Here is a 56,322-nt window from a genome sequence, read left to right on the forward strand (position 1 = left end):
CGGACTCGGAGCCGCGCGGCGGGGTCGGGCGGCTGCGGCGATGGGTGGGCTGGGCGCCGGGGCCGGCAGCCGGGGCCTGAGCGGGCCGGCCGCCGCCGGGGGCGGTCGTACGCTGGCCGCCCGCGCGGCGCTGCTCGATCATGGCGGTGGCCCGGGACGGCAGCCAGGCGGAGGCGGTGCCGCTGTCGTCGCCGGCGGCGAACAGGTGCGGGGCCAGCTGGGCCTGGAGGTCGGCCGGGGTGGGCCGCTTGGTCGCGTCCATCTGCATGCAGGAATCGATCAGCGGACGCAGCTCGGCGGGCAGGCCCTCCAGGTTCGGGCCCTCGCGCAGCAGCATGAACACCGTCTCGACCGGGTTCGCGCCGTGGTACGGCGGGTGTCCGGTGGCCGCGAACACGAGCGTGGAGCCGAGCGAGAACACGTCGCTGGCGCCCTTGACGCTGCGGGAGTCCTTCGCCTGCTCGGGCGACATGTACGCGGGGGTGCCGACGGCGACGTTGGTCATGGTCAGCCGGGTGTTGGACACGCCGCTCGCGATGCCGAAGTCGATGACGCGCGGGCCGTCCTCGACGACGAGGACGTTCGACGGCTTCAGGTCGCGGTGCACCAGGCCGGCGCCGTGGATGGACTGCAGGGCCTCCGCGATGCCCGCGGCCAGCCACCGGACGGCCTGGACGGGCATGGGCCCGCACTCGTTGACGATCTCCTCCAGCGAGGGCGCCGGTACGTACGCGGTCGCCAGCCAGGGCACGGCGGCCCGCGGGTCGGCGTCCACGACGGCGGCCGTGTAGAACCCGCTGACGGCGCGGGCGGCCTCCACCTCGCGCGTGAACCTGACCCGGAAGAGCTGGTCCTCGGCGAGCTCCGTGCGCACCGTTTTGATCGCCACCCGCCGGCCGGAAGCCGAGCGCGCGAGATAGACCAGGCCCATGCCGCCGGCGCCCAGCCGGCCGAGCACCTCGAACGGGCCGATCCGTCTCGGGTCGTGCTGCGTCAGCTGCTCCACCACTCGCCTGCCACCTCCCCGTACGGGCTGTTGAAGGGCCCGTTTCCCAGCCCCGTGCAGCGTCTCACCACTGGGCACCGCATGACGGTGCGCACCCTGATTCTGTCTGTCCGGGGCGTCCCGGTCGAACCCGGGGGCGGATCGGGGTGTCTCACCGCGTTCCGGACACCTCGGACAGACCTGGCAGGGCGGATGGGGCTGAATGAGGGATTCCGGCGGCTGGGGTGGTCCCGCCGGGGCTCCGGCGCGGATCCAGTGCAGCTCCGGCGCGGCTCTAGCGCGGCTCGGAGAGCAGGGCGAAGGCGGCGCCCTGGTTGTCGGCGACCACGGCGATCCGCCCGTGCGGAGTGTCGAAGGGATCGGCGGTGACGCGGCCGCCGAGCCGGCGCACGGTGGCGCACGAGGTGTCGCAGTCCGGCACGGCGAAGTACACGAGGAAGTGGGCGGGCAGCGCTTCCGGGAACGCGGAGGTGAGCACGCTGCGGCCGGCGATCGCGGTGTCCGGGCCGGGGGCGGTGCCGGGCGGGGACCAGGCCCGGTACTCGATGCCGGCGTCGTCGCGGTCGTCGGCGAGGTAGCCGAAGACGCGGGCGTAGAAGGTGTCGACCTCGTCGCGGGCGCGGGTGTAGACCTCGGTCCAGCAGTACGAGTACGGCTTGTTCAGCTGCTCGAAGCCGTGGTGGGTGCCGGGTTGCCAGAGGCCGAAGACGGCGCCGCCGGGGTCGGCGGCCATGGCGGAGGTACCGAAGGGGCCGACGGGCATCGGATCCATGATCACCTGGCCGCCGGCCTCGCGGATGCGGGTGGCGGTGGCGCGGGCGTCGCGGGTGGCGAGGTAGACGTTCCAGACGGTGGGCATGCGGCCGTCGGGCTTGGGGGCGAGGGCGGCGACGTTGCGGCCCTCGCTGTACGCCTGGGTGTAGTGGCCGTACTCCGGCCCTGCGGGTCCGCCGAAGGTCCACTCGAACAGTTCCCCGTAGAACCGCTTCCCGGCGTCGAGATCGGGCAGCGCGGCATCCACCCAACAGGGCGTGCCCTCCGCGAATCCGGCCATGCCGCTCCTTCCCATCGCGTGGCTCGTCCCTGCCACGCTAATTCCGCCCGCCCTGCCCCGCTCGCCGGGGGCTCCGCCCCGAACCCCCGCGCCTCAAGCGCCGGCGGGGCTGTTTCGGGGCTCCGCCCCGGACCCCGCGCCTCAAACGCCGGCGAGGCTTGACTTTGCCCCGCAGCATCCAGCCCACCGACACGGTCCGGTCAGGGGCAACTCCCAGCCCGTCCAGGGGGCACCTCCCAGCCCCCTGGGGCTGGGGGAGATTGAGGACCGGGGTACGGGGCGGAGCCCCGGTCTTTGAGCCCCGCCGGCGATTGCGGCGCGGGGTACGGGCGGGGCCCCGGAGGGCCGGCCGGGGCGGGGGTCACCCCATTTGCAGGCGGCCGAATCGCGCCCACAGAGCCCCTCGGTAAGCTGACGGCATGACAGGACAAGTACGCACCGTCGACGGCCGCGTGGCCGGACGACGCGGCCAGGCGACGCGGCAAAAGCTGCTCGACTGCCTCAGCGAGATGCTCAGCTCCTCGCCATACCGCGACGTCAAGGTCATCGACGTCGCCCGTAAGGCCGGCACCTCCCCCGCCACCTTCTACCAGTACTTCCCCGACGTGGAGGGCGCCGTACTGGAGATCGCCGAGGAAATGGCAAGCGAGGGCGCCCGGTTGACGGCTCTCGTCGAGGGCCGCTCCTGGATCGGCAAGTCCGGCTGGCAGACCGCCGAGGAACTCGTCGAAGGCTTCCTGGACTTCTGGCGGGCCAACGACGCCATCCTGCGCGTGGTCGACCTCGGCGCCGCCGAAGGCGACAAGCGGTTCTACAAGATCCGCATGAAGATCCTGAACTCCGTCACCAACTCCCTTACGGAGTCGGTCAAGGAGCTCCAGTCCAAGGGCAAGGTCGACAAGGACGTCAGCGCCGCCGCCATGGCCGGCTCCCTCGTCGCGATGCTCGCCGCCGTCTCCTCGCACCAGAAGGGCTTCCAGACCTGGGGCGTGAAGCAGGCCGAGCTGAAGCCCAACCTGGCGCTGCTCGTCCACCTCGGCATCACGGGCAAGAAGCCGACGAAGTAGCCGGGCGTCCACGGGGGGCGAGTCCTCGGACGGCCACCCGGCACATCCTGTCTGCGCGGCGGCGGACCACCTGGGGGTCCGCCGCCGCCGTGCATCCACCCCCGCCCGGGGGCCGTGGGTTCAGCGCCGTTCCAGCCGGAACAGCCGGATCTCCCGGTCGATCCGCGCCTGGTACGTCGCGTACGGCGGCCAGAAGCGCAGCACCGCGCGCCAGGCCTCGGCGCGCTCCTCGCCCGCGAGCAGGCGGGCCCGTACCGGGATGTCCCGGCCCTGCCAGCTCACCTCGGCGTCGGGGTTCTTGAGCAGGTTCGCGGTCCACGCGGGATGGCCGGGGCGGCCGAAGTTGGAGCCGATCAGCAGCCAGGTCCCGGTCCCCTCCTCCGGCATGCACGCCAGCGGCGTGGTGCGCGGCTCACCGGTCTTCGCCCCGCGGGCGGTCAGCACCACCCCGGGCAGCATCCGGGCGCTGAGCAGCACCTTCCCGCGGGTGAGCCGGTGCACCGTGCGGTCCACGGCGGGGATGAAATGCGGCGCGATCTTGGCGAACAGCATGGTCGAGGAGACCTTCTGCATCAGCCGGACACCGGGAGCCATCAGGCCACCCTCTCTTCGGTCGGATCGGAAACATCGGCGGAGGCGGGGGCGGCGGCACCCGTGAACAGCCCCGCGTGCCCGGCGGCCTGCGCCCGCAGTCGGTGGACCGGCCCGAACAGCAGCTCGTCGGCCGCCGCCCGCTTGAAGTACAGGTGGGCCTCGTGCTCCCACGTGAAGCCGATCCCGCCGTGCAGCTGCACCGCCTCGGCCGCGGCCGGCCGCAGCGCCTCCAGCGCCTGGGCGAGGGCGAGCGGCCCCTGGGCCGGGTCCCAGGCGGCGTAGTACGCGGCCGAGCGGGCCGCCTGGACCTGTACGTACAGGTCGGCGAGGCGGTGTTTGACCGCCTGGAAGGAGCCGATGGGGCGGCCGAACTGCTCGCGCGTCTTCACGTACTCCACCGTCCGGGCGAGCGCCTGCCCGGCCGCCCCCACCGCCTCGGCGGCGAGCGCGGCGGCGGCCGTGCAGCCGGTGGCGGCGAGGGCCCCGTACACGTCGGGCCCCTCGCGCCCGTCCCCGCCGCCTTCCCCGCCGCCTTCCGCCTCCTCGCCGAGCAGCTCCGCCGGGGTGTCCCGCAGCTGGACGCGGGCCTGCGGCCGGGTCTCGTCGAGGACGGTCTGCCGGACCCGCACCAGTCCGGCCGCATCCCCTCTGACCAGGAACAGCAGGGTCCGGCTGCGGGCGTACCCGCCGGCGTGCGCGGCCACCACGAGCAGCCCGGCACTGTGCCCGTCGAGGACCTGGGCGGCCTCGCCGTACAGCCGCCAGCCGGGTGCCCCGTCCGCCGCCCGCCGGGCCTGGATGCCGCCGGCCCGGCCGTCGCCCGCCCAGCGGCCGGGGCGGTTGTCGCCGGTCAGGGCGAGGGCGGTGGCCAGCGCGGTGCCGGGTACGGCGAGGGTGGCGGTCAGCCGGCCCGCGGCCAGCTCCGGCAGCAGGGCCGCGCGCTGGGCCTCCGTGCCGAGGGCGGCGATCAGCGGCGCGGCGAGCACCGCGGTGCCGAGCAGCGGCGCGGGCAGCAATGCCCGCCCGGCCTCCTCGCAGGCCAGCGCCAGCTCGGCGAAGGAGCAGCCGACCCCGCCGTACGCCTCCGGAACCGCGAGCCCGGGCAGTCCGAGCCGCTCGGCGAGCAGCCGCCAGAGCACGGGGTCGTACCCGGCGTCCGTGCGCACGGCGGCCTTGACCTCGTCGGGGCCGCAGCGTTTGGCGAGCAGGTCGCGCAGGGTCCGGCGGATCTCGTCCTGTTCCGCGGTGAAGGCGGCATCCATCGGCGGGGCTCCTCCCGTTTCTGACGGGCCGTCATGTTAGGGCGGGACACGACAGATGCACAGAGTCCGGCGAGGGCGGATGCGACCCCACCCGGCGGCCGCCCCCGCGCCCGAAGTCATGTACGTCACGCCACATCTGATATACCGTCAGATTCATGGCACCCGACTCCTGGGACTCCTCTGACAGCTCCGCCCCCGGCGGCCGGCGCCGCCGTGTCGCGGTCGTCGGCATCGCCCTCTCCGACTGCGGCCGGGTCGACGAGGCCACCCCGTACGCCCTGCACGCCCAGGCCGCCCGCCGCGCGCTGGCCGACTCCGGCCTGGACCGCTCGGTGATCGACGGCTTCGGCTCGGCGGGCCTGGGCACGCTCGCCCCGGTCGAGGTCGCCGAATACCTCGGGCTGCGCCCCACCTGGGTGGACTCGACCGCGGTCGGCGGCGCCACCTGGGAGGTCATGGCGGCCCACGCGGTCGACGCGATCGCCGCGGGGCACGCCAACGCCGTCCTGCTCGTCTACGGCTCCACCGCCCGCGCCGACATCAAGGCGCGGCGGCGCACGTCGAACCTCTCCTTCGGTGCGCGCGGCCCGCTCCAGTTCGAGGTGCCGTACGGGCACACGCTGGTCGCCAAGTACGCGATGGCCGCGCGGCGGCACATGCACGCGTACGGGACCACCCTGGAGCAGCTCGCGCAGGTCGCGGTGCAGGCACGGGCGAACGCCGTTGCCAACCCCGACGCGATGTTCCGCACCCCGATCACGGTGGACGACGTGCTCGGCGGGGAGATGATCGCCGACCCGTTCACCAAGCTGCACTGCTGCATCCGGTCGGACGGGGGCTGCGCGGTGCTGCTGGCGGCGGAGGACCACGTCCCGGACACGGCGAAGGCGCCGGTGTGGGTGCTGGGGTCGGGGACGGCCGTGTCGCACACGACGATGTCCGAGTGGGAGGACTTCACGGTCTCGCCCGCGGCGGTGTCGGGGCGCCTCGCCTTCGCCCGGGCGGGGCTGACGCCGGGGGACGTGGACGTCGCGGAGATCTACGACGCGTTCACGTACATGACGCTGGTGACGCTGGAGGATCTGGGCTTCTGTGCGAAGGGGGAGGGCGGGGCGTTCGTCGAGAAGGGGCGTCTGCTCCGTGACGGCGATCTCCCCGTCAACACGGACGGTGGCGGCCTGTCCGCCTGCCATCCCGGGATGCGGGGGCTGTTCCTCCTGGTGGAGGCCGTCCGCCAGCTTCGTGGTGAGGCGGGTCCCACGCAGGTCCGCAAGCGTGGTGGCCGCCTTCCCGAGGTGGCCCTCGCGTCCGGCACCGGCGGATGGTTCTGCACCTCCGCCACCCTCCTCCTGGGCCGCACCTGACCCTCCCCGCCGGCGGGACCTGCCCGGGGCCCCGCCCCACACCCCGCGCCTCAAACGCCGGCGACGCTCAATGACCGGGGCTCCGCCCTGGACCCCGCGCCTCAAACGCCGGCGGGGCTGGGTTTCGGGGCTCCGCCCCGCACCCCGGTCCTCAATCGCCGGACGGGCTTGATTTTGCCCCCCTGCCCGGACTTCGGCTGTCCCCACTCCGCCCCGCAGCATCCAGCCTCGCCGGCGATTGAGGCGCGGGGGTCCGGGGGCGGAGCCACCGAAGGCTTGAGCCCGACGAGGCCGACCCGGCCGGGGGAAATCCAGCCTCGCCGGCGATTGAGGCGCGGGGGTCCGGGGGCGGAGCCCCCGAAGGCTTGAGCCCGACGAGGCCGACCCGGCCGGGGGAAATCCAGCCTCGCCGGCGATTGAGGCGCGGGGGTCCGGGGGCGGAGCCACCGAAGGCTTCGGCCCGACGGGGCCGGCGCACCGGACGGGGCAAATCCAGCCTCGCCGGCGCTTGAGGCGCGGGGGTCCGGGGCGGGGCCCCGGGGGCGCATACGCTGGGTGGATGGCGGACAGCACGGACACCCAGGTCACGACGGACACCCACACCGCGTTCACCAACGCCCTGCACACCCAGCGCGTATGGACCGGCGAACTCCCCACCTTCGACCCCGGGACGGCCCCGGCAGACCCCACCCCCCTGTTCCACGACTGGTTCCTCGCAGCCGTCACCGCCGCCCAGCCCGAGCCCCACACCATGACCCTCGCCACCACCGGCACCGACGGCCTCCCCGACGCCCGCGTGGTGATGCTGCACGACGCCGACAGCACCGGCTGGCACTTCGCCTCGCACGCCACCAGCACCAAGGGCCGCCAGCTCGCCGCGCACCCCGCCGCCGCCCTCTGCTTCTACTGGCCGGCCCTGGCCCGCCAGGTCCGCGTACGGGGCACCGTCGCCCCCGCCTCCGCCGAGGAGAGCCGCGCCGACCTGGCCGCCCGTACCCGCGGAGCCCTCGCGGCCGCCCTCACCGGCCACCAGAGCGAGCCCCTGGACAGCGCCGAGGACCTCGCGCGGGCCGCCGACGCCGCCTGGGAACGCGCCGGCGCCGAGCCGGACGCCGTCTCCCCGACCTGGACCCGGTACGTGCTCACCCCGCACGAGGTCGAGTTCTTCCAGGGCGACCCGGCCCGCCGCCACGTCCGCCTCCGCTACACCCGCACCGCGCCCGGCACCGCCTGGACCCGCGGCCTCCTCTGGCCGTGACCCGGCACCGGCGGACCGTGCCCCCTCACTCCGCTCCCGGCCGGAACACCGGCACCGCCATCCCGTCCCCCGCCTCCCGGAACGCCACCCGCAGCCCCATCCCGACCCGCAGCGCCCCGGCCTCGCAGTCGACCACCTCCGTCATCATCCGCGGCCCCTCCGCCAGGTCCACGACGGCGGCCACGTACGGCACCCGCTCCCCGAACGGCGGCAGGTCGTTCCGGTGGACGACCGACCAGGTGTAGAGCGTCGCCGTCCCCTCGGCCTGCTCCCACACCACCTCGTCGTGCCAGCAGTACGGGCAGAACTCCCGCGGGTAGTGGTGCGCCCGCCCGCACCCCGCGCAGCGCCGCAACAGCAGCCGGCCCGCGGCCGCCGCCTCCCAGTAGGGCCGGGTGAAGGCGTCCGGCTCGGGCAGGTCGTGGCGCGCCGGGTGCGCGGATCCGCCGGTCACAGGAAGAGCCCGAACGCGCGGTCCAGCGACCACGTCTGCCAGCTCATCGCGAAGAGGGCGACGAGCGAGATCAGGGCCATCATCGCGTTCTGCCCCTGCTCGGCCCAGTCGTGGATCATGAGGACGAGGTAGAGCAGGTTCAGGAGCAGGCCGCCGACCAGGGCGACCGGGGTCAGGAAGCCGGTGACCAGGCCGAGCCCGAGGGCGAGTTCGGCGTACACGACCACGTACGCCATCAGCTTCGGCCGTGGCTGGACCACCGTCGCGAACCCGGTCCGCACGAACGGCCAGCGGTGCTTGCCGGCCACGTCCGCCGCCCAGGCGATGCCGGTGCCGCGTTCGAACCAGCCCTTCCTGTCCTTGTGCCGCCAGCTCTCCAGCCACCACAGGCCGAGGCCGATCCGCAGCACCGCGAGCCATTCGGCTCCGCCGAGCCAGACGGTCTGCATCGGGCAGCCACCTCCCCATCACCGCCGTCGATTCCCTCTTTATCTGACGATCCGTCAGTTCAGCGGATCCGCCGCGGCAGCGCAAGAGGCCGGGCGGAACGGCCGCGCGGAGCCCTCCGGGGCTCCCGCCGCCCCGTGATCGATTCGCAACCGGATCCCCTCTTGACCGAGACCCATCAACGCTGCGTGCCGATACGCTCACCGTCCATGGCCGACAGCACGGGACGTACGGAGGCGCCGGAGATCGCGGCGATCACGGAGCCCATGGGAACCCCCCACATCCGCGAAGCGGACGCCTCCGCCGCACCTCCCGTGTACGTGATCGGCGCGGGCCCCGGCGGGCTCGCCGTCGCGGCAGCGCTGCGGGCGCGGGGCGTACGGGCCGTCGTCGTGGACAAGGCCGACGCCGTGGGCGCGTCCTGGCGGGGGCACTACGACCGGCTGCACCTGCACACCACCCGCCGCCTGTCCGGGCTGCCCGGCCTGCGGATCCCGCGCCGGTTCGGCCGCTGGGTCTCGCGCGACAACGTGGTGCGCTACCTGGAGAAGTACGCCGAGTACCACGAGCTGGAGCTGGTCACCGGGGTCGAGGTGCACCGGGTGGTACGGGCCGAGGGCACGGCGGCGGCCGACGGTGCGCGCTGGATCCTGGAGGGCGACGGCGGCCGGCTGCTCGCGGCCCGGGCGGTCGTGGTCGCGACCGGCTTCAACCACACCCCGCACCTGCCGGACTGGCCCGGCCGGGACACGTACGAGGGCGAGCTGCTGCACGCGAGCCGGTACCGGAACGCCGGGCCGTACGCGGGCAAGGACGTGCTCGTCGTCGGCGTCGGCAACACCGGGGCGGAGATCGCGGTGGACCTCGCGGAGGGCGGGGCGGAGCGGGTGCGACTGGCCGTACGGACCGCGCCGCACATCGTGCGCCGGACGACCGCCGGGTGGGCGTCCCAGCGCACGGCGATCCTGGTGAGGAGGCTGCCGGTACGGGTCGTGGACCGGCTGGCGCGGGGCGTGGCGCGGATGTCCGTGCCGGACCTTTCGGCGTACGGGCTGCCCCGGCCGGCCGTCGGGCTGTACAGCCGGGTGAGGGAGGGCGCGATACCGGTGCAGGACCCGGGGCTGATCGCCGCCGTCCGGGGCGGCCGGGTCTCGCCGGTGGCCGCCGTGTCGTCCTTCGACGGTGCCTCGGTCGTGCTCGCGGACGGCACCCGGCTCTCGCCCGACGCGGTGATCGCCGCGACCGGCTACCGCCGGGGGCTGGAACCCCTCGTGGGCCACCTGGACGTGCTCGACGGCCGCGGCCGTCCCCGGGCCGGCCGGCCCGCCACCCACACCCCCGGCCTCTACTTCACCGGCTACACCAACCCCATCAGCGGCAACCTCCGCGAACTGTCCCGCGACGCGGAGCGCATAGCCGAGGCGATATCCCGCCACTAGCAGGGACCCCGCCCCGCGCCTCAAGCGCCGGCGGGGCTGCAAGCCCCGGGGGCTCCGCCCCCGCACCCCCGGTCCTCAAACGCCGGACGGGCTGGATTTTCCCCCGCCCGGCCCTCGGCTTCCCTTGAGCCCCGAAATCCAGCCCCGCCGGCATTTGAGGCGCGGGGTCCGGGGCGGAGCCCCGTGGGGATAGCAGGTTCGGGCGGGGGGCGTGGGGGGAACGCCGGAAAACGGCGGGGAATTCGGCCGGGTTTCGACCCGGGGCCGGGTCCCCGGCGGCGGCAGCAGACCAGCGGGGACCTACCTGACCTGCGGATATCCCACCGGCCCAAGCCACGCCGCCCCGTACAGGACGGGCCACCGCCGAATACACCTCCTTGCCCGCCCGAACCCCCCTCCCTAGGGTCCACGCATGCGCATTCCCACCGAGCCGATCGGCAGCATCCCCCGCCCCGCCGCCCTTCAGCAGGCCCTCGCCCGCCACTCCCAAGGCACGGCCACCGAAGCCGAGTTGGCGCAACTCCAAGCGCAGGCCACCGCCGAAACCCTGGCCACGCTCGAAAAACTCGGCTCCCCCGTCCTCGTGGACGGCGAGCAGTCGAAGCCCAGCTTCGCCACGTACCCGCTCGCCGGACTCACCGACCTCAGCCCCGACGGCGCGGTCATCCCGTTCGCGGACGGGCACACCCGCCGGCTCCCGGCCCTCACCGCGGGCCCGTTCCGGTACGCCACCCGCGCCGAGGCCTACCTGACCGCCGCCCGCCGGCACACCACCCTCCCGGTCAAGCAGGCCGTCATCGCCCCGTCCGCCCTCAGCCTGCTCTACCCGGCCGCCGGCATCGACGGCTACCCCCGCGAGGCCTTCCTCGAAGACCTCAAGAACGAGGCCGAGGCCGACATCCGCGCCTGCCTGGACGCCGGCGCGCACTCCGTGCAGCTCGACTTCACCGAGGGCCGGCTCTCCCTGAAGCTCGACCCGAGCGGCAGCCTCCTCGGGGACTTCATCGCGCTGAACAACGCGGTCCTGGAGCGGTTCACACCCGCCGAGCGCGCCCGGATCGGCGTGCACACCTGCCCCGGCGGCGACCACGACTCCACCCACAGCGCCGACGTGGACTACGCGGCGCTGCTGCCGGAGCTATTCCGTCTCAAGGCCGGCAACTTCTACGTACAGCTGGCCAGCGAGCCCGACCCCGAGCGCGTCCTGGCCGTCATCGCCGACCACCTGCCGGCCGACGCCCGGGTCTTCGTCGGCGTGACCGACCCGATCGACCCGGTGGTGGAGACCCCCGAGCAGGTCCGCGACCGGGTGCTCGCCGCCGCCCGGCACATCCCGGTCGACCGGCTCGGCACCTGCGACGACTGCGGGTTCTCGCCGTTCGCGGACGACACGTCCACCTCGCGCGAGACGGCGTTCGCCAAGATCGAGGCCCGGGTCCGCGGCACCGCCCTCGCCGCGGAGGTCCTCGGCGCCTGACCGGAGCGCCCGACCGAGGCCCCCGACCGAGGCCCCCGAGGGAGGCCCCCGAGGGAGGTCCTCGAGGGAGGTCCTCGAGGGAACGGTGCCCGCCGCACCGTTCCCTCACAAAGGTCGTCCCGCCCGCCCTGTTCCTGACACGACGTCAGTTCAGTAATCTGACTATGCGTCAGTTAATTGGTGTCATCGAGCAGGAGCGGGCGGAACGATGCTTGGATCTACGCACGGCACCCTCACCACCGACTTCCGCGCACGCGTCGAGGCCTGCGGCGAACAGCCGCGCCGGGCCGTCCACTCCACGGCCGATCCGTCGGCCGCCGCCGGGGAGGCCGACCTCGACGTCAGCGGCCGGCCGCTGCGCGCCGACGTACCCGACCTGGACCGCTTCTTCCGTCCCGGCTCGGTGGCCGTCGTCGGCGCCTCCGACGCGGACGGCAGACCCAACACCGGCATCACGCGGCGGCTCATCGAGTGGTCCGAACGCGTCGGCGCCCGCCTGCACCCCGTGCACCCGACCCGCGAGACCGTCTTCGGCCGGCCCTGCTTCCGGTCGGTGAAGGAACTGCCGGAGGAGGTGGACCTCGCCGTCCTCCTCGTCGCCGACCCGGTCCCGGTGATCGAGGAACTCGCCGACACCAAGACCCGGTTCGCGGTGGCCTTCGCCGCCGGGTTCGCGGAGACCGGCGACGAGGGCGCCGCCGCCCAGGCCCGGCTGGCGGCCGCAGTGGCACGCTCCGGACTGCGGCTGCTCGGCCCGAACACCAACCTCAACGCCTTCGAGGAGTTCCGCGAGGACCTCGAAGGCCCCGCGATCGCCCTGATCACCCAGTCCGGGCACCAGGGCCGGCCCGTCTACGCCCTCCAGGAACTCGGCATCCGGCTGTCCCACTGGGCGCCCACCGGCAACGAGGCCGACCTCGAAACCGCCGACTTCCTCTCGTACTTCGCCGGCCGCCCCGAGGTCGGTGCCATCGCCTGCTACGTCGAGGGGCTCAAGGACGGCCGGTCCTTCCTGCTCGCCGCCGACCAGGCCGCGCGCAACAGCGTGCCCGTCGTCGCCGTCAAGGTCGGGCGCACCGAGACCGGGGCCCGTACGGCCGCCTCCCACACCGGCAAGCTGACCGGCGCGGACACGGTGGTGGACGCGGCGATGCGGCAGTTCGGGGTGATCCGGGTGGACGGCCTCGACGAGCTCCAGGACACCGCCGCGCTGCTCGCCCGGGCCCGGCCGCCGCGGGCGGAGGGGGTCGTCGTGTACTCGATCTCCGGCGGCACCGGCGCGCACTTCTCGGACCTGGCCACCGAGGCGGGCCTGTCGCTGCCCACGCTGTCCGAGGCCAAGCAGCAGGAACTCCACCAGTGGATACCGGAGTACCTGAACGTCGCCAACCCGGTCGACAACGGCGGCCACCCGGTCGGCGACTGGCGCGGCCGGAAGATCATCGACGCGATCCTGGCCGATCCGTCGGTGGGCGTACTGATCTGCCCCATCACCGGGCCGTTCCCGCCGATGAGCGACCGGCTGGCGCAGGACCTGGTGGACGCGGCGGAGGCCACGGACAAGCTGGTGTGCGTGGTGTGGGGGTCGCCGGTCGGCACTGAGGAGGCGTACCGGACCACCCTGCTCGGGTCCTCCCGGGTCGCGACGTTCCGCACGTTCGCGAACTGCATCACGGCGGTGCGGGCGTACGTCGACCACCACCGCTTCACCGCGCAGTACCGCTCCCCCTTCGACGACGCGCCGCGCACGCCGTCGCCCTCGTACCGCAAGGCGCAGGCGCTGATGCGGCCCGGGCAGCAGCTCAGCGAGCACGCGGCGAAGCAGCTGCTGCGGGCGTACGGGATCCGGGTGCCGCGGGAGCAGCTGGTGACGAGCGCGGCGGCGGCGGTACGGGCGGCCGGGCTGGTGGGCTACCCGGTGGTGATGAAGGCGTCCGGGCCGCAGCTGGGGCACAAGACGGAGCTGGGGCTGGTCAAGGTGGGGCTGACCTCCGCCAGCCAGATCCGCGACGCGTACCGCGAGCTCACGGACATCGCGCGGTACGAGGCGGTGCCACTGGACGGGATCCTCGTGTGCCAGATGGTGGAGCGGGGGGTGGAGATGGTGGTCGGGGTCACTCAGGACGCGCTGTTCGGGCCGACGGTGACGGTGGGGCTGGGCGGGGTGCTGGTCGAGGTTCTGAACGACACGGCGGTCCGGGTCCCGCCCTTCGGCGAGTCGGCGGCCCGCAGCATGCTGCGGGAGCTGCGCGGCCATGCGCTCCTGGAGGGCGTACGGGGGGCGCCGCCGGCCGATGTCGACGCGCTCGTCGAGGTCGTCCTGCGGATCCAGCGCATGGCCCTGGAACTGGACGGCACGCTCTCCGAACTCGACATCAACCCCCTGATGGTCCTCCCCCGAGGCCAGGGCGCGGTGGCCCTGGACGCCCTGGCCATCTGCCGCTGACCCCCTCCCGGCCCCCGCGCCCCGGCACCACCACCCCGCCCCACGGGTCAATCCCAGCCCCCCGGCGGCAACCTCCCAGCCCCCGGGGCAACCCCCGCCCCCACCGGGCCACCCCCAGCCCCTCCGGGCCACCCCCAGCCCCAGCCGGGCCCCCCAGCCCCTCCGGCGCTTGAGGAGCGGGTCCGGGCAGAGCCCGGAAACCGGCACCGCCACCCCCAGCCCCTCCGGCGCTTGAGGAGCGGGTCCGGGCAGCGCCCGGTGCCCGGCGCCGGCCGGGTTGCCTTGGGGCTCCGCCCCAAACCCCGCTCCTCAAGCGCCGGAGGGGCTGGAACTCGCCCCCGCCCGGGGGCAACTGCCCCAAGGGGCAAGCTCCGGCCCCGACGGGCAAATCCAGCCCCGCCGGCGTTTGAGGCGCGGGGTCCGGGGCGGAGCCCCGCAGACGACAGGAAGTGACCATGCCCAGCAACGACACCCTTCTGCACGAGATCGACGGCAACATCTCCTGGATCACCCTCAACCGCCCGGACGCCATGAACGCCCTCACCTGGCCCCAGCGCGACGACATCATCACGCTCCTCGCAGAGGCGACCGCCAGCCCCGACACCCGCGCAGTCGTCATCACCGCCACCGGCAAGGCCTTCTGCGCCGGCGCAGACCTCCGCAACCCCCCGCAGACAACGGACCGCATACCCGGCGACATCACCCGCCTCATCAAATCCGGCGCCCAGCGCCTCATCACCGCGGTGATGGACTGCGAAAAACCCGTCCTCGCCGCAGTCAACGGCACGGCCGCCGGCATCGGCGCCCACCTCGCCCTCGCCTGCGACCTCGTCCTCGCCGCGGAATCCGCCCGTTTCATCGAGGTGTTCGTCCGCCGCGGCCTCGTCCCCGACGGCGCCGGCGCGTACCTCCTGCCCCGCCTGATCGGCCCCCAGAAGGCCAAGGAACTGATGTTCTTCGGCGACGCGGTACCGGCCGCAACCGCCCAGACCCTCGGCCTGGTCAACAAGGTCGTACCCGACGCCGACCTGCCCGCCGAGGCCCGCGCCTGGGCCGAACGCCTCGCCCAGGGCCCGACCCGCGCCCTCGCCCTGACGAAGGCCCTGGTCAACGCCTCTCTGGACACCGACCGCAGCACCGCCCTGGCCGCCGAGGCCACCGCCCAGGAACTCAACATGTCCACCGCCGACGCCCAGGAGGGCATCACCGCCTTCACAGAACGCCGCCCCCCGAAATTCCACGGCCGCTGAGCCCCGCCTCACCCCCGCCGCAGGACGAACAGCCCGCCCCCGTCCGGGTCTCCCGCCACGTAGTACACCTCCGGCTCCGCCCGCGTCCCGGCGACGGACAGCGCCTCGACGTCGGGACACCCGGCGATGTCGAGGTCGACCCCCTCCCGCCGGGGGAACTCCGCGCCGTTGCCGGACGCGGCGGACCGGTAGGTCCACGTACCGGCCCCTGAGCAGGACCGTTCCTCCAGCTCTACGCCCTGGTACCGGAGCCGGGTCGCGACCGCCCGCCCGTCCGGCCGGAGCTCGACGGCCGCGCCGCCGTACCCGCTCCACCGCCCGGCGTACGCGTCCCTGCCCAGCAGCGGCGGCTCGTACGGAGCGAGGAAGCCGAAGGTGCCCGGGCCGAGCACGCCCACCGTGAACAGCACCGCCGACGCCCCGGCCGCCCCCACCCCCACCCGCGCCCACCGCGTCCGCTCCGGCGTCCCACGCCGCCGGAACCACTCGCCGACGAGCAGCGGCAGCGTCCCGCTGCCCGCGACCGCCGCCCAGCCGTACGCGTACGGCACGCCGCCGAGGCAGGCGAGCAACGCGGCCGGTACGGCGGACAGCAGGAGCAGCGCGGCCGGCTCCCCGTACGCCCGGCGCAGCCCGGTCCGGTGGCGGGCGGCGCGGGCCAGAAGGGCGGCGGGTTTGGTGAGCAGCAGGGCGTGTACGACGCCCAGCACGGCAGGGGCCACCGGCAGGCAACAGCAGAACCCGATCCAGCCGAGCGCGAAGCCTGACACGTCATAGTCGTCGCGTGTGTCCGAGGTGATGATCCACGCGATGCCGGCCAGCAGGAACTGTGCGGCGGCCACCGCCTCGGCGCCGGGTGCGGCTGCCGGCCACCAGCCCTGCGCCCGGGCGGGTCTGCTGTCCTCGTCCGGCGTGGCCTCGGCAGTTCTCACTGAAATCCCCCGCAGTATTTGAACACGTTCAATAGACGGAACCGTACACCCACCCTCCCCGGCCCGCCGACCCCTTCCCATCTGACGATCCGTCAGCTTCAATCGGTGGTGTGATGGGACACGCAGGGATGGCGGCCACCGTCGTCCGATACCTCAGGTCCGTCGGCTCGCCCACCTCCGCGGGGCCGGTCGAAGCGCTGCCGCGGCCGGAGCTGCGGGCCGTGGGCGAGGACGAGCGGGTGCCGGTCGGGCCGGCCGAGTTCCGGTCCGTGCTGGGGAACTTCGCGAGCGGGGTCACGGTCATCACCGCCCCCGGCGCCACCCCGGAGGAGGGCCCGGCCGGCTTCGCCTGCCAGTCCTTCGCCTCGCTGTCGCTCGCGCCGCCGCTGGTGACGTTCATGGTCGCCCGGACGTCGACCACCTGGCCGCGGATCGCCCGGGCCGGGGTCTTCTGTGTGAACATCCTCGGGGCGGAGCAGGGTGAGCTGTGCCGGGCGTTCGCGGTGAGCGGGGCCGACAAGTTCGCCGGGGTGTCGCACACCCCGTCCCCCGTCACCGGCTCCCCGCAGCTGACGGCCGTCCCCGCCTGGATCGACTGCCGGATCCATGCGGTCCACACCGGCGGGGACCACCTGATCGTCGTCGGCCGCGTCGAAGCGCTCGGCGCGCCGACCGAAGCCGCCCCGCTCCTCTACCACCGGGGCCACTTCGGCCGTTTCTCCCCCTCCTGACCGCCCGCCGCACGGGGCACAGGGCACGGCCGTAGCCGGCCCGCCGCCGAACGGGGTGGGGGAAACCCCGGCCCGGCGGGCAGCTGAGCCAGGAGGTCCCCGCCCCGATATCCGGACGACAACGCCCCCCGCTCCGGCGAGACTCTTCCCATGACCGACCCCGCGCCCGGCACCCCCCGCCCCGGCTTCCGCCACAAACCCACCCTCGACGGCGACCTGGTCCGCCTGCGCCCGGTGACGGCGGACGACGTCCCCGCTCTGCTGCCCCTGTTCACCGACCCCGAGGTCTCCCGCCTCACCGGCAGCCACGAGGGCGAGACGTACGACGAAGAGGCCCTGCGCACCTGGTACGGCTCACGCGGCGACCAGGACGACCGCCTCGACCTCGCCGTCGTGGAACGCGCCACCGGCCGCGTCATCGGCGAGGTTGTCCTCAACCTGTGGGACCGCCACAACGAGAGCTGCAGCTTCCGCATCGGCTTCGTCCCCGGCACCCACGGCCGTGGCCTCGGCACCGAGGCCACCCGCCTGATCGTCGGCCACGGCTTCGAACAGCTCGGCCTGCACCGCATCTCCCTGGAGGTCTACGCCTTCAACCCCCGCGCCCGCCGCGTCTACGAGAAGGTCGGCTTCACCCCGGAAGGCACCCTCCGCGACGCCCTTCTCTGGCAGGGCCGCCGCGTGGACGCCACCCTCATGTCCCTCCTCGCCCCCGACTGGCACCACCACCGCGGCCGCCCCTGACAGCCCACCGGGCCGCCCCCGCGCACGGCGGAGGCGACCCGGAAACGACGGTCGGCAGACCGGTCAGAACGTCAGGACGCCGCGGGCGACGCGGCCCTGGTGGGCGTCTTCGGCGGCCTTGGCGAAGTCCTCGACCGGGTAGGTCTCCGTGACCAGTTCGTCCAGGAGGAGCCGGCCCGAGCGGTACAGGTCCGCGTACAGGGCGATGTCGCGCTGGGGGCGGGCGGAGCCGTAGCGGCAGCCGAGGATGGACTTGTCGAGGTACATCGAGGAGACCTGGAAGCTCGCCTCCTCCTGGAAGCCGGGCACGCCCAGCAGGACCGCCTGGCCGTGCCGGTCGAGCAGGTCGACGGCCTGGCGGATCAGCTTCACGTTGCCGACGCACTCGAAGGCGTGGTCGGCACCCGTCGGCAGGACCTCGCGGACCGCGGCGGACGTGTCCGCCACCGCCGACGCGTCCACGAAGTGCGTGGCGCCGAACTGCCGGGCCACCGCCTCCTTCGCCGGGTTCGCGTCCACCGCCACGATCCGGGTGGCACCGGCGATCCGCGCGCCCTGGAGCACGTTCAGGCCGATGCCGCCGGTGCCGATGACGACGACCGACTCGCCGCGGTCCACCCGCGCCCGGTTGAGTACGGCGCCGACCCCGGTCAGCACCCCGCAGCCGATGAGGGCGGCGCTGGTCAGCGGGATGTCGGCGGGGATCTTCACCGCCTGTACCGCCTTGACGACCGTCTTCTCCGCGAAGGCGGAATTGGAAGCGAACTGGAAGACGGGCTGCCCGCCCCGGCTGAACGGCTGCCCCGGCATCCCGATCGCCTTGCGGCACATCGTCGGCCGCCCCCGGTCGCACTCGGCGCAGGCCCCGCAGTTGGCCAGGGTGGACAGGGCCACGTGGTCGCCGGGCGCCACGTGCGTCACGCCCGCGCCGACCGCCTCCACCACGCCCGCGCCCTCGTGCCCCAGCACCACCGGCGGCGGGAACGGGATCGTCCCGTCGATCACCGACAGGTCGCTGTGGCACAGCCCGGCCGCGGCGATCGCGACGAGCACCTCGCCCGGCCCGGGACCGCGCACCTCCAGGTCGTCGACCACCTGCGCCTGCTTGCCGTCGAACACGACGCCTCTCACCGCGACTCCTTAGGCAGGCCGAGCACCCGCTCGGCGATGATGTTCCGCTGGATCTCGTCCGAACCGCCGTAGATCGTGTCGGCGCGGGTGAACAGGAACAGCCGCTGGTCCTCCGCCAGCCCCAGCTCGTACGGCAGGTCCGGCGCCCAGTCCCGCACCCCGGCCGCCGCGGCCGCGCCCCGGACGGCCACCGCCAGCTCCCCGAGCCGCCGGTGCCAGCCGCCCCACAGCAGCTTCGCCACACTGGGCGCCCCGGGATCGGCCGCGCCGCCGGATTCCGGCGAACTGCCGAGCGTGCGGAGGGCGTTCCAGCGCATCGTGCGCAGCTCGGCCCACTGCCGGACGAGCCGGTCACGCAGCACGCCGTCCGGGCCGGCGGGCGTACGGTCCGGGCCGGCGGGCGTACGGTCCGGCGCGGTGGCGGCGAGGTGGGCGGCGATCACGCGTTCCAGTTCGGCGGCGAAGCCGATCTGCTGGACGAGGGTGGAGACGCCGCGTTCGAGGGCGAGCAGGCCCATCGCGACCTGCCAGCCGTTGCCCTCGCCGCCGACGACCTCCTCGGCGACGGCGCCGTCGAAGAAGACCTCGTTGAACTCGCTCGTCCCGGACAGCTGCCGGATCGGCCGGACCTCGACCCGGCCGCCGGGCTGGTCCATCGGTACGAGGAGGAAGGAGAGGCCGTGGTGGCGGCGCGAGCCGGGCTCGGTGCGGGCGAGGACGAAGCACCAGTCGGCCTCGCGGGCGAGCGAGGTCCAGATCTTCTGCCCGGTGACCCGCCACCGGACCCGACCGGCACCCGCCCCGGAACCGGAGCCGGAGCCGGATGCGGAACCGGAGCCGGATACGGAGCCGGATCCGGAGCCGGCCCCGACCCCCCGCTCCCGCACGGCGACCGTCCGCACCCCCGCCAGGTCCGACCCCGCCCCCGGCTCGCTGTACCCCTGGCACCAGAGCTCCTCCCCCCGCGCGATCGCCGGCAGGAAGCGGTCGCGCTGCTCCGGGGTGCCGTACGCGAGGAGGGTGGGCGCGAGGAGGTTCTCGCCGATGTGGCCGACCCGGCCGGGGGCGCGGGAGCGCGCGTACTCCTCCGCCCAGACCACCTGGCCGGTCAGCGTGGCGGACCGCTGCCCGTAGGCCCCGGCCGGCGCGTCCCAGCCCAGCCCGATCCAGCCGCCACGCCCCAACTCGTGTTCCCACGCCCGGCGTTCGGCCACGCCCTCGTGCTCGCTGCCGGGCCCGCCGAGCCCGGCGGCGGCCGCGTACGGGCCGGTCAGGTGCCCGGTCAGCCAGTCCCGCGCCGTCCTGCGGAGCTCCTCGTCACCGTCTCCGAACCGGAAGTCCATCCGCGCCCGCCTCCTTCCACGGCCTCGCCCCGGTCACGCGTTGGGCCGGTCCTTCGCGGCCGCCGCCTTCGCCATCGCCTCCAGTTGCGCGAGCATCGGCATCGGGTCCGTGCCCACCGTCCCCGGCAGGAAGTCCGCGATCCGCTCCGGGGTCCACGGCCCCTCCGCGTACCCGGCGCGCAGCTCGCGCGGCTGCGCCCATACGGCGATCTTGGGGCCGGCGACCGTGTAGACCTGCCCGGTGATCCCCTCGGCCCGGGCGCGGTCGCTGAGCAGGTACGTGACCAGCGCGGCGACGTCCTCGGGTTCGCCGATCTCCTTGAGCTCCATCGGCACGTTCGCGGACATCCGGGTGCGGGCGACGGGCGCGACGGCGTTGGCCGTCACCCCGTACTTGTGCAGGCCGAGGGCGGCGCTGCGGACGAGCGAGATGATGCCGCCCTTGGCGGCGCTGTAGTTGGCCTGGGCGACGGAGCCCTGGTGGTTGCCGCTGGTGAAGCCGATGAGGGTGCCGGAGCCCTGGCGGCGCATGACGGCGGAGGCGGCGCGGAAGACGGTGAAGGTGCCCTTGAGGTGGGTGGCGACCACCGGGTCCCACTCCTCCTCCGACATGTTGAAGAGCATCCGTTCGCGCAGGATGCCGGCGACGCACACGACCCCGTCGACACGGCCGTACTCGGCGAGCGCGGTGTCGACGACGCGCTGGCCGCCGGCCATGGTGGAGATGTCGTCGGCGACGGCCACCGCCTGCCCGCCGGCCTCGGCGATCTCCTTGACCACGGCTTCGGCGACCTCGCTCGCCGGTTCGCCTCCGCCGACGCCGACGCCGTAGTCGTTGACGACGACCCTGGCGCCCTCGGCGGCCGCGGCGAGCGCGACGGCCCGGCCGATGCCGCGGCCCGCGCCGGTGACGGCGACGACCTTGCCTGCCAAGAAGTTCCCCACGTCCGGCCCCTTCCCGCGGTTTCTGACGGACCGTTAGATTTGAGCGCACCCGGTCCGCGAGCACAAGACCTCAGGAGGCCCCATGTCCGCGCTGCCGCCCGAGTTCCACGACATCGCCAAGCGCGTGAACAACTGGGGGCGCTGGGGTGCGGCCGACGAGATCGGCACCCTGAACCTGATCACCGGGGACGTCGTACGGGCGGCCGCCGCGGAGGTCCGCACCGGCCGCCGGATCCCGCTCGCGCTGCCACTCAAGGAGGACGGGGTGCAGGCCGGGCTGATCCCGGGCCGGGTCAATCCGCTGCACACGATGGTGCAGATCAATCAGGAGCTGTTCGGGCCGGGCACGGTCGCGTGCAGCGACGACTCGGTGACGATGGGCCTGCAGGCGGCCACCCACTGGGACGCCCTCACCCACGTCTCGCACTCCGGACGCATCTACAACGGCCGCCCCGCCACCACCATCACCGCGCACGGCCGCGCCGAGTTCAGCGGCATCGACAAGGCCACCCCGATCGTGTCGCGCGGGGTGCTGCTCGACGTGGCCCGCGCGAAGGGCGTCGACCGGCTGCCCGGCGGGCACGCGGTGACCCCGGAGGACCTGGCGGAGGCGGAGGAGTTCGGGCGGGTACGGGTCCGGGCCGGGGACGTCGTCCTGGTCCGCACCGGCCAGATCCAGGTCTACCTCGCGGGCGACAAGCACGGCTACGGCTTCCCGTCCCCCGGCCTGTCGGTCCGTACCCCGGAGTGGTTCCACGCCCGCGACGTGGCGGCCGTCGCGAACGACACGCTCACGTTTGAGATCTTCCCCCCGGAGATCGACAATCTATGGCTGCCCGTCCACGCCCTCGACCTGGTCGAGATGGGTATGCACCAGGGCCAGAACTGGAACCTGGAAATGTTGTCCACAGCCTGTGCAGAACTTTCCCGCCACTCCTTCCTCCTCTCGGCCATGCCGGAACCCTTCGTCGGCGGCACGGGCACCCCGGTGGCACCGGTGGCGGTGCTGTAGGGGGTGCCGGCCCCGCTACGCCTCCGTCGTTGCGATCACGAGCGCAGCGGCTGCGAGCAGCAGGAGGCCGGTGGCGACGAGGGCGAGGCGGATGCGCCTCAGGGTCTGGACGAGGTTCGTGCCGCGCCGGTGCTCCTCGGCAAGCTCCGCCGGGGTCCCCGGCTGGGCCCGGCTCACGGACTGGGGGTGGCGGACGACCGGGTACCGGCGGCCGATCTCCATGTCGGGGGTGACGTCGACGACCCAGTCCGGCACGGCCGTTTCACCGGCCGGGCCCTCGAACTCGCAACGGGCCCGGGCCCTCGGGTTCCGACCGCCGGAGACCGGGTCCAGCCGCACCAGCGGCGCCCGGCACGCCCCCTTGCCCGCTCCCCCGCCCCGCCCCACAGTGGGCCCATGGTCATGTCGCCCGCAGAGTCGCTCACCGCCTTCGCCCGGGTCCGGGCTTCGCTGGACGGGCGGGAGGTGGTGTACGGCTGGTCCGGGGACGTGTACGCGTGGGGGCCCGGGGAGCCGTACCGGAAGGTGTTCGGGTTCGAGGGGGTGAACGTCTCGCGGGTGGAGGGGGACCATGGCTCCGGCGGATACCGGATGCTGTCCCGGGAGGCCGCGTTCTATCTCGACCCGGTGAGCCGGGAGATCCTGGAGGACTGGGAGGGGCAGCCGGTCGTGCACGTGTGGAACGACCCGGTGAACCAGCACTGGCGGCCGTTCCCCGTCCCGCACACCCTCCTCGGCGACCAGGTCTGCTTCAGCCTGGAGATCCCGCTCGCCTACCCGTCACCGCTGCCGGTCGCCGACTACCCGGAGAACTCGGCGGACGACACGTACCGCGCGCTGGAGATGTTCCAGTTCTTCGCCCCCGCCGAGGCCCTCACCACCGACGCCCCGAGCGTGCCGGCCACGATGTCCTGGACCCGCATGTCCCCCTGGCTGCCCTGGATGGCCAAGGGCCCGACCCCCGGCGGGCTCGTCTTCCAGTGCCGCGGCCGCAAGCTCGCCTCGTACACCGAACTCCCCGCCCGCACCCGCGCCCACATCGCCGCCCACCACCCCGAGTACGCCACCGCCCCCGCCAAGTGGACCGAACCCAACGAATCCAGCTGGACGTACTTCCGCCGCCTGAACCCGCGGTAGGGCCCGACGGCCCGCCGGCCCCAGGAACCTCCCCGCACCGTACGTGAGATGTCGACCGTCCTGGCGCGCGATTACGACACCGACGCGATCCTGACCCTCGACCTGCGGGTGGCGGCGAGCCTCGTGCGCGCCCCGAGCACGGCACGGGTTGCCGCCACCCCGCGACCCGCACTCGTCAAGGTCAGTCCTTGGCGTCCCCTCGCGACGCGTCGCTCCCCTCAAGGGTGATCAACGCATGACGGTCCGTCAACTCCTCGTTAGAGGTACATGTGGCTCGGAGGGGCCGGTTCCGGGGCTTTCCCGTCGCGGTCGATCTCGCACCAGATGCGCTTGCCGGCGCCCTCGCGCTGCCAGCCCCAGCGGTCCGCGAGGCCGTCGACCAGCTCCAAGCCGCGGCCGCTCGTCTCCGAGTCCTCCGCGCGCCGCCGGGACGGCGGGCAGTCGCTCACGTCCATCACCTCGACCCGTACGCCGGGCCCGCCGAACAGCATGCGCAGGACCGCCGGACAGCCGGTGTGCACCACGGCGTTGGTGACGAGCTCCGAGATCAGCAGGATCAGGGTGTCGGTGAGGGGCTCGTCCGCCCCTATCCCGCAGCCGGCCAGCCGGGAACGTGCCCATCTGCGCGCCCGGCCCACTTCGGCGGGATCCGGACCGACCTCCAGCTGAACCTGAAGCACCTGCACCGCTCACACCATCCGAACCGGCGGACACTTCGCCTCACGACGGAACGGGATCACGGACCGTGACCCCCTTGCGGAGCAGCATGGTTGACATACAGTCACCACAACAAGCGCTTCGGGCATATTCCAGCGCGAAGCCGGGGGCGTGGTGCATACTGTGCGACGCCCTCGCCGCTCGACCGCTCGCATGGGGAGCGTACCGGAGCGAGCACCCGACTCCCCTGCGTAACGAGTCGGACGAAGGACACAAACCGATATCAACTCTCTGTAATCGGACAGGCGTCCCGCGGCGTCCCACCCGTGTCTCCCTTCGCAGAGCGCCCCGCGCCACCCCGAGCGCTCACAGCCCCGCCGCCAGCTCCTCCTCCGCCTCCGCGGCCGTCCGCCACTGCTCGGCCCGCACCCAGGCCCGCTTCAGGTGCAGGTGGACGTCGGCCTCCCAGGTGAAGCCCATCCCGCCGTGCACCTGGAGGCAGTCCCGGGCGCCCAGCACCGCCGCCTCGTCGGCGAGCAGCTTGGCCGCGGCCGTCTCGGCCGGGTCCGCGGTCACGGCCGCCGCGTAGACCGCCGTACGGGCCACCTCCGCACGCACCAGCATCTCCGCGCACAGGTGCTTGACGGCCTGGAAGGCCCCGACCGGCTGCCCGAACTGCTCCCGCTCCTTCGCGTACCGCACCGCCAGTTCGCAGGTCGCGAGCGCGCTCCCGGTCTGGAGCGCGGCCGTCAGCAGCGTCCCCTCCAGCCGGTACGCGTCCACCGGCGGGACGGCCCCCGGCGGCACCCGGTGCAGCGGTGTCAGCGGATCCACCGACCGCACCGGCTCCCCCGCCGGCGGCCCGGCGGGCCACGGCGGCCCGGGCGCGCCCAACACCCCGTCCGCCTCCCCCAGATGCGCGACCAGATCCCCGCCCAGGTCCCCGGCCGTCACCACCGCCTCTCCCGCGGCCGCCCCCGGCACCGTCCCCGCCGCCAGGTGCGTGGCCACCAGCGGCCCCGACAGCAGGGCCCGCCCGGCCTCCTCGAAGACGAGCGCCGCCTCCGGCAGCCCCAGCCCGACCCCGCCGGCCGCCTCCGGCAGCCGCAGCGCGAAGAACCCGGCCGCCCCCAGTTCCCGCCACAGCCCCCGGTCCACCACCCCGGCGGAAGCTCCGTCCACGGACGCCCGCAGCGCCTCGCGCCCGTACCGGCCCGCCAGCAGTTCCCGCATCCCGGCCCGCAGGTCCCGCTGCTCCTCCGTCAACCGGAAGTCCACGTCACCGCCCCCTCGGCAGGCCGAGTATCCGCTCGGCCACGATGTTCCGCTGGATCTGCGACGTGCCCGCCGCGATCGTGTACGACAGCGAGGACAGCCGGTCCTGGACCCAGTCCCGGTCCGCCTCCAGCGCGCCCGCGCCGAGCACCTCGGCGGCGGTGTCGTACAGCTCCTGCCGGGCGTGCGAGTAGCGCAGCTTGAACACCGACCCGCCGATGCCCGGCGGGGCCAGACCGGAGCCTGCCGAGGCCTGCGCCTCGCTCACGTTCCACTGCGTCAGCCGCCACAGCGCACCGAACTCGCCGGCCAGCCGGCCCAGCCGGCGGCGCAGTGCGGGGTCGTCCCAGCGGCCGGTGCGGCGGGCCTCGCGGGCCAGTTCGGACAGCACCCGCCGGCAGGCCACCACCTCGCCGACGAAGGCGGTGCCGCGCTCGAAGGACAGGGTGACCATGGTGACCCGCCAGCCGTCGTTCTCCGCGCCCACCCGGTTGGCGACCGGCACCCGGACCTCATCGAGGAACACCTCGGCGAACTCCGTCGACCCGGCGAGCGTCCGCAGCGGCCGTACGGTCACCCCGGGCGCGTCCATCGGCATCGCGAGCCAGCTGATCCCCCGGTGCCTGGGGGCCTGCGGGTCGGTCCGGACGAGGAGTTCGCACCAGTCGGCGACCTCCGCGTGCGAGGTCCAGATCTTCGAGCCGCTGACCACGTACGCGTCCCCGTCGCGCACCGCCCGGGTGCGCAGGGCGGCGAGGTCCGAGCCGGCGCCGGGCTCGCTGAAGCCCTGGCACCACACCTCGTCGCCGCGCAGCACCGGCGGCAGCCAGCGGGCCCGCTGCGCGGCGGTGCCCTCGGCGGCGATGGTGGGGCCGGCATGCAGCAGGCCGACGAAGTTGGCGCCCACGTAGGGTGCACCGGCCCGCTCGGTCTCCTCCAGGAAGATCAGGTGCTGGGTGGGGGTGGCGCCGCGCCCGCCGGCTTCCACGGGCCAGTGCAGGCCCGCGTACCCGGCGTCGTGCAGCCGGCGCTGCCAGCCCAGGTCGTAGGCGCGGCGGCCGGGCCAGTCGTCCGGGGACGGCCGGGGCGGCAGCTCGGGCAGCACCTTCCCCAGCCAGGTCCGCAGCCGGGCCCGGAACTCCCGCTCCTCCTCGGTGTACGCGAGGTCCACTAGCGCGCCCCGCCCGGGCGGGCGGGGTCCCGGTCGAGGTCCAGGCCCAGCATCCGGATCGCGTTGCCCCGCATCAGTTTGTACACGGTCTCCTCGTCCAGCCCCCGCACGTGGTCGAGGGCGACCTCCTTGGTGTGCGGGAAGGTCGAGTCGACGTGCGGGTAGTCGGTCTCGAAGGTGGCGTTGTCGCGGCCGACGACGTCGAGCGAGGCGATGCCGTGCTTGTCGCGGAAGAAGCAGCAGAAGATCTGCCGGTAGTAGTACGTGGACGGCGGCTCGGGGATCAGGTCGCGCACCCCGCCCCAGGCACGGTGCTCCTCCCAGACGTCGTCGGCGCGTTCCAGGGCGTACGGGATCCACCCCATCTGGCCCTCGCTGTACGCGAGCTTCAGCCGCGGGAACTTCACCAGGACGCCGCTGAAGAGGAAGTCCATCATCGAGGCCATCGCGTTGTTGAAGCTGAGCGAGGCCTGCACGGCGGGCGGGGCGTCCGGGGAGGCGGCGGGCATCTGCGAGGAGGACCCGATGTGCATGTTCACGACGGTCCCGGTCTCCTGGCACACGGCGAAGAACGGGTCCCAGTAGCCGGAGTGGATCGACGGCAGCCCGAGGTGGGTGGGGATCTCCGAGAAGGTGACCGCGCGCACCCCGCGGGCCGCGTTGCGCCTGATCTCGGCGACGGCGAGGCCGATGTCCCAGAGCGGGATGATGCACAGCGGGATGAGCCGGCCGCCGCTGTCGCCGCACCACTCCTCGACCATCCAGTCGTTGTACGCGCGCACGCAGGCGAGGGCGACCTCCTTGTCCTTGGCCTCGGCGAAGGTCTGGCCGCAGAACCGGGGGAAGGTCGGGAAGCAGAGCGAGGCCTCGACGTGGTTGAGGTCCATGTCGGCGAGGCGCGCCGCGGGGTCCCAGCAGCCGCGCCGCATCTCGGCGCGGGTGATGCCCTCCAGGGTCATCTCGTCGCGGTCGAAGCCGACGGCGGCGATGTTGCGCTTGTACGGGAACTGCAGGTCCTCGTAGATCCACCAGTCGGTCGGCGGGCCGTCCGGGTCCATCGTGATCCGGTACTTGCCGCCGACGTACTCCAGCTCTCCGATGCCGGCGGTGAGCGGCTGCGGTCCCCGGTCGCGGTACTTCGCGGGGAGCCAGGTCTCGAACAGGTGCGCCGGTTCGATCACGTGGTCGTCGACGCTGATGATCCGAGGCAGTTCCATGGGGTCCCCTCAAACCGTTTCTGATGGATCGTCAGAAACAAGCTAGCCCCGGGACCCCTGGACCGACAAGCGCCCGCGCCCTACCCTCTCCAGTTGATCTGACCATCCGTCAGATCTCTCGGTCGAGGGCGGCTGTGGAGGCTGGGCATGACGGACAGCGCGACGGGCACGACGGACACCGCGAAGGCCGGCGCGACCGGCCTGGGACGGGCCCCCACCCTCTGGGAGCTGGTCGCCCGCCGGGCCGCGCTGACCCCCGGCACCCCCGTCCTGATCGAGGCGGAGACGGGCCGCACCCTGACCTTCGGTGGGCTGCGCGACCGTGCCGAACAGGTCGCCGCCGGGCTGTACGAGCGGGGAGTGCGCCCCGGCACGGTGGTCGCCTGGCAGCTGCCGACCCGCATCGAGACCGTGCTCCTGTCGGTGGCACTGGCCCGGCTGGGCGCCGTGCAGTCCCCGGTGATCCCCTTCTACCGGGACCGCGAGACCGGCTTCGCGCTGCGCGAGTCCAAGGCCGAGTTCTTCGCCGTCCCCGGCAAGTGGCGCGGCTTCGACCACACCGCGATGGCCCGCCGGCTCGGCGCCCGCGGGGTCTTCGAGGCGTACGGGGAACTGCCCGGCGGCGACCCGGAACTGCTGCCCCCGCCGCCCGGGGACGGCACCGCGGTCCGCTGGATCTACTGGACCTCGGGCACCACCTCCGACCCCAAAGGCGTCCTGCACACCGACCGCTCGCTGATCGCCGGCGGCTCCTGCCTCGCGCACGCCCTGCACCTGAGCGCCGCCGACGTCGGCTCGATCGCCTTCCCGTACGCGCACATCGGCGGGCCCGACTACCTGGTGATGCTGCTGCTCTACGGGTTCCCCGCGGTCCTGTTCGAGAAGTTCGCGCTGCCCGGCTCGCTCGACGGCTACCGCCGGCACGGGGTCACGGTCGCGGGCGGCTCCACCGCCTTCTACTCGATGTTCCTCGCCGAGCAGCGCAAGGACCCGGCCCGGCCCCTCATCCCCAGCCTGCGGCTGCTCGCGGGCGGCGGCGCACCCAAGCCGCCGGAGATCTACCACGCGGTGGTCCGCGAACTCGGCTGCCAGCTGACCCACGGCTACGGCATGACCGAAGTCCCGATGATCACCATGGGCTCCCCCGACGACACCCCGGAGCAGCTCGCGACCACCGAGGGCCGCCCGCCCGCCGGGATGTCCGTGCGCATCACCACCCCGGACGGCCGCCCGCTGCCCGCCGGCACCGACGGCGAGGTGCGGCTGCGCGGCGAGGCCGTCTGCCGGGGCTACCTCGACCCGGCCCAGACCGCCGAGGCCTTCGACGCCGACGGCTACCTGGTCACCGGCGACCTCGGGCACCTGACCGCCGACGGACACCTGGTGCTGACCGGCCGCAGCAAGGACGTCATCATCCGCAAGGGCGAGAACGTCTCCGCGAAGGAGATCGAGGACCTGCTGGCCCGGCTGCCCGGCGTCGGCGACGCCGCCGTCATCGGCCTGCCCGACCCCGAGCGCGGCGAACGGGTCTGCGCGGTCGTCGAACAGCCCCCGGGCGCGGACCCGCTCACCCTGCCCGCGGTCACCGCGTACCTGCGCGCGGAAGGCCTCGCCACCCACAAGCTGCCGGAGCAGCTGGAGCTGGTCGAGGCCCTCCCGCGCAACGACACCCTGCGCAAGGTGCTCAAGTACAAACTGCGCGAGCGCTACGCCTGAGCGGCCGGCGGCGTACGGCGCGGCGGGCGCGGGCCGTGCGCGCGGCGCGTGCTCAGAGGGCGTCGGGCGGCTCCACCCCGCAGTAACCGGCGAACGCGGCCAGGATCTCCTCCTCGGAGATCCGGCCGTCCCCGTCGGTGTCCAGACCGGCCGCCACCCGGCCGGCCAGCTCCTGCGGAGTGCCCAGGACCCGCAGCACCCGGGCCGCGGCGTCCGGGGTCGCGGAACCGGATCCGGTCTCGTCGGCGACGGCCAGCACGGCGTGCAGGAACGGGCGGGCGATCTCGGCGAACCGGACCGGGTTGTCACGGAGCCGCTTGACCGCTCCGGTGACGAACTCCTCGCGGGTCACGCGCTGGTCCCCGTCGACGTCCGCAATGCCGGCCATGCCCTGCCAGAAGGCCTCCGCGCCGATGAACACCGCCTGGCCCCTGTCGGAGCGCGCGGTGGTGCCGAATTCGGCCAGCACGGCCCGGGCCGCCGCGCTGAAGTCCTCCCGGTCGATGTACCCGTTGCCGTCCTGGTCGAAGGTGGCGAATCGGGCGGCGATCTTGCGCTCGTACTCTGCGCTGTCCATATTCGGCGTTCCGCCTTCACATGTGCGGTGGGGTGCAGTTCAAGACAGGCGGCAGCGTACGTCCTCCATGGCCTGGACGTTAAGCGGAGGGTGCGGTCACGTGGCCGCACCGCCCCCGCGCACGGGGCGCGCGCCGGGGCGCGTCGCTCCGACCTGCGGTTCCGCCCGCGTGCGCGGCTTCTAACACGGAGCGTCCCGGTCCGGGGCGGGTTCGCACAAAGTCGGCCCCAAAAGGCAGTTGGCGATTACATTCGTGTAGACGACACAGGGCTGGGGGCCGCCATGGCGAAGGACGCACCACCGCGCTGGGACCGCCGCATGCAGCAGCGTCTCGCCCGCGGCGAGGCGGCCGCGCTCGGCGAGCTGTACGACCGGTTCGCCTCGCTCGTGCACGGGCTGGCGTACCGGGTGCTGGGCGACGAGCGGGCCGCGGACAAGATCACCCGTGAGGTGTTCGGCTACATCTGGGAGAACCCGGACGCGTACGACCCCAAGCAGGGCTCCCTGCGCGCCTGGGTCGCCCGGATAGCACAGGGGCAGGCGGTGGCACGGCTGCGGCAGACCGAGCTGGGCCGCGGCTCCCGCGAGGAACTGGAGCAGAAGGTGCGCATGGCCCAGGCGGCCGCCCGCGCGGACTACATCGTCACCTCGATGCCGGCCCCGCTGCGGGCCGCCCTCGAACTCGCCTACTTCCAGCGGCGCGACTACCGGCAGGCCGCGGCCGACCTCGGCGTGACCGAGGACGAGGCCAGACGCCGGCTGCGGCTCGGCCTCCAACTGCTGTCCACCGCCTACGCACTGGCCGGCGAGGGCACCTCGCCGCCCGGGTGGGGAACGGCCCGATGAACGGCAACGGCAATGCGCACCACCCCGGCGACGGCGACGGACCCGGCCCCGTCGCACCCCGCATACCGGCACCCCGCGGGGCCGCCGACGACCTCGGCCCCGGCGCGGCTCCGGCCCGCCCGGAACCCGGCGCCCACACCGGCCGTCCCACCGACGCTCACGAGGAGCCGTCCGAAGAGCCGCCGGTCGGACCGGCCTCCGGGCCGGACCACGGACCCGGCTCCGCACCGCCCTCCGAACCGCGCTCGCACGCCGTGCTGAAGTCCCTGCTCGGCGCGTGGGCGCTGGCCGCGTGTTCGGCCGAGGAGACCGAGGCCGTCGAGGAGCACCTGACCGAGTGCGCCGGCTGCGCCGAGGAGGCCCTGCGGCTGCGCGAGGCGGTGTCCCTGCTGCACCCCGACGAGAACCTCGACCTCGACCCGCTGCTGCGCACCCGGGTGCTGGAGGGCTGCCTGGTGCGGCGGCCCGCCCGGATCCCGGTGCCGCTGTGGGCGGCCCCGTACGACACGGAGACGGCCCGCCTCGACGCGCTGCTCCAGGACTTCGGCGACGCCGAGTGGCACGCGCCGGTCCGGCTCAAGTGGTTCGAGGACACGGGGCAGCAGAGCCGCCGCACCACGGTCGCCGGGGTGATCGCCCACCTGATGGCCGTGGACGGGATGGTCGCGGCCGTGCTCGGGCTCGACGACCCGCTCGGCCCGGACGCCGGAGCCGGCGGACCCCACTCCCGTACCGAGCGGTTCTGGGCGGCGTCGGCGGACCCGGTGACCCGCCGGGTCCGGGAGCCCTGGCGGGAGCAGAGCCACACCCTGCTGCGCACGGTGTCCTTCGCCGGCCGCGCCGCGGACACCCTGACCGTGGACTACGGGCCGGTCGCGCTGCCGCTCGCGGACGCGTTCCTGGAGCGGGCCTTCGAGTGCTGGGTGCACGCCGGGGACATCGCGGACGCGGTGGACTACCCGTACGACCCGCCCTCGGGCGTCCACATGCACGCCATGATCGACCTGGCGGCGCGGCTGCTGCCGGGGGTGCTGGCCGGCCGGCGGCGGGCCGGGCTCGCGGCCCCCGCACAGGGGCTGGTCGCGGCGGGCGCCCCGGGCCGGACGCTGCGGCTGGAGATCGAGGGCGCCGGACGCGGCTCCTGGGACATCGCGCTGGACTCCCCGGCGGCGGCCACCTCGGCCGACCACACGGTGGCGGAGATCGCCCTCGACGCGGCGGAGTTCTGCCGGCTGGCGGCCGGGCACATCGCCCCGGACGAGGCGGCGGCCGGCCAGCACGGCGACCGGGAGGCCATCCGCGACGTCCTGTTCGCGGCGGCCTCCCTCAGCCGGCTGTGAGGCGCCGGGGCCCGGCGGGCCTCAGGCGAAGACGACCGTACGGGAGCCGTTGAGCAGCACCCGGTGCTCGCTGTGCCACTTCACGGCGCGGGCCAGCGCCTGGCACTCGACGTCCCGGCCGATGGCGACCAGCTGCTCCGGGGTGACCTGGTGGCCGACCCGCTCGACCTCCTGCTCGATGATCGGGCCCTCGTCGAGGTCGGCCGTCACGTAGTGGGCGGTGGCGCCGATCAGCTTCACGCCGCGGGCGTGCGCCTGGTGGTACGGCTTCGCGCCCTTGAAGCTCGGCAGGAAGGAGTGGTGGATGTTGATGATCCGGCCGCTCAGCGCCTTGCACAGGTCGTCGGAGAGCACCTGCATGTAGCGGGCGAGGACGACCAGCTCGACGTTCTCGGCGCGCACCAGCTCCAGCAGCTGCGCCTCCGCCTCGGCCTTGTTGTCCTTCGTCACCGGGATGTGGTGGAAGGGGACGTCGTACGAGCCGACCAGCTCGGCGAAGTCGGTGTGGTTGGAGACGACCGCGGCGATCTCCACCGGCAGCGCGCCGATCCGGGACCGGAACAGCAGGTCGTTGAGGCAGTGGCCGAACTTCGACACCATCAGCACGACCCGCATCCGCTCGTCGGAGCGGTGGATCTGCCAGTCCATCCGGAACGAGTCGCCGATCGCGGCGAAGCTGGCCCGCAGCTTCTCCACCGTCACAGGGGGCGCCGCCTCGAAGTGCACCCGCATGAAGAAGAGACCGGTGTCGCGGTCTCCGAACTGCTGGCTGTCCTCGATGTTGCACCCGGTCATGAACAGGTAGCTGGACACGGCGTGCACGATGCCCGCCTTGTCCGGGCACGACAGGGTGAGGACGTACTGCTCGGGTGCGCTGGTGGCTTGCGGGTCGCTCATGACACCACAGACTTCCACATCCGGCGACCCCGCCGGGAGCCGTGCACGGCAGGGGCGGCCGCCGTCTCGGTCCGTGGACGGTCCCGGGCCGCCGGCACCGCCGGCCCGTCAGATCGCAGTGAGCGTCCGCAGGACGTCGAGGGAGCACGGGCGGCCGTCCGGGTCCTCGCCGTCGGCCACCGACAGGCGTACGTGGGCGTCCCGGGCCGCGCGCACCGCCTCGGGCCAGCCGTGGTGGTCGAGGTAGGCGGAGACCGGGGCGTCCGGGCCGATCTGGTGCAGGATCCGCAGCACCCGCAGCACGGCCACGTCGACGAGCGCGGCCTCCTGCGAGTCGCGGAATATCGTGCCGACGTACTTCTCCGCGGACCAGCTGTCCAGCCAGGTGTCCTCGACCAGGCGGTACACCGCGTCGGTCACGTCGCCGTAGCCTTCGAGGCCCGCCAGCCAGCACTCCTCGTGGAAGACCGGGTCGGAAAGCATGTGCAGCGCCGAGCGCACGTTGCTGCGCCAGCGCCACCAGGGCATGTCGTTGAGCGGCATGCCGCCCATGGTGGAGGAGCGGCGGCCGCGGGGGGAAGGGTTCTTCGAAGCTTGGACGAATGTCACGGTTGACGATCGTACGTTCCCCCGAACGGGGATCTTGACACCCCCGTAGTTCACCTTCACGTCACTGACCGTTGACGGAACATCGCTGCGCCGTTACCGGTGGGGCGGAATTGTGCATGCACATGACCGACAGGCGACGCACCCTTTCCCGCTCGATCGCATCCGCGGCCCGCACGGCCCTGTGTACGGCGGTGGGCGCGTCCCTGATCGGGGGATGCGGGGCGCTCCCCGGGAACGCGGGGGGATCCGGGGAGCCCCTCACCGTGATGACGTGGGCACCGGAGAACACCAAGGCCACCAACATGCCCGGGATGCCCGCCATGGCGAAGGCGTACGCCCGCTGGGTGAACGCCCGCGGCGGCATCAACGGCCGCGAGCTGCGGGTCCTGACCTGCAACGAGGAGAACACCCCGAAGGGCGCCGCGGGCTGCGCCCGGCAGGCGGTCGAGGCGGACGTCGTCGCGGTCGTCGGCTCGTACAGCCAGCACGGCCGCTCCTACTTCGCCCCGCTGGAGGCCGCGGGCATCCCGTTCATCGGCGGCTTCGGGGCCTCCGCGGAGGAGTTCCAGAGCACGCTGTCCTACCCCGTCAACGGCGGCCAGCCCACGCTGCTCGCCGGCACCGGCCACCAGCTCGGCCGGGTCTGCTCGAAGGTCGCGCTGGTCCGCCCCGACACCCTGCCGGGCGACACCCTGCCGCTGCTGCTGAACGCCGGCCTGAAGTCCGCCCAGGGCGCCGAAGACGTCCCGTCCGCGGACATCCGGGCCGCCGACGACGCCACCGACTACAGCGACGCGGCCCGCCGGGCCCTGTCCGCTGCCGGCACCCGCGGCGGGCAGGCGGCCGCCGGCGGCAGCGGCAAGGGCTGTGTCACGGCCGCGCTCGGCGAGCACACGGAGACGTTCTTCGACTCGTTCCGGCGCGTCGACGAGGACGGCTCCAAGGTGAAGATCGCCTCCGTGCTCGGCAGCATCAGCCAGGGCCTGGTCAACCGGACCGGCGGCAAGAACGGCCCGTTCGAGGGCGCGTACGTCACCGGCTGGTACCCGGTGGCCTCGGACCCGCTGTGGGAGCCGATGCGCCAGGTGATCAGCAAGCAGGCGTTCGCCGACGACCGGGTGGACCCGACCGACGTGGGCACCCAGACCACCTGGATCGCGTACACCGTCTTCACCGAGATCGTGAAGTCGCTGGGCGACGAGGAGGTCACCGCCCGGCGGATCGCCCGCGCGCTCGACGACACCGAGGGCGTCAAGACCGGCGGCCTCACGCCGGCCCTGCGCTGGCGCTACGAGGACATGCGCGCGGTCGGCGGCTTCCCCCGCATCGTCAACGGCCGGGTGACGTTCCAGCAGGTCAAGGGCGGGGTGCTGGTCACCCAGGGCGACGGCGCGATGGACATGACGCGCACCCTGGAGTCGGCGCCGACCTCCAGCTGACGCGGCGCGGCGGTCAGAGCTGGGTGCGGTCGCGGGTGGTCAGGTCGTACTTGGTGGCGATCCGGTTCCACAGCACCGAGGCGGACTGCTTGGCCTTGCTCGCCTCGCCGCTCGCCTTGTTGCCCTGGACGGCGTGCTCGGTGGCCCGGGCCTTGCCGCCCTTGCAGAGCTTCTTGCGGTCGTCGAGCTGGTCGGCCCAGTCCGCGTAGTGGTCGTCGGCCGACGCGGAGGCCTCCCAGGCCTTCTTCAGGTACGCGGCGAGCCGCGCGTTGTCCGGGAGCTTGTCGATCTGCAGCTCCTCCAGGCGCGTGACCATCTCCTCGCGCTGCCGGGCCGCGTCGCGCAGGTCGTCCGCGGCCTGGTCCAGGTTGTCGCAGCCCTTGATGTCGTCGACCGAGCGGATCACCGCGGCCCGGCTGTCGGTGCTGTCGGCCAGCAGCTTGTCCAGCTGCTCGGCCTGCCCCTTCCCCGGGTCCACGGGCTGCTCCGCGGGCGGCTTCGAAGCGCCGCCGGCGGTCGGCGTGGAGGTCTCGGAGACCGCCGCCGACTCGGTGGGGCTGTTCGACCCCTTCTCGCCGCCGAGCAACGCGCCCACCCCGAGACCGACCACGGCCAGGCCCACCACACCGGCGATGATCAGCCCGGTGGAGGCCCGGCGCGGCTCCGGCTCGTCGTAATGCTGCGGGTGCTGCGGGTGCTGCGGGTGCTGGTGCGGTCCGGGCGGCGGGGGCTGCGGGGCGTACCCGGCCGGACCGGCCGGGCGGTGGCCGCGGCCGGGCTGCGGCCGCGGCGGCGCGATCGGCTCCTCGATCTTCGGGAGCGGCGCGGTGGACCCGACCGCGTTGTCGTTGCGGAACAGCCCGTCGAACTCCGCCGGCGGCCCCGCGGGCGCCGTCGGCCCGGCGGGCACCGGCGGGATGAACGCGGTGGCCTCGGCATCGGGCCCGGAGGGCACCGGCGGGATGAACGCGGTCGCTTCGGCGTCCGCACCGGTCGGGATGCCCTGCCCGTGGGACGGGTACGGCGGGATGAAGGCGGTCGCCTCCGCGTCCGCACCCGTCGGGATGCCCTGCCCGTGGGAGGGGAACGGCGGGATCAGCGCCGTCGCCTCCGCATCGCCACCCATCGGGATCCCCTGCCCCTGGGAGGGGAACGGCGGGATGAAGGCGGTCGCTTCGGCATCTGCACCGGTCGGGATGCCCTGCCCGTTGGAGGGGAACGGCGGAATCAGCGCCGTCGCCTCGGCGTCCGCGCCGGCCGCGATCCCCTGACCGTGGGAGGGGAACTGCCCGTAGTCCCCGGTCCCCGCCCCGGGGAACGGCTGCTGCTGCGGGTATCCGTACCCGGGCTGCGGCTGGTGCCCGTACGACGGGTCCGGCTGCTGCGGCGGAGCGTACGCGTCGGCCTGCCCGTACGGGTCGGGCTGCACCCCGTACGGGTCCTGGTGGGCGGCCTGCTGCGGAGGCTGCTGGAGGTACTCCGGCTGCGGCGGGTAGCCGTACCCCGGCTGGGCCGGGACCTCCGCCCCCTCCGCCTGCGCCGGGTAGCCGTACGCCGGCTGCGCGGGCGCCTCGGGGGCCGGGCCCGGCCCCCACGCGCCGTCCCACGGCTGCCCGCCCGTGGGCTGCGCCGCCGGATACTGCGGTTCGCCGCCCTGGCCGCTCTGCGTCACCGGGACTCCTTCTCCACCTACGGAATCGTCGGTTTACGCTACCGGGTCCTCCTGCGCCGGGACCACGCGCCCATGATCGAACTCAAGGAGGCGCGCCGGAATACCCCCGGTGAACTTGCATACGCCCCCATTCGTCCGCCTGGTGCCGCTCGGCCCGGAAGGCTCACCGCGCCCCTCAGGCCGGCTGGACCTCCAGACGCGCCGAGAACTCCCGCACCGCCGCCTCGTCCCGGTACGGGAGCAGCCGCCGGCGGAAGTCGTCCAGGTACTCCGAGCCCCGGGACGAGCGCAGCGAACCCAGCAGCTCCGCCGCCCGCACCCCCGTCTGGCAGGCCTCCTCCACCTCCCGCTGCTGCACCTGCGCCGTCGCCAGCAGCAGCAGCCCGATCGCCCGTCTGCGCGCCTTGGTCTCGGGCAGCGCCCGCAGCGCCTCCTCGGCCCGCCGCCCGGCCGCCTCCGCCTGCCCCAGGTCCCGGTGGCAGTGCGCCAGCTCGTCGGCCAGGTAGGCGGTGTCGAAGTGCCGGATCCACACCGGGTCGTCCCCGGACTCCGGCTCGGCCCGCTCCAGCGCCGACAGCGCCCGCCCGGCCAGCACCTGCGTGGCCCGGGCGTCGCCCAGCAGCGCGTGGCCGCGGGCCTCGGCCGCGAAGAACATCGACTGCACCCGCGGCGTCACCTGTCCGCGCGCCCCCTCCTGCGCGGCCCGCGCCAGCTGGGCGATCTCCCGCGGGTTGCCCAGCTCGGCCGCGAGGTGGCTCATCGACGCCGCCAGCACATAGCCGCCGTACGCCCGGTCCCCCGCGGCCTGGGCCAGCCGCAGCGCCTGGATGTAGTAGCGCTGGGCCAGTCCCGGCTGGCCGGTGTCCACGGCCATGTAGCCGGCCAGCTCGGTGAGCCGGGCCACGGCCGCGAACAGGGCCCGTCCGACCGGCTCCCGGTACGAGCCGCCGAGCAGCCCCGACACCACGCTGTTGAGGTAGTGGACGACGACCGGCCGGACGTGCCCGCTACCGAACCGGTGGTCGAGGTCCTTGAGGGCCTCGGTGGTCGCCCGTACCGCCGCCACGTCCGAGAGCCCGACCCGTGAGCCGGCGGTCCGCGCCACCTGCGGGTCGGCCTGGGTGATCAGCCAGTCCCGGCTCGGCTCGACCAGCGCGGAGGCGGCCACCGTGGACCCGGTGAGGAAGTCCCGGCGGCCGACGTCGCTGCGCCACAGCTCGCAGACCTGCTCGATGGCGCCGAGCACGGTCGGGGAGAACTGGAGGCCGACGCCGGAGGCGAGGTTCTTGCCGTTCGCCATGCCGATCTCGTCGATGGTGACGGTGCGGCCGAGTTTGCGGCCCAGCGCCTCGGCGATGATGCCGGGGGCCCGGCCGCGCGGCTGCTGGCCGCGGAGCCAGCGCGCGACGGACGTCTTGTCGTAGCGGAGATCCATGCCGTGCTCGGCACCGCACATGTTGACGCGGCGGGCGAGCCCGGCGTTGGAACACCCGGCTTCCTGGATGAGTGCCTGCAGCCGTTCGTTCGGCTGGCGGGCGACGAGAGGCCTGGCTGCCATGGAAGAAACCCCCTGAGGCCACGGGTGATCGTTCGAATGATCACTGCCCGGCTGAATGCGGAGAATGCGGAAGTTGCCCGGAACGTGGCGCTCTTGCGCTCGCTTGCCTGGGGTTGTGGGACGTTGTCGGATTTCAGCCGTGCGTTCACGGGTCTCGCTACCCACGTTCCGGAGCGCCCTCGCCCGCGCGCCCCCGCCCGTGCATCCTTGCGCCCCGCGTGCAGGATCGATGCGGCGCCGGTCGTGCGCCCCGGCTGGCGCCGCCCCCGTAACCCCAGGTGGCGGGGGGAGTTGTGAAGGGCGTGGAAGAGACCATGGGAGTCACGGAAGCCGCACCCATCCCCAAGCAGCGCGGCGAGCAGCTGCTGGACCAGGCCGTGCGGTACGCGGAAGAGCGGCACTGGGACGTGTTCCCCGGCACCTGGCTGGAGCCCGTCGACGGACGGGAGCTGTGCTCCTGCGGGGAGGCGGAGTGCGCGGCGCCGGGCGCGCACCCGGCGCGCGACGACTGGGCGGCCCAGGCGACGGGCAGCGCGGTGCAGGTCCGGCGGGCCTGGCAGCGGCAGCCCAAGGCGTCGATCCTGCTGCCCACGGGCCGGACGTTCGACGCCATCGACGTGCCGGAGTCGGCCGGCTTCCTGGCGCTGGCGCGGATGGAGCGGATGGAGCTGACGCTGGGCCCGGTCGCGCTCGCCCCGGACCGCCGGATGCTGTTCTTCGTGCTGCCGGGCGCCGGTGCGAAGGTGCCGGACCTGGTGCGCAAGCTGGGCTGGGCGCCGTCCGCCATCGACCTGAAGGCGCGCGGCGAGGGCGACTGGGTGGCGGCGCCGCCGACCCGGTTCGGCGGCCGGGGCGCGGTGCTGTGGGCGCGGCGTCCCACGCCCGCGAACCGCTGGCTGCCGGACGCGGAGGAGCTGATCAACCCGCTGGCGTACGCGTGCGGCCGGGAGGCGGCGGCGGCCCGCGCGCGGCGCGGCTGACGCTCCGTCTCCCCCGGTTCGTGGCCGGGACCTTGTGCCGCTTCTGCGGCCTGCGGGCGCCTCGTAGGGTGAGCGTGACCAACGGGGTAACGCACGAGAGGTGGGCGCACTGTGCCTGACCAGGTGTTTTCGGCTGATGCGGGCGGGGCGCGACCGGCGCCGCCCGCGGCCGTACGGATAGCAGGGCTGTGGAAGCGGTTCGGCGAGCAGGTGGCCGTGTCCGGAATCGATCTGGAGCTGCCGGCCGGGAAGTTCATCGGCCTGGTCGGGCCGAACGGCGCCGGGAAGACGACCACGCTGTCGATGGTGACCGGACTGCTGCGGCCCGACCAGGGGACGATCGAGGTCGCCGGGCACGACGTGTGGGCCGATCCGGTCAGCGTGAAGGCGCGGATCGGGGTGCTGCCCGAGGGGCTGCGGCTGTTCGAGCGGCTGTCGGGCCGTGAGCTGCTCGGTTACATGGGCCGGCTGCGGGGGCTGCCGGGGGACGAGACCGACAAGCGTGCCACCCAGCTGCTGGACGTGCTCGACCTGGCGGGCTCGCAGCACAAGCTGATCGTGGACTACTCGACCGGCATGCGGAAGAAGATCGGGCTGGCGGCCGCGCTGCTGCACAACCCCGAAGTGCTCTTCCTGGACGAGCCGTTCGAGGGCGTCGACCCGGTGTCGGCGCAGACCATCCGCGGGGTGCTGGAACGTTACACCGCGTCCGGGGCGACGGTGGTGTTCTCCTCGCACGTGATGGAGCTCGTCGAGTCGCTCTGCGACTGGGTGGCCGTGATGGCGGCCGGCCGGATCCGGGCCTCGGGTCCGCTGGCGGAGGTCCGCGGCGAGGCCTCGTCGCTGCAGGACGCGTTCCTGGAGCTGGTGGGTGCCGGCGGCCGCGATGCGGGCGAGGCCCTGGACTGGCTGGGCGGCGGGACCGCCCGGTGAGCGCCCTGACCACGGCGGAGATCACTCCGGTCTTCGTCCGCCTCAAGCTGTCGCTGCTGCGCAACGGGCTGAAGCAGTCCTCGAAGCGGCGGGCGGCCTTCCTCGCCTCGCTCGTCTTCACGGTGCTCTTCGGGCTGCTCCAGCTGCTCGGGCTGGTGCTGCTGCGGGGCAACGCGCAGGCGGGCACGGTCACCGTGCTGCTGGCCGGGGTGCTGGCGCTGGGCTGGGCGGTGATGCCGCTGTTCTTCTCCAGCGGGGACGAGACGCTCGACCCGTCGCGGCTGGTCATGCTGCCGCTGCGGCCTCGGCCGCTGATCGTGGCGCTGTTGGTGTCCTCGCTGGTGGGCATCGGCCCGTTCTTCACGCTGTGCCTGGCGGTCGGTTCGGTGGTGGCGGTGGCGCAGGGGCCGGCGGGCATCGCCGTCGGCGTGCTGGCGGTGCCGCTGCTGATGGCCGGGTGCGTGGCCCTGGCACGGGCGCTGGCCACCGCGAACGTGCGGCTGCTGTCCAGCCGGAAGGGCCGCGACCTGGCGGTGCTGAGCGGTCTGGGGATCGCGGTCGGCGCGCAGCTGGTCAACTTCGGCTGGCAGCGGCTGGCCCGGGACGGCGGTCTGGACGCGCTGGAGCCGGCCGCCGCGGTGGTGCGCTGGCTGCCGCCGGCCACGGCGATCGGTGCGGTGGATTCCGCGGGCCGGGGCGCGTACGGGACGGCGGCCGTGCAGCTGCTGCTGACCGTGTTGGGCGTGGCCGGGCTGCTGTGGGCGTGGCAGCGGTCGCTGACGAAGCTGATGGTGTCCCCGGACGGGTCGACGATCGCGGCCGCCGAGGAGGCGCGTACGGCCCGGGAGCGGCAGGACACCGGCTGGGCCCGGCTGCTGCCGGGCGGGCGGTCGGGGGCTGCGATGCACCGGACGCTGCGGTACGTGTGGCGGGACCCGAAGACGAAGGCGGCGTGGGTGACCTCGCTGGCCGTGGGCGCGATCGTGCCGGTCTTCAACGCGCTCCAGGGGACCGGGTCGGTGTACCTGGCGTGCATGGGGGCGGGGATGCTCGGTGTGCAGATGTACAACCAGTTCGGGCAGGACACGTCGGCGTTCTGGATGGTCGCGCAGACCATCTCGACGCCCCGGGACGCGTACGTCGAGCTGCGGGCGCGGGCGCTCGCGCTGGCCGTGGTGACGGTGCCGTACACGGTGGCGGTGTCGGTGCTGACGGCGGCGCTGGTGGGGAACTGGCCGGCGCTGCCGGAGACGATGGGACTGTCGCTGGGACTGCTCGGCGGGATGCTGTGCACGGGGGCGGTGGCTTCGGCGCGCTTCCCGTACTCGATCCCGCAGGACGGTGCGTTCAAGAACGTGGCGCCCGGGCAGGGCGGGCTGGCGTGGATGAGCATCTTCCTGGGCGCGCTGGTGTCTGCGGCGTTGTGCGGGCCGCTGATCGGGCTGACGGTGTTCCTGCACGTGTCGTCCGGGCCGCTGTGGACGGTCCTCCCGGTCGGGGTCGGCTGGGGCGTGCTGATCGCCTGGGCGGGCCTCCGCGTCTCCGCCCCGCAGGTCGCCCGCCGCCTCCCCGAAATCCTGACCGCCGTCAGCAAGGGCTGACCCGCGCCCCTGCCCGGACTTCGGCTGCGGGTCAGGGGGCGGAGCCCCCGTTCTTGAGCCGCGCCGGGTCAGGGGGCCAGGGCGCCTTCCAGGAAGGGTTCCAGGATGTGGCGCCAGGCGGCGGGCTGATCGTAGTGGAGGTAGTGGCCGGCGTCGGGGACTTCCGCATAGGCCCCGCGGGGCAGGACCCGGACCATCTCCTGGGCCTCGGCCCGGCCGAGCTCGCCGTCCAGGCCGCGGACGACCAGCGTCGGGCACCGGACCTGCGCCAGCTCCTCCCAGTGCGCGTCGTACACCCACGTCTCGCGCGCCCGGAGCATCTGCCGGCGGGAGAAGACCGGCCGCCAGCCGTCGGGGCCCGGTTCCATCATCTCGGCGAAGTACTCGCCGCGGCCGGGACTGGGCCGCTCCACCCAGGGGTCGTCCTCGGCGAACCACTGGCGGACGGCCGCCGGCGAGGCGAACGGCAGCGGCCAGGAGCGGAACCAGTCCTCCCACTGCCGCTGGGAGGCCGCCCCGAGCGCGGAGGCCCGCATGTCGCAGATGACGAGGGCCTGCACCAGATCGGGCCGGCGGGCGGCGAGCTGCCAGGCCGTCAGCGCGCCCATGGAGTGGCCGATGAGGGTGACGGGGGCGAGGCCCAGCTGCTCGATGGCGGCCTCCGCGTCCGCCACGAACGCCTCACGGGTGTACGGGCCTTCGGGCGGCTGGTCGCTGTGTCCGTGGCCGCGCTGGTCGAGGGCGACGGTGCGGCGGCGGGCGGCGAGCCAGCGGGCGGTGCCGGCCCAGTGGGCGGACCGTCCCATCAGCCCGTGCAGTAAGAGCACGGCGGGGGCGGAGGCGGCCGGGCCGTCCCCGGTCAGGTCGCGGTCACCTGGCTCGGCGGTGAACTCCCAGGCGGCGAGCCGGACACCGCCGGATCCTGTCACATCGAAGCGTCGTACCAAGGTCGATGCACCCCCTTCGCTCCCGACCAGAGTATCGAACCTGCATTCGAAAACCGGGCCTTGCCCGGCAACACCGCTCTTTCGAGTGACCTTGCTCAAGGATTGGCGGCCGCTGCCGAGGGGAGATCTTCATCGGGAGGCGGGCCGCTCGGGGAAGACGGTCCGAGGGGATTGACCCTGAGAGCTCGGGGCTCCGGGTCAGCCAAGGGGAGGACGGGTCCCGGCGTCGCAAGGCGCCGGGACCTTCCCGTTGGGGGCGTGGTCGGGGCGGAACCCGCGCGGCCCGGTTCAGACGTACGAAAACCATTCCGTCCAGCCTGACACGCAAGCGGGGCTCAGGCGCCCGGTTCGGCCAGATTCCCCGGCACCGGACGGCACACGACCGGCCCGGACCCTCCGCGAGGGTCCGGGCCGGCCGCCCGTCGGTGGCGGGCGACGGTCAGCGGCGGGCGGCCACGAACACGTGGGAGGCGATCTCCTCCTCCAGCTCGGCGGCCTCGCCGCCGCTGCCGACCAGGACCCCGCCCGGCGACTCGGTGACGCTGACGACCGAGCCGGGCTGCACGCCCGCCCGCCGCAGCGTGTACATCAGCTGCGCGTCGGTCTGGATCGGCTCACCGATGCGCCGGACGACGACCGTCTTGCCCTCGGTGCCCGGGTCCAGCTCGGACAGCGCCACCATGCTGTCGTCGAGGAACGGGTCGGCCTCGGCCTTCTCGCCCAGCTCCTCCAGACCCGGGATCGGGTTCCCGTACGGCGACTCCGTCGGGTGGCGCAGCAGCTCCAGGACGCGCCGCTCCACCGCCTCGCTCATCACGTGCTCCCAGCGGCAGGCCTCGGCGTGCACCTGCTCCCACTCCAGGCCGATCACGTCGACGAGCAGGCATTCCGCCAGGCGGTGCTTGCGCATGACGCGGGTGGCCAGCCGGCGGCCCTCTTCGGTCAGCTCCAGGTGCCGGTCGCTGGCGACGGCCACCAGGCCGTCGCGCTCCATCCGCGCCACCGTCTGGCTGACCGTCGGACCGCTCTGATCGAGCCGTTCGGCGATCCGGGCGCGCATGGGGACCACACCTTCCTCTTCCAGCTCCAGGATGGTGCGGAGGTACATCTCCGTGGTGTCGATCAGTCCGGACATACGTGCCCCTCGTTATCGTGCGCTGGCCCTGCCCCCAATTCTGACGCATCGGCCCGGCAACCGTCCCGCGGCGGTGGGAACGGGCCGCGGTCCGGCGCGCCGGGTGGACGGCGTATTGACAGGCCGATGGTCCAGACCGCACGGTGAGCGGCGACATCCACGCACGCCATCGCGGAAGGGTCCTCGGCGCATGAGCGAGAGCAAGCTGGCCGGCCAGTTCTTCGACGCCGCAATCGGGCTGCTGCAGCGGGTCCGGGACGAAGAGGCCGACGGCATCGCGGCGGCCGGCGGGCTGATCGCCGACGCCGTCGCGTCCGGCAACCGGCTCTTCGCGTTCGGCGCCGGACACTCCTCGCTGCCCGCCCAGGACGTGGTCTACCGCGCCGGCGGTCTGGCCCTGATGAACTTCCTCGCCGTCCCCGGCACCGCCGGCGTCGACGTCATGCCCGCCACCCTCGGCAGTGCCCTGGAGCGGGTCGACGGCCTGGCCGGCGCGGTCCTCGACAGCAGCCCGGCGACCGCCGGCGACGTCCTCGTGATCATCTCGCTGTCCGGGCGGAACTCACTGCCCGTCGAGATGGCCCTGAACGCGCGGGCCCTCGGCCTCAAGGTCGTGGGCGTCACCTCGGTCGCGTACACCACCGGCACCCGGTCCCGGCACGCCTCCGGGACCTTCCTGAAGGACCACTGCGACGTGGTCCTCGACAGCAAGATCGCCGTCGGGGACGCGGAGCTGACCCTGGACGGGATCGAGGCGCCGTTCGCCCCGGCCTCCACCGTGGTCACCAGCGCGATCATGCAGGCGGTGATGGCGGCCGCGGCCGAGCAGCTGGTCGCCCGCGGCATCGAGCCGCCGCTGCTGCGCTCGGGCAACGTGGACGGCGGCCACGAGTGGAACGGCCGGGTGCTGACCGAGTACGGCGACCGGATCTTCTTCCGGCACTGAGCAGCGGCGGCCGGGCGCGCGGCCGCGGCCGGACTCCGCACGTGCGCCGGCCGGGCTCCGCACGTGCGCGCGGCCGGGCTCCGGCCCTCCGCGGTCAGGCCCCGAGCGTCCCGGCGAGGTCGAGGTCGGCCGCGACGCGGGCCGCGACCTCTTCCGCGTACACGGCGTCCGGCCGCTCGAAGGCGGGCCGGGCCGCCGACCGCAGGAAGGTCAGCACGCCCAGGGCCCGGCCGCGGCTGCGCAGCACCGTGCACAGACCGTGCACCACGCCTTCCGGCCAGCCGGCCGGCACCGCCGCCGGGGGTCCGACGCGGACCGAGCCGGCCCGGTCGAGGGCCTGGAGCGCCGGGTGGCCGGCCGGGTAGCGCAGCGGCAGCGGGCCCGGGTGGGCCTGCGGCGGGGGCGTCGCGGAGGACCGCACCAGCCGCTCCCCGTCGAGTACGTCGACCAGGGCGTGGTCGGCGAACCCGGCCAGGGCGAAGTCCAGCCGCACCCCGACCGCCTCGGCCGGGGACTCGCACTCGGCGGCCGCCCGGGCCGCCCGGTGCATCTGGTTGGTGCGGAACCGCAGCTGCGCGGTGTCCAGCTCGGCCTGCCGGGCCTCGGTGATGTCCTGGAACAGCCAGCCCACCCCGAGCGGCACCGGCTCCTCCGCGAGCGGCGAGGCCAGCCGCAGGAACCCGCACCGCCAGCAGCGGCGGCGCGGCCCGTCACCGGTGCGCACCGACACCCACAGTTCGACCGGCGCGGGCGGCGCGCCCTCGGCGAGCACGTGCTGGAGGGCTCCCTCCAGCTCTTCCACGCCCTGGTCGAGGAGGTCGCCGAGGGGCCGGCCGAGCAGGGCGACCCGGTTGGCGCCGAAGGCCCGGGCGGCGTGCGTGTTCACAACGGCGGGGCGCAGGTCCACGTCGACGAGGACCACGCCCCAGGAGGCGTCGTCGAGGAGGGCCTCGCTGAGCGCGATGGACCGCTCCAGGTCGATCTGCGTGTGCACCTCGCTGAAGGCGCAGTACACGCCGGCGGGCCGGCCGTCGGCGCCGGAGACCCGCGCCGACTGGGTGCGGACGAGGACGCGGCCGCCGTCCTTGGTGAGGAGGGCGAACTCGTGGACCTGGCGGCCGGCGGTGTCCTGCGCGGACATCAGCCGTTTCGCCACGTCCGCGGCGTCGGCGGGCATCGCGGCCCAGCCGCCGAAGCCGTGTCTGCCGACGGCCTCGGCCGCCGACCAGCCCAGGATCCGCTCGGCCTCGCGGTTCCAGTGGGTGACCACGCCCTCGGCGTCGAACGCGCACAGGGCGGCGTCCATCCCGTCGAGCAGCGCGGCAAGCAGATCGTCGGTGGTCTCACCACGTCCGGAAGCACTCACCTGGAAACCCCCCGCAGGTGTTCGCGTGTGCGGCACGTCAGATCATTCAACTGCAACGTGACGCAGCCCACACTGCGTTCCCCTGAAGAGGCGGGCAAAAAATGGGTTGAGCCCCCTCCGGAGCGCGGCGTACGTTGGCCGCACACTGAAAGGAGGTGATCCGGAGCATGTACAACTCTCGGACGCGTGAGGTGACTGCGGGCTAACGCTCGCCGTCAGTACGCACCCAGTGCGACGCCGGCGCGAGCGCCGGCCAATTCCAAGCAGTCACCCGACCCGCGGGCTCGCCGGTACGTCCGGCCGGCTCCTCTCACTGCAGGAGAGGACCCGAGCCCGCGGGTCGTCTGCGTTTCCGGGGCCCGCGCCCCGTGGCGCCGGGCCCCGCGACCGCCCCCGGTCAGGGGCAGAGCCGCTCCACGTGCCACCCGGCGCCCGCCGGGCCCTCCTCGCGCACGTAGCGCAGCCGGTCGTGCAGCCGGTTCTCGTGGCCCTGCCAGAACTCCACCGAGTCGGGGACCACCCGGTAGCCGCCCCAGCCGGTGGGCACCGGGACCTGCTCGCCCTCCGGATAGCGCTCGGCCAGCTCGGCGTACCGGCGGTCGAGGTCGGCGCGGGAGGCGATCACCGTGGACTGCTCGCTGGCCCAGGCACCCAGCTGGGAGCCGTGCGGGCGGGAGCGGAAGTAGGCGACCGTCTCGTCGCGGCCGACCCGCGTCGCGGTGCCGGTCACGACGACCTGGCGGGCGATCGGGTGCCACGGGAAGAGCAGCGCGACGTGCGGGTTCTCCGCCATCTCGCGGCCCTTGCGGGAGGTGTAGTTCGTGAAGAACACGAAGCCGCGGGCGTCGAACTGCTTGAGGAGCACGGTGCGGGAGCTGGGCCGGCCGGCCGCGTCGGCGGTGGAGACGACCATGGCGTTGGGCTCGAAGACGTTGGCGTCGGCGGCCCGCTGGAACCAGACGGCGAACTGGTCCATCGGGTCCGCGGCGAGATCGGATTCGAACACGATCTCGGAGCGGTACTGCCGGCGCATGGTGGCGGGGTCAAGGTCCTGGTTCGGCACGGCCCCATCCTGCCGCAGCCGCGCGGCCGCGCCATGCCCCCGGAGCTGCGGGGCGGTGTGCCGGACGTCACGCTTCCGCCCTGCCGCGGGAGCCGACAAAATCTTGGGGCCGGTCCGCGGTGACCGCCGTATTTCGCGTCCGCACGGGGCATGACGGGATTGACCCCGCTCGGCCGGGCCGCACCGCGAAGCGCGTGGAAGCGTACAAAGATGTACGCACCCGCCCATCCTGACGCATGGTCATAGCCGTACCTCGCACTACACAGAGGAGCCGCCTGATGTCCGACTTCGTACCCGGGCTCGAAGGGGTCGTCGCGTTCGAGACGGAGATCGCCGAGCCCGACAAGGAAGGCGGTTCGCTGCGGTACCGGGGCGTCGACATCGAAGACCTGGTCGGCCACGTGTCCTTCGGGAACGTGTGGGGCCTGCTGGTCGACGGTGCCTTCAACCCCGGCCTGCCGGCGGCCGAACCGTTCCCGATCCCGGTGCACTCCGGTGACATCCGCGTGGACGTGCAGTCCGCCCTCGCCATGCTCGCCCCGGTGTGGGGCCTGAAACCGCTCCTCGACATCGACGAGCAGACCGCCCGCGACGACCTGGCGCGCGCGGCCGTGATGGCCCTGTCGTACGTCGCCCAGTCGGCGCGCGGCCAGGGGCTGCCGATGGTTCCGCAGAAGGAGATCGACAAGGCCGAGTCGGTCGTCGAGCGCTTCATGATCCGCTGGCGCGGCGAGCCGGACCCGCGGCACGTCAAGGCCGTCGACGCGTACTGGACCTCGGCCGCCGAGCACGGCATGAACGCCTCCACGTTCACCGCCCGGGTCATCGCCTCCACCGGCGCGGACGTGGCGGCCGCCCTGTCCGGCGCGGTCGGCGCGATGTCCGGGCCGCTGCACGGCGGGGCGCCCTCGCGCGTCCTCGGCATGATCGAGGAGATCGAGCGCACCGGCGACGCCGTGGCGTACGTGAAGAAGGCCCTGGACAAGGGCGAGCGGCTGATGGGCTTCGGCCACCGCGTGTACCGCGCGGAGGACCCGCGGGCCCGGGTGCTGCGCCGCACCGCCAAGGAGCTGGACGCCCCGCGTTACGAGGTGGCGGCCGCGCTGGAGAAGGCCGCCCTGGAGGAGCTGCACGCGCGGCGCCCGGACCGGGTGCTGGCGACGAACGTGGAGTTCTGGGCCGCGATCATGCTGGACTTCGCGGAGGTCCCGGCGCACATGTTCACGTCGATGTTCACGTGCGCGCGCACGGCCGGCTGGTCGGCGCACATCCTGGAGCAGAAGCGCACCGGCCGCCTGGTGCGGCCCTCCGCGCGGTACATCGGCCCGGGCCCGCGCGACCCGCGGTCCATCGGGGGCTACGAGGACATCGCCTCGACGGCCTGACGCGCGTTCCGCAGCAGGCGCGCCGCATCCCTGCGGGGGTGCGGCGCGCCGTCGTGTCGTACGGGGCCCGGGGCCCGGCGGGTCGTTCGGCTCAGGAGGTGAGGGCCGTGTCGAGGAGGCGGGACCACTGGGCGACGACGCGGGCCCGGCGGGCGGTGTCGTCGGTGAGGACGTTGGCCAGGCCCAGGCCGCGGGCCATGTCCAGCAGGCCCTGCACGGTCTCGCGGACGCCGGGCGCGGACTCGTCGGCGCCGAGGAGTTCCACGGCGATCCGGTGGGTCTCGCGGCCGACCCGGGCTTCGAGTTCGGTGACGCGGGGGCGCAGCTGCTCTTCGTTGGAGGCGGCGACCCAGAGCTGGAGGGCGGCCCGGAAGAGGGTGCCGGTGTAGAGGTCGACGAGGGCGGCGACTGCGGCGGGCCGGGAGGCGGGCCCGTCGGGGAACAGGCCGCGCAGAGCGGCGGAGCGTTCCTCGGCGACGTACTCGACGGCGGCGGTGAACAGGTCCTCGCGGGTGGGGAAGTGGTGCTGGGCGGCGCCGCGGGAGACGCCGGCGCGTTCGGCGACGACGGCCACCGTGGAGCCGGCCCAGCCGTGTTCGGCGAGGCAGGCGACGGCGGCTTCGAGGAGCCGCTGCCGGGTGGCCCGGCTGCGGTCCTGCTTGGGGCCGCGCAGGGGGGTCACTGCGCCCATGCGGGGTTCCGGCGCTCGAATCGGGCGGTGATGCCCTCGCGGGCCTCTTCGGAGGCGAAGACCTGGGCGGACAGCGCGGTGAGCGCTTCGCCGTCCCGGTCGAGTACGGCCCGTACGGGGGCGGTGACCAGGCGTTTGGTCTCGGCGAGGGCGGCCGGGCCGGCCTTGCGGAGGCCGTCGAGGACGGGTTCCAGGGCCGTCGTCAGATCCTTGTCGTCCGTGTCGCCGTGCAGGGTCAGGAGACCGATGCGGGTGGCTTCCGCCGGGCCGAAGGGTTCGGCGGTGAGGAAGTAGCGGGCGGCGGCGCGCGGGTCGAGCCGGGGCAGCAGGGGGCCGGAGATCACGGCCGGGGCGAGCCCGAGGTGGGTCTCGGTGAAGGCGTACGTGGAGTCGGGCCCGCCGGCGGCGATGTCGCAGGCGCCGAGGAGGCCTAGGCCGCCGGCCCGGACGTGGCCGGTGGTGCGGGCCACGACGGGCTTGGGCAGGGCGAGGATCTCGCGGAGCAGGGCGAGGAAGTCGGCGGGGTCGCAGGGTGACTTGAGGTCGGCGCCGGCGCAGAAGGTGCCGCCGGTGTGGGTGAGGACGACTGCCCGGACCGCCGGGTCCGCGCCCGCCGCGGCCAGCGCGGCGCGCAGCTCGCCGACGAGGGCGGCGGAGAGCGCGTTGCGGTTGGCCGGCGAGTCGAGCGTCAGGGTGGTGATGCCGCGGGCGTGCGCGGACCCGACGAGGGCGTTCACTGGCATTCCTCCTGGGGGTCTGGGCCCTAGTAGGACTTGGGCAGGCCGAGGGTCTGGTGGGAGACGTAGTTGAGAATCATCTCGCGGCTGACGGGGGCGATCCGGGCCACCCGGGAGGCCGTGATCAGGGACGCCAGCCCGTACTCGCGGGTGAGGCCGTTGCCGCCGAGCGTGTGGACGGACTGGTCCACGGCCCGGACGCAGGCCTCGGCGGCAGCGTACTTGGCCATGTTGGCGGCTTCGCCGGCACCCGTGTCGTCGCCGGCGTCGTAGAGGTGGGCGGCCTTCTGCATCATCAGCCGGGCGAGTTCCAGCTCGATGTGGGCCTGGGCCAGCGGGTGGGCGACGGCCTGGTGGGCGCCGATGGGCTGCTTCCAGACCTGCCGGGTCTGCGCGTAGTCGACGGCCTTGGCGAGGGCGTGGCGGCCCATCCCGATGGCGAAGGCGGCCGTCATGATCCGCTCGGGGTTGAGCCCGGCGAACAGCTGGAGGAGGCCCGCGTCCTCGTCGCCGACGAGCGCTTCGGCGGGCAGCCGGACCTCGTCGAGGACCAGCTCGAACTGCTTCTCCGCGGCCTGGAGTTCCATGTCGATGGCGGAGCGGGTGAAGCCGGGGGCGTCGCGCGGCACGATGAACAGGCAGGGCTTGAGGCTGCCGGTGCGGGCGTCCTCGGTGCGGCCGACGATCAGGGTGGCGTCGGCGATGTCCACGCCGGAGATGAAGACCTTGCGGCCGCTGATCACCCAGTCGTCGCCGTCGCGGCGGGCGGTGGTCGTGATCCGGTGCGAGTTGGATCCGGCGTCGGGCTCGGTGATGCCGAAGGCCATGGTGCGGCTGCCGTCGGCGAGGCCCGGCAGCCAGGCCTGCTTCTGCTGCTCGGTGCCGAAGCGGGCGATGACCGTGCCGCAGATGGCGGGCGAGACCACCATCATGAGCAGCGGGCAGCCGGCGGCGCCCAGTTCCTCTAGGACGAGGGAGAGTTCGGCGATGCCGCCGCCTCCGCCGCCGTACTGCTCGGGGAGGTTCACACCGAGGTAGCCGAGCTTGGCGGCTTCCGCCCACAGCTCTACGGGGTGGCCGCCTTCGCGGGCGGTCTTGGCGAGGTACTCGCGGCCGTACCGCTGCCCGAGGGCGGCGACGGCGGCGCGCAGGGCCCGGTGCTCTTCGGTTTCGATGACGGTGCCGGTGGCGGAGCTCATGACGGTGCTTCCTCCTGGACTACGGCGAGCAGGGCGCCGAGTTCGACCTGTCGGCCGGGTTCGGCGTGGAGCGCGGTGAGCGTGCCGGAGGCGGGCGCGAGGATGCGGTGTTCCATCTTCATCGCCTCCAGCCAGATGAGGGGGGTGCCGGCGGTGACGGGGGTGCCGGGGGCGAGGCCGTCGGCGACGCGGACCACGGTGCCGGGCATGGGGGCGAGCAGTGAGCCCGGTTCGGTGCGGTCCTGGGGGTCGGTGAACCGGGGCAGCTCGGTGAAGGTGTGGGAGCCGAGCGGGGAGTCCACGTAGACGGTCCGGGCGGCGCTGTTCGAATTCGGTTTCACGTGGAACATCCCGTGGTGTTTCACGTGAAACGTCCGCCGGATGCCGTGGTGTTCGAACACGACCCCGGTGGGCGAGACCGCGAGGACGCGGACGCCGGGGAAGCCGACCGGCTCGGGTCCGGTGCGGGTCCGGTGGTAGCGGACCTCGTGCTCGGTGCCGTCGGGCTCGGCGCGGTAGCGGCGCAGCTGCGGCTGGGAGGGCACGTTCCGCCAGGCTCCGGTGCGGGCCGCGAGCGGCGCACCGGGGGTGGGGACGGCGGTCGCGAGGGCGGCGGCCAGGGCGGCGAGCGGAGCGGCGGACGCGTCGTCCCCGTCGGCGGCCGTCAGCTCCGGCAGGTGCCGGTCGTAGAAACCGGTGTCGAGGCGCGCGGCGGCGAACTCCTCGTGGCGCAGGGAGCGTACGAGGAGGTCGCGGTTGGTGGCCAGGCCGTGGATCCGGGTCCGGGTGAGGGCGTGCGCCAGGGTGCGGACGGCCTCGGCGCGGGTGGGCGCGTGGGCGATGACCTTGGCGATCATGGGGTCGTAGTGGACGCCGACGGTGTCGCCGGCGTCGAAGCCGGTGTCCACGCGGACCCCGTCGGGGAAGTCGAGGGTGTCGAGGGTGCCGGTCTGGGGGCGCCAGCCGCGGGCCGGGTCCTCGGCATACAGCCGGGCCTCGACGGCGTGGCCGTGCGGCTCGGGGGGCGTGGCCGGCAGCGGGAGTCCCTCGGCGATGCGCAGCTGGAGGGCGACCAGGTCGAGGCCGAACACGGCTTCGGTGACGGGGTGTTCCACCTGGAGGCGGGTGTTCATCTCCAGGAAGCAGGGCCGGCCGTCGGCGGTGACGAGGAATTCCACGGTGCCGGCGCCCTGGTAGGAGACGGCGCGGGCGGCGGCGGTGGCGGCCTGGTGCAGGGCGGTGCGCAGCGGGGCGGGCAGCCCGGGGGCGGGGGCCTCCTCGATGACCTTCTGGTGGCGGCGCTGGAGGGAGCAGTCGCGGGTGCCGAGGGCCCAGACGGTGCCGTGGGCGTCGGCGAGGATCTGCACTTCGACGTGGCGGCCGTGCTCGACGTACGGCTCGGCGAACACCTCGCCGTCGCCGAACGCGGAGCGGGCCTCGGCGGCGGCCGCGTCCAGCTCCGACTTGAGGTCGTCGAGGTCGCGGACCACCCGCATGCCGCGGCCGCCACCGCCGGCGGCCGCCTTGAGCAGGAGCGGCAGGTCGGCGGCGGTGGCCGCGGCCGGGTCGACGGGTTCCAGCAGGGGCACGCCGGCGGCGCGCATCAGCTCCTTGGCCCGGGTCTTGGAGGCCATGGCCTCGATGGCGGCGGGCGGCGGGCCGATCCACACGAGTCCGGCGTCCTGGACGGCGCGGGCGAAGGCGGCGCTCTCGGAGAGGAAGCCGTAGCCGGGGTGGACGGCGTCGGCGCCGGCGGCCCGGGCGGCTTCGATGATCAGGTCGGCGCGCAGGTAGGTGTCGGCGGGGGCGGCGCCGGGCAGCCGGACGGCGGCGTCGGCGGCGCGGACGTGTGCGGCTGCGGCGTCGGGGTCGGAGTGCACGGCGACGGTGTCGAGGCCGAGGGCGCGGGCGGTACGGAAGATCCGTACCGCGATCTCGCCGCGGTTGGCGACGAGCAGCGAGGTGAGGGGGCGGGGGTGCCCGGCGGGCCGGGCGTTCTGGGTGGTCATCTGGGGCTCACATCCGGAAGACGCCGAAGCCGCCGCGGGCGCCCTCGACGGGGGCGTTGTGGACGGCGGAGAGGCACAAGCCGAGGACGGTGCGGGTGTCGCGGGGGTCGATGATCCCGTCGTCGTAGAGCCGCCCGGACAGGAACATGGGCAGCGACTCCGACTCGATCTGCGCCTCCACGAAGGCGCGCATGCCGGCGTCGGCCTCCTCGTCGTACGGGCGGCCCTTCGCGGCGGCGGACTGCCGGGCCACGATGGAGAGCACCCCGGCGAGCTGCTGCGGGCCCATGACGGCGGACTTGGCGCTGGGCCAGGCGAACAGGAACCGCGGCTCGTAGGCACGGCCGCACATGCCGTAGTGGCCGGCGCCGTAGGAGGCGCCGATGAGGACGGACAGGTGCGGGACCCGGGAGTTCGACACCGCGTTGATCATCATCGAGCCGTGTTTGACGATGCCGCCCTGCTCGTACTCCTTGCCGACCATGTAGCCGGTGGTGTTGTGGAGGAACAGCAGCGGGATGTCGCGCTGGTTGGCGAGCTGGATGAACTGGGCGGCCTTCTGGGACTCCGCGCTGAACAGGACGCCCTGGGCGTTGGCGAGGATGCCGACGGGGTAGCCGTGGAGGGTGGCCCAGCCGGTCACCAGGCTGGTGCCGTAGAGCGGTTTGAACTCGTCGAACGCGGAGCCGTCGACGATGCGGGCGATGACCTCGCGGGGGTCGAACGGGGTCTTGAGGTCGGCGGGCACGATGCCGAGGAGTTCCTCGGGGTCGTACCGGGGTTCGTCGGCGGCCGCGGGCTCCGGGTGGGCCCGGCGGTGGTTGAGGCGGGCCACCACGCGGCGGGCCTGCCGGATGGCGTCCTCCTCGTCGGCGGCGAGCTGGTCGGCGAGGCCGGAGATCCGGGCGTGCATGTCGGCGCCGCCGAGGGATTCGTCGTCGCTCTCCTCGCCGGTGGCCATCTTGACCAGCGGCGGGCCGCCGAGGAACACCTTGGAGCGGTCCTTGACCATGATCGTGTGGTCGGACATGCCGGGGACGTACGCGCCGCCGGCGGTGGAGTTGCCGAAGACCACGGCGATGGTCGGGATGCCCTCGGCGGACAGCCGGGTGAGGTCGCGGAAGATCGCCCCGCCCGGGATGAAGATCTCCTTCTGGGAGGGCAGGTCGGCGCCGCCGGATTCGACGAGGCTGATGCACGGCAGCCGGTTGGCGCGGGCGATCTCGTTGGCGCGCAGGGCCTTCTTGAGGGTCCACGGGTTGGAGGCGCCGCCGCGGACGGTGGGGTCGTTGGCGGTGATCAGGCAGGTGGTGCCCTCGACGGTGCCGATGCCGGTGACCATCGAGGCGCCGACCGGGTAGTCGCTGCCCCAGGCGGCGAGCGGGGACAGTTCGAGGAACGGGGTGTCCGGGTCGAGCAGCAGCTCGATGCGCTCCCGGGCGAGGAGCTTGCCGCGGGCGCGGTGCCGGGCGGTGTACTTCTCGCCGCCGCCGGCGAGCGCCTTGGCGTGCTCGGCGTCGAGTTCGGCGAGCCGCTCCAGGGCGGTGTCCCGGTGCGCCGCGTACTCCGCGGACTCGGGGTCGATCCGGGTACCGAGCCGGCTCACCGGCTCACCTCCTCGGGTGTGGTCGTGGCGGGTGCGGCTGCGTCCAGGAGGGCCGCGGGCAGGTCGGCGTGCCGGGCCCGGAGCCATTCGCCGAGCGCCTTGGCCTGCGGGTCGAACCGCCGCCGGGCGGCGACGCCCTCGCCGAGCAGGCCGCGGATCTCGAAGTTGAGCGCGCGCAGGGCCGGCAGCCGGTGCCGTACGAGGTCCAGCGGGCGGACCTCCGGCAGCAGTTCCCGCAGTGCGTCGGCGGTCAGGTGGGCGTCGAGCCACTGCCAGGCGGCGTCGGACTCGGCCCACACGCCGAGGTTCGCGTCCCCGCCCTTGTCCCCACTGCGGGCGCCGAAGAGGCGGCCCAGGGGGACGCGGCGGGTGTGGGCATCGGGCGCGGGCTCCGGGGTGGGGCCGGATCCGGGGGCGGGGCCGGATCCGGGGGCGGGGCCGGCCGCCGGACCGGCCATGGGACCGGCCGCGGGCCCGGGGTCCGTCCCGGGGTCCGTCCCGGGGGCCGCCCCCGGATCCGCCGCAGCCTCCGGCGGCTCCGCCGGCCCCGTGGCCGGAATCCGCGGCGGGACCGGGATCGCGAGCCGTTCGCCGGTCGGCAGGACCGCCGTGTGCGGGACCTCCTCCGCCGGGACGTGCTCCGCGGTGAACACCCCGTACGGTTCGGGCGGTCCGGGCGGTGCGGTGACGTGGAAGCCGGGGTAGCCGGCCAGGGCGAGTTCGATGCCCGCGGCAGTGAACGGACGGCCCACCCGCTCGGCCGCCGGGTCGCGGACGACCAGCCGGAGCAGGGCGCTCGCCGTCTCCTCGGTGTCCGGGTCCGGGTGGTCGGTGCGGGCCAGCGTCCAGGAGGACTCGGCGATCCCCGCCAGCGCGCCGGCCAGCTGCTCGCGGACGAGCGCGGCCTTCTCCTCGATGTCGAGGCCGGTGAGCACGAACACGGTCTCGTTGCGCCAGCCGCCGATCCGGGTCACGCCCGCCTTGAGGGTGGCGGGCGGGGCCTCGCCCCGGGTGCCGGAGATCCGCACCCGGTCGGGGCCCGCCTGCGCCAGCCGTACGGTGTCCAGCCTGGCCGTGACGTCCGGGCCTGGGTAGCGGGCGCCCTGGGTCTCGTACAGCAGCTGGGCGGTGACGGTGCCGGTGGTGACGGCGCCACCGGTGCCGGGGTGCTTGGTGACGACCGCGGAGCCGTCGGCGGCGATCTCGGCGAGCGGGAAGCCGGGGCGGCGGACGTCGTGGCGGCCGAAGAAGGCGTAGTTGCCGCCGGTGGCCTGGGTGCCGCACTCCAGGACGTGCCCGGCGACGACCGCCCCGGCGAGGGCGTCGTACTCCTGCGGCGACCAGTCGAACCACCAGGCCGCCGCGCCGCTGACCAGGGCCGCGTCCGTGACCCGGCCGGTGACCACGACGTCGGCGCCGGCCCGCAGGCACGCGGTGATCCCGCCGCCGCCGAGGTACGCGTTCGCGGTGAGCGCGCCGTCCCGCGGCAGCAGGTCGTCGCCCTCGACGTGCGCCACCGCGACCGGCACCCCGGTCTTCGCGGCGAGCGCCCGTACGGCGTCGGCGAGCCCGGCCGGGTTGAGGCCGCCCGCGTTGGCGACGATCCGCACCCCGCGGTCGTGGGCGAGCCCGAGGCCCTCCTCCAGCTGCTTGAGGA

At 74.0% G+C, this 56,322-nt stretch carries 51 protein-coding genes (1 of these 51 only partly in view); 21 read left to right on the top strand and 30 right to left on the bottom strand.

The annotated features are described in order from the left end of the window. Together LG634_RS22365 and kbpA are read right to left on the bottom strand one after the other, a co-directional pair. A partial coding sequence (locus LG634_RS22365; protein WP_226735701.1) for a serine/threonine-protein kinase occupies positions 1-1,009 on the bottom strand: 1,009 nt, incomplete at its 3' end. Between the two features lie 271 nt (positions 1,010-1,280). Further along, a complete protein-coding gene (gene kbpA / locus LG634_RS22370; RefSeq protein WP_226735702.1) occupies positions 1,281-2,060 on the bottom strand; it encodes an AfsK-binding protein KbpA in 780 nt (259 codons plus the stop codon). A 419-nt stretch (positions 2,061-2,479) separates the two neighbouring features. Here kbpA and LG634_RS22375 point away from each other — a divergent pair, with 419 nt between their 5' ends. After that, complete coding sequence (locus LG634_RS22375; RefSeq protein WP_226735703.1) at positions 2,480-3,127, top strand: TetR family transcriptional regulator; 648 nt, start codon at positions 2,480-2,482, stop codon at positions 3,125-3,127. A 120-nt stretch (positions 3,128-3,247) separates the two neighbouring features. Here LG634_RS22375 and LG634_RS22380 read toward each other — a convergent pair whose 3' ends face one another. Both LG634_RS22380 and LG634_RS22385 read right to left on the bottom strand, forming a co-directional pair. Next, the gene (locus tag LG634_RS22380; RefSeq protein ID WP_226735704.1) at positions 3,248-3,721 is read right to left on the bottom strand and encodes a nitroreductase family deazaflavin-dependent oxidoreductase; all 474 of its coding nucleotides are present in this window, start codon (positions 3,719-3,721) and stop codon (positions 3,248-3,250) included. Further along, positions 3,721-4,983 (bottom strand): acyl-CoA dehydrogenase family protein, encoded by a 1,263-nt coding sequence (locus LG634_RS22385; protein ID WP_226735705.1) that lies wholly within the window; start codon positions 4,981-4,983, stop codon positions 3,721-3,723. Before LG634_RS22385 ends, LG634_RS22380 begins: the two co-directional genes overlap by 1 nt. A 155-nt stretch (positions 4,984-5,138) precedes the next feature. On the opposite strand from LG634_RS22385, the gene LG634_RS22390 reads away from it, so the two are divergent. Both LG634_RS22390 and LG634_RS22395 read left to right on the top strand, forming a co-directional pair. After that, positions 5,139-6,347 carry a thiolase C-terminal domain-containing protein gene (locus LG634_RS22390; RefSeq protein WP_226735706.1) on the top strand — a complete coding sequence of 403 codons (1,209 nt, stop codon included), beginning with the start codon at positions 5,139-5,141 and terminating at the stop codon, positions 6,345-6,347. A 559-nt stretch (positions 6,348-6,906) separates the two neighbouring features. Beyond that, entirely contained in the window at positions 6,907-7,605 is a 699-nt protein-coding gene (locus LG634_RS22395) for a pyridoxine/pyridoxamine 5'-phosphate oxidase (protein WP_226735707.1), read from the top strand. Between the two features lie 25 nt (positions 7,606-7,630). Here the strand turns inward: LG634_RS22395 and LG634_RS22400 are convergent, their stop codons facing one another. Both LG634_RS22400 and LG634_RS22405 read right to left on the bottom strand, forming a co-directional pair. After that, positions 7,631-8,059: a Zn-ribbon domain-containing OB-fold protein gene (locus LG634_RS22400; RefSeq protein WP_226735708.1), complete on the bottom strand. Its 429-nt coding sequence runs from the start codon at positions 8,057-8,059 to the stop codon at positions 7,631-7,633. Continuing rightward, positions 8,056-8,508 (bottom strand): DoxX family protein, encoded by a 453-nt coding sequence (locus LG634_RS22405; protein WP_226735709.1) that lies wholly within the window; start codon positions 8,506-8,508, stop codon positions 8,056-8,058. Before LG634_RS22405 ends, LG634_RS22400 begins: the two co-directional genes overlap by 4 nt. A 264-nt stretch (positions 8,509-8,772) precedes the next feature. On the opposite strand from LG634_RS22405, the gene LG634_RS22410 reads away from it, so the two are divergent. The 4 genes from LG634_RS22410 (at position 8,773) to LG634_RS22425 (ending at position 15,118) form a co-directional block, all read left to right on the top strand. Beyond that, positions 8,773-9,945: a flavin-containing monooxygenase gene (locus LG634_RS22410; protein ID WP_226735772.1), complete on the top strand. Its 1,173-nt coding sequence runs from the start codon at positions 8,773-8,775 to the stop codon at positions 9,943-9,945. 412 nt (positions 9,946-10,357) lie between these two features. Beyond that, positions 10,358-11,422, top strand: coding sequence for a cobalamin-independent methionine synthase II family protein (locus LG634_RS22415; protein ID WP_226735710.1), 1,065 nt, complete (start codon positions 10,358-10,360; stop codon positions 11,420-11,422). Between the two features lie 208 nt (positions 11,423-11,630). Continuing rightward, on the top strand, positions 11,631-13,868 hold the full coding sequence (locus tag LG634_RS22420) for an acetate--CoA ligase family protein (protein ID WP_226735711.1): 2,238 nt from the start codon (positions 11,631-11,633) through the stop codon (positions 13,866-13,868). A 455-nt stretch (positions 13,869-14,323) separates the two neighbouring features. Beyond that, on the top strand, positions 14,324-15,118 hold the full coding sequence (locus LG634_RS22425) for an enoyl-CoA hydratase/isomerase family protein (RefSeq protein WP_226735712.1): 795 nt from the start codon (positions 14,324-14,326) through the stop codon (positions 15,116-15,118). An 8-nt stretch (positions 15,119-15,126) separates the two neighbouring features. On the opposite strand, the gene LG634_RS22430 is transcribed toward LG634_RS22425, so the two are convergent. Further along, the gene (locus tag LG634_RS22430) at positions 15,127-16,050 is read right to left on the bottom strand and encodes a hypothetical protein (RefSeq protein ID WP_226735713.1); all 924 of its coding nucleotides are present in this window, start codon (positions 16,048-16,050) and stop codon (positions 15,127-15,129) included. Between the two features lie 113 nt (positions 16,051-16,163). Between LG634_RS22430 and LG634_RS22435 the strand changes: the two genes are divergently transcribed. Then, on the top strand, positions 16,164-16,781 hold the full coding sequence (locus LG634_RS22435) for a flavin reductase family protein (RefSeq protein ID WP_226735773.1): 618 nt from the start codon (positions 16,164-16,166) through the stop codon (positions 16,779-16,781). 150 nt (positions 16,782-16,931) lie between these two features. Continuing rightward, positions 16,932-17,525, top strand: coding sequence for a GNAT family N-acetyltransferase (locus LG634_RS22440; protein ID WP_226735714.1), 594 nt, complete (start codon positions 16,932-16,934; stop codon positions 17,523-17,525). A gap of 63 nt (positions 17,526-17,588) precedes the next feature. Here the strand turns inward: LG634_RS22440 and LG634_RS22445 are convergent, their stop codons facing one another. The 3 genes from LG634_RS22445 to LG634_RS22455 are packed head-to-tail and all read right to left on the bottom strand — an operon-like array spanning position 17,589 to position 20,944. Next, complete coding sequence (locus LG634_RS22445) at positions 17,589-18,656, bottom strand: Zn-dependent alcohol dehydrogenase (protein WP_226735715.1); 1,068 nt, start codon at positions 18,654-18,656, stop codon at positions 17,589-17,591. Next, positions 18,653-19,999 carry an acyl-CoA dehydrogenase family protein gene (locus LG634_RS22450; protein WP_226735716.1) on the bottom strand — a complete coding sequence of 449 codons (1,347 nt, stop codon included), beginning with the start codon at positions 19,997-19,999 and terminating at the stop codon, positions 18,653-18,655. Before LG634_RS22450 ends, LG634_RS22445 begins: the two co-directional genes overlap by 4 nt. Before the next feature lie 33 nt (positions 20,000-20,032). Then, the gene (locus LG634_RS22455) at positions 20,033-20,944 is read right to left on the bottom strand and encodes an SDR family oxidoreductase (protein ID WP_226735717.1); all 912 of its coding nucleotides are present in this window, start codon (positions 20,942-20,944) and stop codon (positions 20,033-20,035) included. Between the two features lie 82 nt (positions 20,945-21,026). On the opposite strand from LG634_RS22455, the gene LG634_RS22460 reads away from it, so the two are divergent. After that, positions 21,027-21,956, top strand: coding sequence for a cyclase family protein (locus LG634_RS22460; RefSeq protein WP_226735718.1), 930 nt, complete (start codon positions 21,027-21,029; stop codon positions 21,954-21,956). 15 nt (positions 21,957-21,971) lie between these two features. Here LG634_RS22460 and LG634_RS22465 read toward each other — a convergent pair whose 3' ends face one another. Beyond that, positions 21,972-22,211: a hypothetical protein gene (locus tag LG634_RS22465; protein ID WP_226735719.1), complete on the bottom strand. Its 240-nt coding sequence runs from the start codon at positions 22,209-22,211 to the stop codon at positions 21,972-21,974. 147 nt (positions 22,212-22,358) lie between these two features. On the opposite strand from LG634_RS22465, the gene LG634_RS22470 reads away from it, so the two are divergent. Together LG634_RS22470 and LG634_RS22475 are read left to right on the top strand one after the other, a co-directional pair. Further along, positions 22,359-23,093: a DUF1838 family protein gene (locus LG634_RS22470; RefSeq protein WP_372482478.1), complete on the top strand. Its 735-nt coding sequence runs from the start codon at positions 22,359-22,361 to the stop codon at positions 23,091-23,093. 48 nt (positions 23,094-23,141) lie between these two features. Then, positions 23,142-23,321, top strand: coding sequence for a hypothetical protein (locus tag LG634_RS22475; RefSeq protein WP_226735721.1), 180 nt, complete (start codon positions 23,142-23,144; stop codon positions 23,319-23,321). 29 nt (positions 23,322-23,350) lie between these two features. On the opposite strand, the gene LG634_RS22480 is transcribed toward LG634_RS22475, so the two are convergent. The 4 genes from LG634_RS22480 to LG634_RS22495 all read right to left on the bottom strand — a co-directional run bounded on the left by LG634_RS22480 (position 23,351) and on the right by LG634_RS22495 (position 27,413). Then, complete coding sequence (locus LG634_RS22480) at positions 23,351-23,779, bottom strand: ATP-binding protein (RefSeq protein WP_226735722.1); 429 nt, start codon at positions 23,777-23,779, stop codon at positions 23,351-23,353. Between the two features lie 337 nt (positions 23,780-24,116). Further along, positions 24,117-25,028, bottom strand: a complete 912-nt coding sequence (locus LG634_RS22485) for an acyl-CoA dehydrogenase family protein (protein ID WP_226735723.1) — start codon at positions 25,026-25,028, stop codon at positions 24,117-24,119. Between the two features lies 1 nt (position 25,029). Then, on the bottom strand, positions 25,030-26,196 hold the full coding sequence (locus tag LG634_RS22490; protein WP_226735724.1) for an acyl-CoA dehydrogenase: 1,167 nt from the start codon (positions 26,194-26,196) through the stop codon (positions 25,030-25,032). After that, entirely contained in the window at positions 26,196-27,413 is a 1,218-nt protein-coding gene (locus LG634_RS22495) for an amidohydrolase family protein (RefSeq protein ID WP_226735725.1), read from the bottom strand. The genes LG634_RS22490 and LG634_RS22495 overlap by 1 nt, the downstream gene beginning before the upstream one ends. Positions 27,414-27,560: 147 nt before the next feature. Here LG634_RS22495 and LG634_RS22500 point away from each other — a divergent pair, with 147 nt between their 5' ends. Continuing rightward, complete coding sequence (locus LG634_RS22500; protein ID WP_226735726.1) at positions 27,561-29,129, top strand: class I adenylate-forming enzyme family protein; 1,569 nt, start codon at positions 27,561-27,563, stop codon at positions 29,127-29,129. 52 nt (positions 29,130-29,181) lie between these two features. Here the strand turns inward: LG634_RS22500 and LG634_RS22505 are convergent, their stop codons facing one another. Then, positions 29,182-29,706, bottom strand: coding sequence for an EF-hand domain-containing protein (locus LG634_RS22505; RefSeq protein WP_226735727.1), 525 nt, complete (start codon positions 29,704-29,706; stop codon positions 29,182-29,184). 282 nt (positions 29,707-29,988) lie between these two features. On the opposite strand from LG634_RS22505, the gene LG634_RS22510 reads away from it, so the two are divergent. Next, complete coding sequence (locus LG634_RS22510) at positions 29,989-30,552, top strand: sigma-70 family RNA polymerase sigma factor (RefSeq protein WP_226735728.1); 564 nt, start codon at positions 29,989-29,991, stop codon at positions 30,550-30,552. After that, complete coding sequence (locus LG634_RS22515; protein WP_226735729.1) at positions 30,549-31,892, top strand: maleylpyruvate isomerase N-terminal domain-containing protein; 1,344 nt, start codon at positions 30,549-30,551, stop codon at positions 31,890-31,892. The genes LG634_RS22510 and LG634_RS22515 overlap by 4 nt, the downstream gene beginning before the upstream one ends. Positions 31,893-31,913: 21 nt before the next feature. Here the strand turns inward: LG634_RS22515 and purU are convergent, their stop codons facing one another. Together purU and LG634_RS22525 are read right to left on the bottom strand one after the other, a co-directional pair. Then, positions 31,914-32,789 (bottom strand): formyltetrahydrofolate deformylase, encoded by an 876-nt coding sequence (gene purU, locus LG634_RS22520; protein WP_226735730.1) that lies wholly within the window; start codon positions 32,787-32,789, stop codon positions 31,914-31,916. 108 nt (positions 32,790-32,897) lie between these two features. After that, positions 32,898-33,341 (bottom strand): SCO4402 family protein, encoded by a 444-nt coding sequence (locus LG634_RS22525; protein ID WP_226735774.1) that lies wholly within the window; start codon positions 33,339-33,341, stop codon positions 32,898-32,900. A gap of 179 nt (positions 33,342-33,520) precedes the next feature. Here LG634_RS22525 and LG634_RS22530 point away from each other — a divergent pair, with 179 nt between their 5' ends. After that, on the top strand, positions 33,521-34,837 hold the full coding sequence (locus tag LG634_RS22530; protein ID WP_226735731.1) for an ABC transporter substrate-binding protein: 1,317 nt from the start codon (positions 33,521-33,523) through the stop codon (positions 34,835-34,837). Positions 34,838-34,850: 13 nt separating this feature from the next. Here LG634_RS22530 and LG634_RS22535 read toward each other — a convergent pair whose 3' ends face one another. Beyond that, entirely contained in the window at positions 34,851-36,509 is a 1,659-nt protein-coding gene (locus tag LG634_RS22535) for a hypothetical protein (protein WP_226735732.1), read from the bottom strand. A gap of 175 nt (positions 36,510-36,684) precedes the next feature. Continuing rightward, complete coding sequence (locus tag LG634_RS22540; protein ID WP_226735733.1) at positions 36,685-38,067, bottom strand: NsdA family TPR-like regulatory protein; 1,383 nt, start codon at positions 38,065-38,067, stop codon at positions 36,685-36,687. A 314-nt stretch (positions 38,068-38,381) separates the two neighbouring features. Between LG634_RS22540 and LG634_RS22545 the strand changes: the two genes are divergently transcribed. From LG634_RS22545 to LG634_RS22555, 3 genes are all read left to right on the top strand, one after another. Beyond that, a complete protein-coding gene (locus LG634_RS22545) occupies positions 38,382-39,047 on the top strand; it encodes a bifunctional DNA primase/polymerase (RefSeq protein WP_226735734.1) in 666 nt (221 codons plus the stop codon). Positions 39,048-39,158: 111 nt separating this feature from the next. Further along, positions 39,159-39,980 carry an ABC transporter ATP-binding protein gene (locus LG634_RS22550; RefSeq protein WP_226735735.1) on the top strand — a complete coding sequence of 274 codons (822 nt, stop codon included), beginning with the start codon at positions 39,159-39,161 and terminating at the stop codon, positions 39,978-39,980. Further along, positions 39,977-41,581 (top strand): transporter, encoded by a 1,605-nt coding sequence (locus tag LG634_RS22555; protein WP_226735736.1) that lies wholly within the window; start codon positions 39,977-39,979, stop codon positions 41,579-41,581. Before LG634_RS22550 ends, LG634_RS22555 begins: the two co-directional genes overlap by 4 nt. 68 nt (positions 41,582-41,649) lie before the next feature. Here LG634_RS22555 and LG634_RS22560 read toward each other — a convergent pair whose 3' ends face one another. Together LG634_RS22560 and LG634_RS22565 are read right to left on the bottom strand one after the other, a co-directional pair. Continuing rightward, entirely contained in the window at positions 41,650-42,528 is an 879-nt protein-coding gene (locus LG634_RS22560) for an alpha/beta fold hydrolase (protein WP_226735737.1), read from the bottom strand. Positions 42,529-42,967: 439 nt separating this feature from the next. Then, positions 42,968-43,663 (bottom strand): iron-dependent transcriptional repressor DtxR, encoded by a 696-nt coding sequence (locus tag LG634_RS22565; protein WP_226735738.1) that lies wholly within the window; start codon positions 43,661-43,663, stop codon positions 42,968-42,970. 190 nt (positions 43,664-43,853) lie between these two features. On the opposite strand from LG634_RS22565, the gene LG634_RS22570 reads away from it, so the two are divergent. Then, complete coding sequence (locus LG634_RS22570) at positions 43,854-44,609, top strand: SIS domain-containing protein (protein WP_226735739.1); 756 nt, start codon at positions 43,854-43,856, stop codon at positions 44,607-44,609. Between the two features lie 94 nt (positions 44,610-44,703). On the opposite strand, the gene LG634_RS22575 is transcribed toward LG634_RS22570, so the two are convergent. Continuing rightward, on the bottom strand, positions 44,704-45,975 hold the full coding sequence (locus tag LG634_RS22575; protein WP_226735740.1) for a PAS domain-containing protein: 1,272 nt from the start codon (positions 45,973-45,975) through the stop codon (positions 44,704-44,706). 397 nt (positions 45,976-46,372) lie between these two features. Continuing rightward, complete coding sequence (gene pdxH / locus LG634_RS22580; RefSeq protein WP_226735775.1) at positions 46,373-47,008, bottom strand: pyridoxamine 5'-phosphate oxidase; 636 nt, start codon at positions 47,006-47,008, stop codon at positions 46,373-46,375. Between the two features lie 308 nt (positions 47,009-47,316). On the opposite strand from pdxH, the gene LG634_RS22585 reads away from it, so the two are divergent. Continuing rightward, entirely contained in the window at positions 47,317-48,423 is a 1,107-nt protein-coding gene (locus tag LG634_RS22585) for a citrate synthase 2 (RefSeq protein ID WP_226735741.1), read from the top strand. A 91-nt stretch (positions 48,424-48,514) separates the two neighbouring features. On the opposite strand, the gene LG634_RS22590 is transcribed toward LG634_RS22585, so the two are convergent. The 6 genes in view from LG634_RS22590 to LG634_RS22615 are tightly spaced (at most 20 nt apart) and all read right to left on the bottom strand, a layout consistent with a single transcriptional unit that may run on beyond the window. Beyond that, positions 48,515-49,114 carry a TetR/AcrR family transcriptional regulator gene (locus LG634_RS22590; RefSeq protein ID WP_226735742.1) on the bottom strand — a complete coding sequence of 200 codons (600 nt, stop codon included), beginning with the start codon at positions 49,112-49,114 and terminating at the stop codon, positions 48,515-48,517. Further along, positions 49,102-49,857 (bottom strand): enoyl-CoA hydratase family protein, encoded by a 756-nt coding sequence (locus LG634_RS22595; protein ID WP_226735743.1) that lies wholly within the window; start codon positions 49,855-49,857, stop codon positions 49,102-49,104. Before LG634_RS22595 ends, LG634_RS22590 begins: the two co-directional genes overlap by 13 nt. Before the next feature lie 20 nt (positions 49,858-49,877). Next, positions 49,878-51,050 carry an acyl-CoA dehydrogenase family protein gene (locus LG634_RS22600; RefSeq protein ID WP_226735744.1) on the bottom strand — a complete coding sequence of 391 codons (1,173 nt, stop codon included), beginning with the start codon at positions 51,048-51,050 and terminating at the stop codon, positions 49,878-49,880. Beyond that, entirely contained in the window at positions 51,047-53,059 is a 2,013-nt protein-coding gene (locus LG634_RS22605; protein WP_226735745.1) for an acetyl/propionyl/methylcrotonyl-CoA carboxylase subunit alpha, read from the bottom strand. The genes LG634_RS22600 and LG634_RS22605 overlap by 4 nt, the downstream gene beginning before the upstream one ends. A 7-nt stretch (positions 53,060-53,066) precedes the next feature. Further along, a complete protein-coding gene (locus LG634_RS22610; protein WP_226735746.1) occupies positions 53,067-54,665 on the bottom strand; it encodes an acyl-CoA carboxylase subunit beta in 1,599 nt (532 codons plus the stop codon). Further along, on the bottom strand, positions 54,662-56,322 hold the 3' portion of the coding sequence (locus tag LG634_RS22615; protein ID WP_226735747.1) for an acyclic terpene utilization AtuA family protein. 205 nt of this gene lie beyond the right edge of the window; the window shows 1,661 of its 1,866 coding nt (coding positions 206-1,866); the start codon falls outside the window, past its right edge — the gene reads right to left on this strand; it ends in the stop codon at positions 54,662-54,664. The genes LG634_RS22610 and LG634_RS22615 overlap by 4 nt, the downstream gene beginning before the upstream one ends.

Origin of the sequence: Streptomyces bambusae, from assembly GCF_020532645.1 — a bacterium.
GTDB classification, from domain to species: domain Bacteria; phylum Actinomycetota; class Actinomycetes; order Streptomycetales; family Streptomycetaceae; genus Streptomyces; species Streptomyces bambusae.

What these genes read in the sequence shown, in the direction of transcription:
- kbpA (WP_226735702.1), bottom strand. Translation starts at nt 2,060, where the DNA reads ATGGCCGGATTCGCGGAGGGCACGCCCTGTTGGGTGGATGCCGCGCTG.
- LG634_RS22375 (WP_226735703.1), top strand. Translation starts at nt 2,480, where the DNA reads ATGACAGGACAAGTACGCACCGTCGACGGCCGCGTGGCCGGACGACGC.
- LG634_RS22380 (WP_226735704.1), bottom strand. Translation starts at nt 3,721, where the DNA reads ATGGCTCCCGGTGTCCGGCTGATGCAGAAGGTCTCCTCGACCATGCTG.
- LG634_RS22385 (WP_226735705.1), bottom strand. Translation starts at nt 4,983, where the DNA reads ATGGATGCCGCCTTCACCGCGGAACAGGACGAGATCCGCCGGACCCTG.
- LG634_RS22390 (WP_226735706.1), top strand. Translation starts at nt 5,139, where the DNA reads ATGGCACCCGACTCCTGGGACTCCTCTGACAGCTCCGCCCCCGGCGGC.
- LG634_RS22395 (WP_226735707.1), top strand. Translation starts at nt 6,907, where the DNA reads ATGGCGGACAGCACGGACACCCAGGTCACGACGGACACCCACACCGCG.
- LG634_RS22405 (WP_226735709.1), bottom strand. Translation starts at nt 8,508, where the DNA reads ATGCAGACCGTCTGGCTCGGCGGAGCCGAATGGCTCGCGGTGCTGCGG.
- LG634_RS22410 (WP_226735772.1), top strand. Translation starts at nt 8,773, where the DNA reads ATGGGAACCCCCCACATCCGCGAAGCGGACGCCTCCGCCGCACCTCCC.
- LG634_RS22415 (WP_226735710.1), top strand. Translation starts at nt 10,358, where the DNA reads ATGCGCATTCCCACCGAGCCGATCGGCAGCATCCCCCGCCCCGCCGCC.
- LG634_RS22420 (WP_226735711.1), top strand. Translation starts at nt 11,631, where the DNA reads ATGCTTGGATCTACGCACGGCACCCTCACCACCGACTTCCGCGCACGC.
- LG634_RS22425 (WP_226735712.1), top strand. Translation starts at nt 14,324, where the DNA reads ATGCCCAGCAACGACACCCTTCTGCACGAGATCGACGGCAACATCTCC.
- LG634_RS22435 (WP_226735773.1), top strand. Translation starts at nt 16,164, where the DNA reads ATGGGACACGCAGGGATGGCGGCCACCGTCGTCCGATACCTCAGGTCC.
- LG634_RS22440 (WP_226735714.1), top strand. Translation starts at nt 16,932, where the DNA reads ATGACCGACCCCGCGCCCGGCACCCCCCGCCCCGGCTTCCGCCACAAA.
- LG634_RS22450 (WP_226735716.1), bottom strand. Translation starts at nt 19,999, where the DNA reads ATGGACTTCCGGTTCGGAGACGGTGACGAGGAGCTCCGCAGGACGGCG.
- LG634_RS22460 (WP_226735718.1), top strand. Translation starts at nt 21,027, where the DNA reads ATGTCCGCGCTGCCGCCCGAGTTCCACGACATCGCCAAGCGCGTGAAC.
- LG634_RS22470 (WP_372482478.1), top strand. Translation starts at nt 22,359, where the DNA reads ATGTCGCCCGCAGAGTCGCTCACCGCCTTCGCCCGGGTCCGGGCTTCG.
- LG634_RS22475 (WP_226735721.1), top strand. Translation starts at nt 23,142, where the DNA reads ATGTCGACCGTCCTGGCGCGCGATTACGACACCGACGCGATCCTGACC.
- LG634_RS22495 (WP_226735725.1), bottom strand. Translation starts at nt 27,413, where the DNA reads ATGGAACTGCCTCGGATCATCAGCGTCGACGACCACGTGATCGAACCG.
- LG634_RS22500 (WP_226735726.1), top strand. Translation starts at nt 27,561, where the DNA reads ATGACGGACAGCGCGACGGGCACGACGGACACCGCGAAGGCCGGCGCG.
- LG634_RS22505 (WP_226735727.1), bottom strand. Translation starts at nt 29,706, where the DNA reads ATGGACAGCGCAGAGTACGAGCGCAAGATCGCCGCCCGATTCGCCACC.
- LG634_RS22510 (WP_226735728.1), top strand. Translation starts at nt 29,989, where the DNA reads ATGGCGAAGGACGCACCACCGCGCTGGGACCGCCGCATGCAGCAGCGT.
- LG634_RS22515 (WP_226735729.1), top strand. Translation starts at nt 30,549, where the DNA reads ATGAACGGCAACGGCAATGCGCACCACCCCGGCGACGGCGACGGACCC.
- purU (WP_226735730.1), bottom strand. Translation starts at nt 32,789, where the DNA reads ATGAGCGACCCGCAAGCCACCAGCGCACCCGAGCAGTACGTCCTCACC.
- LG634_RS22525 (WP_226735774.1), bottom strand. Translation starts at nt 33,341, where the DNA reads ATGGGCGGCATGCCGCTCAACGACATGCCCTGGTGGCGCTGGCGCAGC.
- LG634_RS22530 (WP_226735731.1), top strand. Translation starts at nt 33,521, where the DNA reads ATGACCGACAGGCGACGCACCCTTTCCCGCTCGATCGCATCCGCGGCC.
- LG634_RS22540 (WP_226735733.1), bottom strand. Translation starts at nt 38,067, where the DNA reads ATGGCAGCCAGGCCTCTCGTCGCCCGCCAGCCGAACGAACGGCTGCAG.
- LG634_RS22545 (WP_226735734.1), top strand. Translation starts at nt 38,382, where the DNA reads ATGGGAGTCACGGAAGCCGCACCCATCCCCAAGCAGCGCGGCGAGCAG.
- LG634_RS22565 (WP_226735738.1), bottom strand. Translation starts at nt 43,663, where the DNA reads ATGTCCGGACTGATCGACACCACGGAGATGTACCTCCGCACCATCCTG.
- LG634_RS22570 (WP_226735739.1), top strand. Translation starts at nt 43,854, where the DNA reads ATGAGCGAGAGCAAGCTGGCCGGCCAGTTCTTCGACGCCGCAATCGGG.
- pdxH (WP_226735775.1), bottom strand. Translation starts at nt 47,008, where the DNA reads ATGCGCCGGCAGTACCGCTCCGAGATCGTGTTCGAATCCGATCTCGCC.
- LG634_RS22585 (WP_226735741.1), top strand. Translation starts at nt 47,317, where the DNA reads ATGTCCGACTTCGTACCCGGGCTCGAAGGGGTCGTCGCGTTCGAGACG.
- LG634_RS22590 (WP_226735742.1), bottom strand. Translation starts at nt 49,114, where the DNA reads ATGGGCGCAGTGACCCCCCTGCGCGGCCCCAAGCAGGACCGCAGCCGG.
- LG634_RS22595 (WP_226735743.1), bottom strand. Translation starts at nt 49,857, where the DNA reads ATGCCAGTGAACGCCCTCGTCGGGTCCGCGCACGCCCGCGGCATCACC.
- LG634_RS22600 (WP_226735744.1), bottom strand. Translation starts at nt 51,050, where the DNA reads ATGAGCTCCGCCACCGGCACCGTCATCGAAACCGAAGAGCACCGGGCC.
- LG634_RS22605 (WP_226735745.1), bottom strand. Translation starts at nt 53,059, where the DNA reads ATGACCACCCAGAACGCCCGGCCCGCCGGGCACCCCCGCCCCCTCACC.